Below are 54,451 nucleotides of genomic sequence, written 5' to 3' on the forward strand. Positions count from 1 at the left end.
TCCCTGCGGGACCGTTCTCTACTCGCTCCGCTCCCCGAACCCCGTGACCGGGTTTCGGCCCTGCGGGTGACGATCACATCGCGCGGGCTCGCGTCGAGGATCAGGGCGATCCGCGACCGTGCAGCAGCTTCACTTTGACTGCCTGGGACCCGGATGCGAGGTGCTCCCTTTGAAGAGCGCCTCAGTGTCCACAATATAACGAACATCAGAAGGCCTGATGAGGCCGAGATATTCCGCCATTTTACTTCTCCTCAAAATCTGACACGAATTTCACAGTCTGATTTTTTATATCTACGAAGCTGTCGAGATGTTGAGTTCCAAAAGTAATTTTCCATCTTTGGCCTTTTTTTTACAAAATATAATTGGCAAGATGGGCTTGGAAATAATTCGCTTTTTCTATCACAAATTATAAATTCCACGTCCATAGTGGCCATGTCTTGATCGGGGACATATATGTCTTTATTGGACTCGGTAGTGTACCAAGTCATGTTTTCGTTAATTCGCTTCCGCGAAGTAAAATTATAGTCCCGACCCGGAAATTGACGGTTCGGTCCATACAATCGGTTCCACAGATCTGCTGCGGTATCGTTTTGAAATTCTGTTATCAGAATCAGAATATAATTATTCCAACCGGCGAATATTTTATTAAAAGGCAAAAAACTGTCTAGTGTTACGTCAAATCCGAGTTCTTTTTCGCCTGCGGCGTTGTATGATTTGCGTATTTTATATCGAATGCCACTTACCTGAGCGTATTGATATCCACCCTTCGCCCACGCGCAATATGCGGCTCCCAAGACTAGCGATGAAATTGCGACACGGATTAAAGCTGACTTTTTCATAATAGATCTAACGGTGACCAAGTGCGCCGCGAAATCCTGACGGTCGTTCGAGGAGTGTCGTCCATAAGCACGAAGCTGAAAATCTGAATATGAGATGGCGCGTCCCTTCGGGACCGTGCTCTACTCGCTTCGCTCACCGAACCCCGTGACCGGGTTTCGGCCCTGCGGGTGACGATCACATCGCGCGGGCTCGCGTCGAGGATCAGGATCACCAGAACCGATCCAGCAGTTTGACCCCGGCTACTGGCGCCTCGTCTCGGAGGTCGTTCCCTTCAGGAGCGCCTCCATCTCCAGGCGAGCGGTCTCGTCAGGGGTGCGCTGCGGGGCCTCCATCACGGATGGACCCTCGCCCAGGAGCGCCTCCAGCATCAGGCGGATCTCGGCGTGATCGGCCGAGAGCGGCCGGGCCGGCTCCTTGACCATATCGCGCATCAGCGATTCTTCGATGTCCTCGGGGAGGCTCGGGAGATGTTGGCGAGCCAGGGTGAGCAGTAGGCTGGGACTGAGGTGCTCCGCGTACTCGGTTCCGAACCAGATCTGTGGTGAGGCGCGCTCCTCATCGTCCATCTCGGCGGTGTGCAGCGCCTCGTTCCAGATCTGGAGGTAGAAAGTGGAGAGCGGGGCATCCCAGCCGATCGCGAGACTGACGCCCGGTTGATCGAACTCGTATCGACTCATCGACGGCCTTTCAGCTCACACGCCCGATACCTGCCGCAGTGATCCGCTCGCGACCGGCAGCGTGCACACCCAGAAGACAGTAATTGGGGTCGATGAGATCTGCAACGCGAGCGCATTTCTCAAAGATTGATCGCTTGACCACTGCTGATGATGCAGGCTATTCAAGCTTGCGATCCGCAGCCGGGTCACGGAAAGTCCGTATGCCGGCGATCCTGCCGTTGAGGCATGAACCGGGCGGCTTCAGGCAACGTCGAAGAAGAGATCGAGCTGCTCGGCCTTCGTCTGGCGCGTCCGGCCCTTGCGCGGCGCCGGCTTGGGCGCAGCCGGCGCGAATACCGGCAGAGGCACCCCGGCCTTCCCGTGGAGGTACGCGCCGACACAGGCTTCCTCGGTAGTCAGAAACACGATGCAGGTATGCGCCGCGGATTTCAGAATGCACCGCGTGAGCGGCGTCGTCTTCGGCAACTGCGCCAGCGCCTCCATGAGACACGGCAGGCCGGCCGAGAGGATGCCGAGGATCGGATACTCGAAGGCCAGCCCGGCACAGGTCAGGCGCGCCGCGCCGGCCGTGGTCGACGGGAACGGGTTGAGGGCAAAGTCGGTCCCCTCGTCGCGCAGGAACGCGGCGAGCAGCGCACGGTCCTTCCCATCGATCAGCGCGGCCAGGCGTGACCTGTCGGATCCGACTGTCATCAGAGCACCGGATACAGCCCGAGGAACAGGTCCCCCAGCGCCCGGCGGCGCAGGAAGGTCAGGCGTCGCCGCCGGATGTGCTCCGGCCGGTCGTGCTCCAGGTGGCAGCGCTGGCACCAGGCGGCGAGATCGGCGGGGCCGTTGCGGCTTGTGTCGTGCTCGCGGTGGCAGGCGGCGAGGATCGGCCGGGTCAGCCGGGCACTCGCGAGGTCTGGCATGCGCCGCAGAATGCGCCCCCGGCCCGAGCGCCAGACGCCGCCGTCGGCATCGTACCAGCTCCCGTCATCGACGCAGACGATGACCCGCCCATGCGGGCGTCCGCAGCGCTCGCAGAACCCTCCGGCCCGGCCGAAGCGGATCACCGCCGAGAGCTGCGGCCAGTCGATCGGGTAGAAGTGGCGGTGTTCGGGGCGGATCGGCACGGTCCGGCCACGCTAGCACGGCAAGGAGTCCGAGGAATCCCCCCGGCGCCTCGTCGTCCCTCGGAATTCGGTCGCCCGGCTCCTCAGCGCCGGTCCAAGCGGCACCAGTGATCCGCCCGCTCCTCCCACGCCTTCCGGCCCGGCCGGTAGGCCACCGCCAGGCCCTCCCGCATCAGGATCGCGCCGACCTCTCCCGCCGGCACCCGCAACGTCCCGAGCGTCCGGCCGTAGCGATCGGTCTCGCCGGCGCGCGCCAGCTCGACGGCCTGTCCACGGATCAGGCCGGCCAGGCGCTCCTTCGCCTTCAGGCCAGAGATCCGCTCGGCCTCGCAGCGCGGCCGGGACACCTCCGGCGTGTCGATCCCACTCAAACGGACCTTCTCGGCACAACCGCGCGCGGGCACGGCGCAGGGGAGGGCGACGGTATCGCCGTCGAGGACGATCAGGCGGTCGCCATCGAACCGCTCGGCCGACGCCGGCCGGATCGCCAGCGTGCTCGCACAGCCGACGGCCAGCCCCAGCACGGCCCACATCCGACGGCTCATCGCAGCTCCCCTCACGCTCGCGGTGTTCGCGCCCGGCCTATCGCCTCAGCCCCCATAAGCCCAGATCGGAATGCCGCGCGGCTGGCCGGGTGTGTCGCGATAGTAGGTCAGGTTGCCGAAGTTGATCCGGGTCGGGTCGATCCACTGCGCCGCGCGCCCACCCACCACCAGGGCACCACAATGGTCCGCCCGAATGATCCCGACCTTGGGATGGACTCCGAACAGGTCGAGCTCGCTCCAGCCGAGATCCACCGCCTCCGCTCCGAAGCGCTCGAGGAAAACGAGCATCGCCGCGTGGACCCTCTGCCACGTCTCGCCATGCAGGCCGGGGCAGGGGGACGTCGCCGGGTTCATGCGCTCGATGCGGTCGCGCCAGGAGTGAAAATTCGGTGAAGGGTCGGTGGCGACGGGGTGGGGAACTGACATCCCGGCCCCTTACCTCAGGCCGGTCGCCCGGTCCTATGGTCAAAGCCTAATCAGCTCAACCATGTGAGGGGCTGCTTCCGATCCCTTGCAGAAGGTCGGAAGGTCCGCTTCCGGGCACTTGATGAGCCAGAGCCGCACGACCGGGTTGGGTGGCTTTGCGACGGTCCGCTTTCGGATGACGTCTGCATCCGCAACAGCTGGGGCAAACGCGCGCGCCCCGTCACTGCAGAGGCCGCCGCCAGCACACGCAAGACCCTCAACCTCAACGCCGTCGGGCGTGCGCCCCGTCCGGCACCGTGAGCCATTGCCCAGGCGTCGCCTGAGCTAACCCTTCTCTGCGAAGCTAATCCGACAGCATTGCAATCTGAGGTTGGTCGTATTTCTTCGTCTCACTGCGAATTGGGATATAATATTGCAATCTGACCTGTCAGATACGGCATAATAATGCGTATCGCATCTAAGGTTGTTCGATTTTACGCTCAGAATTGGATTCGAATTCGCTGCGACCTAGCGCACGGCAATCATTTGTTAATTTGATATATGATAGTCCGAATTTGCTTGCTTAGAGATTAGAGAAAATCATTCGATTTCCGGTCAGTTTCAATAATAACAGCTGCATCTTCATCTGGTTCCACCAATCGATCGCAATATATTCCGGGTTAGTGACAGTATTTGCAATAATGCAGTAGTGTTGACTATGCGGCAGGTTTCCTGCGCCGATCGCCTCCTCTCCGGACCTGTGAAATCCATGTCGCCGCCAGGAAGACCGCTCATTCTGTCGCTCTCGCTTGCGATGGCGCACATCGTCGCGTCGGGGAAGATCCCTGCCCTCGCGCAAACCGGCCCCGAACGCGGGATGGCTTCGGCTCACGGAGCCGAGCCCCCCACCCTCTCGGCCATTCCGCGCCTCCGCCGCCTCTCCGGACCCGCACGACCGGCCTTCGGTGGCGCCGGCCTGCCCCTGGCGCGCCCCTCGACGGCGGCCGGGGTCAACACGGCCCCGGCCGGCAGCCTCGACACCCAGAGCGCAGCCCCGCAATGGGGCGTGCTTGGCAATTTCGGCGGTGTGCGAGACGATCTCTTCCGTGCCGGCATCCGCATGGACGGCAGCTTCGACTACCAGACCTCGACCAATGTTCAGGGCGGCCCCTACCAGTCGCTGCGCGGCGCAGGGCAGCTCGCCGTCCGTTCCGCCGTCGACATGGATCGCCTCGCCGGACTCGCCGGCGGCACCTTCAACGTCGCTCTCACCTACCGCTTCGGCCGCGGCCTCACCGCGGACCAGCACTTCGGTGTGCTCCAGCAGACCGAGGAAATCTTCGGCCGCGGCCGGTTCCCGCGCCTGACCCAGCTCTCCTACACCCAGCGCTTCGGCGAGTTCGTCGACCTCAAGTTCGGCCGCCTGCCGGTCAGCACCGACTTTGCCGGCTTCGCCTGCGAGTTCCAGAACCTCACCTTCTGCGGCAACCAGCCCGGCAACCTCGTCGGCAACTACTGGTACAACTGGCCGGTCTCGCAATATGCCGCCCGCCTGCGGCTCGGCAACACCGACACCGGTTATCTGATGGCCGGCGTGTATCAGGTCAATCCGCGCGACCTCGAGAACGGCTTCAACTTCGACCCGTCCGGCGCCGTGGGCGCCTTGGCCATCGTCGAGGCCGCGGCCTTCCCGACGCTCCCGCCCTTCTCCTATCCCGGCAGCTATACGGTCGGTGCGTGGTACCAGACCGGAGGCGGGCCCGACCTCTTCCTCAACCGCGAAGGCCTGCCCCTGGCGGTGGTCGGAGGCGCGCCGGTGGCGAACCGCGAGCGCAGCGGCCTCTACGGCGTGGCCGTACAGGAACTCTACCGTCCCAACCCCGCCAACCCGTTGGGCAGCTTCTCCGCCTTCGTCCGCGTCACGATGGCCAATTCCTCGACCTCGTTCATCGACAGGCAGGAGACCATCGGCTTCGTCTACAAAGGCTTCTGGGCTGCGCGTCCGCTCGATTGGATCGGCTTCGGCATCGGCCAGTCGCATGCCAGCCGTGGCCTGGCGCAGAGCGTCCAGATGGCCAACCTGCTCGATGGTGGCGTCCGCGCGCTCCCCGGATACGAGCGCGCGTTGGAGGTCTTCTACAGCCTCGCCCTCTCTCCCGACGTGGTGGTCCGGCCCAACATCCAGTTCATCAACCGTCCCGGCGGCGTCGGCGGGCGGGACGACATCCTGGTCTTCGGCGTCAAGAGCGGCGTCACGTTCTGACCCGGACAGGCATGGGGCCAGCGCAGCAATGCGGCCCGCGCCGACGCAAACGCCCCGCCCTTCCACGATCAAACTCCATTCGGACCCGTCCTCCTCAAAGGTTCGCCGCCATGCCGATCAGCAAGAGAATTCGCTCGATCAATCTACGATCCATCAAGTCGAAAATCATCGGTACGTTCGCGATCCTGGTTGTGTTGTCCGGCCTGACCGGCGGCTTCGCGATCCTCAAGGTCGATCAGGTCTCGGCGATCGGCGCGGCGCTGGCCCGTCAGGTCGAGGCCGTGACCTTGCTGGGCGACCTCGCCCGGCTCAGCCAGCAGCTCCGTGCGCTGACGGCGCTGCAGCACTACAGCCCGAACGAGACGCAGCGCAGCGCCTATGCGCGGGAAGCCGAGGAGGGCCGCGTCGCCTTCTCGAAGGCCTGGGGCGACTACGCGACCCTGATCGAGGGCGCGCGCGAGACCCAGCTCGCCGAAACCCTGCGTAACGCGTGGCAGCACTTCCTGGCGATCGAAGAGGAGATCCTCATCCTCGACCGGGCCGGCCTGAACGAGACCGGAACAGCTGTGCTGCAGGGTGACATGCTCTCGGAGGCCGCCAACTTCTACACCGCGGTGCGGGCCGTGCAGGCCTATCGTCAACAGGAGGTCGAGATCGCCACGGCCGCCGCCCAGGAGATCCGCGCCTCGGCCCGCTTCTGGATCGTCTCGGCCTTGGCCTGTCTGCTGACGCTCTGCACGCTGGCCGGCTGGCTTCTGACGATGACGATCTCCCACCCGATCGGGCGCATGACCGGCGTGATGGGCCGGCTCGCGGATGACGACATCGGCGTCGAGGTCCCCGATCAGCGCCGCTCCGACGAGATTGGCCTGATGGCAGCCGCGGTTCAAGTCTTCAAGGACAACATGATCCGCAACAAGGCTCTCGAGGCCGAAGTGGCCGCCCAGCGCGCCGGGGCGGAGGCGCAGCGCCGGACCGCCATGCGCGAGTTGGCGGACGCATTCGACCAGTCGGTCGGCGGGATCGTCACGGCCGTCTCCTCGGCGGCCGTTCAGATGCAGACGACCGCCCGCCACCTCTCGGTGTCGGCCGAGGCCACCTCGGTGCGCGCCGTGGCGGTCTCCGCGGCGGCCGAGGAAGCCTCCGTCAACATCCATTCGATCGCGGGCGCTGCCGAGGAACTCGATGCCTCGGTGACGGAGATCGGCGTCCAGGTCGAGCGCTCCTCGGCGATGTCGCAGGCCGCCGTTCGGGAGACCGAGGGAATGACTGCGCTGGTGCGCGAGCTGACGGGCGTGGCCGCCAGCATCGGCGACGTCGTCGACACCATCGCCGGCCTTGCGGGCCAGACCAACCTGCTGGCGCTCAACGCCACGATCGAAGCGGCGCGGGCCGGGGAAGCCGGCCGCGGCTTCGCGGTCGTGGCCACGGAGGTCAAGGAACTCGCCAACCAAACCTCCCGTTCGGCCAGCGAGATCACGGCCAAAATCGAGGCGATCCAGTCCTCGACGGGACGGACCGCCACGGCCATCGATGGCATCTCCGCCTCGATCCGCTCGATCAACGAGACGGCGACCGCCATCGCGTCGGCCATCGAGGAGCAGGGGGCGGCGACGCGCGAGATCGTTCAGGCCATTGCCCAGGCCTCGAGCGGCACCGGCGAGGTGACCGCCAACATCTCCGGCGTGGCGAGCAACGTCGAGGAAACCGGGACCGGCGCCGCGCAGGTTCTGAGTGCCTCGGGCGAACTCGCCCAGCAATCCGATCTGCTGCGCCGACAGGTGCAGTCGTTCCTCGACACCGTCCGTGCCGCCTGACGTCCGCGCTTCCACCGAGGCTTGCCATGAAGCAACTCACCAGATCCCTGCCCGCCGCCCTGCTGCTGATCGCTCTCGCCGCACCGGCCGCCGCCGAAACGAAATTCACCCTCTTGATGTCGGAGGTGGGCGATCCCTTGCTCGACAGCCTGCAGGCCTCCGTCCTCAACACGGCCACCTCCAAGTTCTCCGCCTCGGTCGATGTGGCGCAGGCGGCCGGTAACGGGGGAACCCAAGTGGTCCAGGGTCGGGCCGCCCTCGACGCGAAGCCGACAGCCCTGATCGTCAATCCCGTCGACGACGCCAGCGCCAGGACGATCACCGAGATGGCCGCGGCGGCCGGGATTCCGGTGGTGTTCGTGAACAAGCGCCCGAGCGGTCCGGTGGCCCATAGGATGGCGATCGTCAGCGCGAACCACCTCGTCGCAGGTCGGGTTCAGATGCGATTGCTCGCGCAGGGTCTCGGGGATCGCGGCAACGTGGCCATACTGCGCGGCAAGGACAGCGACAACGCCGCCCAGGAGCGCACCGCCGGCATGAAGGAGATCCTCGGGCAACGGCCGGGGCTGAAGCTCCTGGCGGAGGCGAGCGCCGATTGGAGCCGGCGGCGGGCGCAGGATCAGGTGACGGCATGGCTGCGCAGCGGCCTGAAGCCTGACGCCATCGCCGCCAACAACGACGAGATGGCGCTCGGTGCGGTGGCCGCCCTCAAAGCGGCCGGCCTGTCGGGCAAGGTCTTGGTCGGCGGCGTCGACGGAACCTCGGACGGGATTGCGGCCGTGAAGAGCGGCGAATTGTTGGTCAGCGTCCTTCAGGATGCGCCGATGCAGGGGGCCCAGGCGGTGAACGATGCCGTGAAGCTCGCCCGCGGAGAGTACGTGCAGCCCTACGACTGGGTGTCCCATCAGTTGATTCTGGGGGGCAATGAGCGGGCAAACGGACGATGACACGCTTTACGACCGGCGAGTGCCGCAACTGCCTCGCCGCGGCCGGCTACGACACCGACTTGGCCGTCGCTAAATGAGCGGGAGCGGTTCTAGCCGTTGCAAAAGTCTGGTGCGAATTTACTCGGTCAAAGGATGCCGATAAACGGGGCCTTCGCCGAGCGTCAGTTTTGAAAGTTGCCGCCAGACCACCCCAACTCTGAAAGGGGCGTGAAGCTGAAAGGCTGCTTCCGGGCGAAAAATTTATTGCCGCTCCCACCCCGAGCTGAATTTGCCGCACGGCCGATGAAAGTCTGCTTCGGGGGACGACGACAGCGTTCCAGCCGACTAGACTGGGTCGGCTGCGGAACGTCTGCTTCAGGGCGAAGCGTCAGGGTCCGCTTCCCACCCGCAGCGGCCCTTCAAGCGGCCAAGCTGATTGGGGTTGGACCCTAGCCTGGGCTGGGCTCAGAAGTCGGAGGAGACCAGGGGCTTCGCGATGGGATGATCGACCGGAGAGAGGCTCCGGTGCCCGTCGCGAAAGCTAAGCCGATGCCCCGTCTTCTCGTCCTTGCCTGCTCGGCGACCAAGCGCCCCGATCCCGAACGCATCCCGGCACTCGCGCGCTACGACGGCCCGCTGTGGCGGACCCTGCGCGCCGCCGACCCGGAGGGCCGGCGGGCCCGGGTCGCATTCCTGTCGGCCCATTACGGCTTCCGCGACGCGGCGACGCCGATCGCGGCCTACGACGCGCGGCTGACCCAGGACCTCGCCGAGCGGATGGTCGCCGACGGCGTGACCACGCGCTGGCCCAGGCCGCCCTCGCCGCGGCGGCCCGACACCTACGGCATGCACGCCGGCGCCGAGATCGCCTCGATGACAGGGTATGGCGCCGAGCCGTTCGAGGATGTCGCGCTGGTGGGTGGACAACTCTACCTCGACGTCATGCAGGCATTCGTGGCGGGCTTCGTCACCATGGGCTGCGTCTGGCCGAACGCCCGCATCACCGTCATCAACGGGCCGATCGGCCTGATGCGGCGAGATCTTCGACATTGGTTGCTCGAGGCCGCCTCGGTGCAGGGAGGGCGATCATGACCGCTCGCGTCGGGCACAACGGCGGGCCGGCCCTCGGTGAGCTGGCCGACACGCGCCCCGGCCGGTGCAAGCACTGCCGGCACTGGATGGCGCCCTCGGACGAGGAGCAGCGGGCTTACGAGTGGTTCCACCTCGGTCTGTCCCGCCGCCGCGTCCGGCGGCCGACGGGCGCCTGCGACCGCGTCTTGGTCGGCAACAATCCCAGGCCGGCCTTCTCGGCCACCTCGGCCGAGTTCGGCTGCGACAACTTCGAGGCGGCTCCGCCGCTCCCAATCCCTCGCGGCGGCGGTTTTGTCACGATCTGGCAGGATGGACGCATCGCCTGGCAGGGCAGGGAGGAGGACATCCCGGCCCGCTTCCTCCAACAGGACCTGGATTTGTGAGGACTGGCGGCCTTACGTTTCGCGTTGTCGCATTGCGCTTCTCGAACGAGGGGCGCGCCGATCCTCTTGCGGGGCCGGGCCCTAGCGCCAGCGTTCGCCGGTCCCGAGTCCGATCACCCGACCGTCGAGCCGGGCGATCTCGACGGCCACTTTCCCCCAGAACCGATCCCGGGCCGCATCCGCGCCGCGCGCGGCCCGAGCCCGATCCCGGGCCAGCCAGTAGGCCGGGCCGCCATAGCGCGCGACCATGATCCGGGCTCTTGCCCGGACCCGCGCACGGTCCCGCGCTTGGCGCAGCCAGCACATCCCCGCCTCGCAGGGGTCAGTTGGGGATGGCCTCTCCGCTCGGCTCCTCCGCCGCCATGTCCTCTTCGGAAAGGGCTCCGAGCAGGATCAGGACCCTGCCGAGGTTGAGCATCGAGCGGATCGACCGTCCGGTGTCCACCGAGACGGAATTGCCCTGCCATGCGAGGTAGCAGAGGCGCAGAGCGGCGATGTCCGGATCGGACGTCGCGTCCAGCCGGTGGCCGCCCTTGCCCGACCTGCGCGGCAGCTTGGCGGTGAAGCCTTTCGGCGTGTAGCCGAGCGCGCTCAGCAGATCCACGAGCGCGAAACGACGCTCGGCGAGCAGGCATTCGGCCTGGATCAGGTCGCCATGGGTGACGATCAGCGACCCTTCATCGATCCCGTCCTGCACCCGTTCAAGCTCGACGAGGGCCTTGATGTAGAGGCGCTGGGCCTCGATCGTCCGCGCTTCCAGGGTTTCGCGATCGTGCGAGCGGTGCATCGAACCACCCCTGCAGGCCCGTGTCCGCGGTGCGCCCCCGCTAACGAGCCTCAACCACCCATAGTCGGGGAGTTGGAAAACCGTGTCTGAACGGTCCCTACGACCTTTAGCAGTGGGGCGCCTGGACATGCGTCGCAGGCTCCCCGACCAAGAAGGTCAAGGAATCCGGCGCCGTCACGGCCGGCGCCATACCGTCAGACAAGGGGTTTCCACGCCCCAGGGCGGCGCGTACCACCCTGACCGGATCGTAGGCGCTCGTGCGGACTCGATCCACTCCGAAGCTGCGGTTTGCCACGCTTGGTTGCGCGAGGGATCGCCCCCGCCACCAAGCCTTCGCGGCCATCGTGACGGCAACAGAGCTCTGGCGCTCCATCCGAGAGATGCCCGACCCGCTCAGATCCGGCAACGCTGGCGACGACATCACGAGAGGCCGACGACGGCGCATACCTCGGCGCGTCGTGCAGGGGCCACCCCGCTCTGATCGGCGCTGACCCTTGGTCACTCCCGGGGCCTTCCACGATCAACCCTCAAGGGGTCCGCTCCGCATGCGCGGGCGGCCGCTCCCGGCTTCGCCTCCCGCGGTGATCGCGGCCCCGTCCGGACCTTTCGGGCGCCTGTCGAGCGGGGACGGTCCCCGCCGCAGGACGGGAGCCGCACCATGGCGCACGATCTCACCCTCGCCCGCAGCAGCGCCTACCACCTGGCCCAGTCGCTGATGGTCTGCGTCACCCTCTTTGTCACCGACGGCGGCTACGGCGTCATGCCCAGCGACGAGTTCGACGGCGACCCGGCGAGCGTGATCCACGAGTTCGACCCCCACGGCGAATGAGAGCGGCGTGCGCCGGGCCGGGGGATTGCCCCGGCCGAGGCCTTTGCTCAATCCGCCTCGGGTTCACGCGGCAGGGCGGCCTGCCCCTGGACCGTGCTCTTCAGTCGGTGAGCAGGACGGGATCGGTTCGTTGCCGCGGCAGAGCCTTCGCCCGTCGTGCATGTCGTCGGGCCTCCCCGTCCCATGGGCTTGGACAAGAGACGGAGATCGTCGATAGCCGCGAGCCGACAATCTGATCCATGGAGCACCGCTCATGAGCGAAGTTCAGCGCCACTACGAAGATTTGCTAGCCAGTCATTATTCATGGATGAGTGGAATGACATTTTTGGACAAGGTTGCGGAGCAGCGCAAGTTGTTGGAGGTGCTTGGCTTCCTAGCCGTGTCGAAAGGCGTGGCTCTCGATCTTGGCTGCGGTCCAGGTTATCAAGCAGCGGCTCTATGTGATCTTGGGTACCAATCAGTTATTGCTTTCGATACAAGCCAGGCACTGCTTGATGAGTTAAAGTCTGTTGCCGGTAGTCGATCCATCGATGCTCAACTTGCAGACTTGCGTGAATTTACGTCAATCGTTGGTGCAGAGGGTGCCGACGCCATTGTCTGCATGGGGGATACACTCACCCACCTTGATGATCGAGCCGATGTGTCGAAGCTGTTGCACGATGCCTACCACACATTACGTCCCAATGGCCGGCTCGCACTGACGTTTCGGGATTTCTCGGTTGAGCTGACCGGTGCCGACCGATTTATACCAGTGCGCGCAGACGACCGGCGTATTATGCTATGCGCGCTGCTGTATGAGCCCGAGCATGTCGTAGTAAACGATCTTGTTTATCTCCGTTCGAACAATGGATGGCATCTTAGTAAAAGCAGCTATCGAAAGATCCGTCTTGTTCCATCATCGATCTCTGATGAGTTACGCACGATAGGTTTCTCTGTCGAGATAGATGTAACCATCGACCGGATGCAGGCCATCGTCGCGCGTAAGCGATAGAAGTCAATTAAATAATTGCTCCGCCTCCGGCCGAGGCCTCCATTCACTCCGGTTCGGGCTCCGGCGGCAGGGCGGCCAAGCCTTGGATCGCCGCCTTCAGTCGGTGCTTCCTCTCCGCACTGTCGACGAACCACATCTCGATCTCGACCGGATCGAGCGTGTCGACATAGGCCGAGCGCGGCACCACGCAGCCGGCCTCCCGGATCGTGCGAATGTTGTGCTGGTAGCGCCGGACCTGCTCCGCCAGCGGGAGTTCCGGGCCGTGCCGGAGAAGCTGGTCGGCGGGCCACCTCGGCATTGCTCTACCCTTTTGAGCCTTTCGGCCCGCGCGGGATATTCATGCCGCTCTACGTCAAGGATCCGCAGGTCGATGCTTTGGCCGATGAACTCGCGGCGCTGACGCGCAGCACAAAGACCGAAGCAGTCCGGCAGGCGCTTCAGAATGAGATTACCCGCGAGAAAGGCAAGGCCGATCTCGTCGAGCAGTCGGTCGCCTTCGTGCGCCAACTGAAGCAGCGCGCCGGTTCCGGGCCGGGACAGCCCGTCGACAAGGCGCTCATCGACAGCCTCTACGGCGAAGGCCGCTGATGTTCGTCGACGCCTCCGCGCTGATCGCGATCCTCACCGACGAAGCCGAGGCGCGGATTCTTGTGGCCCGCCTCCAGCGGGCGCCGCGCCGTATCACCACGCCGCCCGCGGTATGGGCGAGCACCGTCGTGATGGCCCGCAGCCTCGGCCTGCCGATCCCGGAGGCCAGGGAGGCGCTCCAGGCGTATCTGGCGCTCGCCAGCATCCAGGTGGTCAGCGTGCCCGCCAGCGTCTCCGACGGTGCGCTCGACGCCTACGATCGCTACGGCGAGGGACGGCACCCGGCCGCCCTCAACTTCGGCGACTGCCTCGCCTATGCCTGTGCCCGCTACTACCGGCTGCCGCTGCTCTACAAGGGCGACGGCTTCGCGCGGACCGACATCGAGGCGGCGTGATCCTGGCTGGGAGCTCGGAGCGAGCGTCATCGACCGGAGCGCGTGTCAGGGCGGTCCGGAGGGCCAGGGGACGCCAGGCTGTCCTCGAACCCCCGCGCACGAACCGCTGCCCTGCGGCCTCTCGAGATGGGCTGGTCTAACCGGGGACGGCTTCGCCTCGGCCGGACTACCGCAACGGCGGGGTCTCGGGTTTCTTCCCCGCCGCCCTGCGGGCGGCTCCTCGCGGAACAACAAACCCGGCCCCCTGCCGTCCTCCGCTGCGCTTCGGCCAGCACGCTGGTGCGGCGCCGGCCGCCTCCGGCTCAACGACCGCCATCGAGGCCGCGAGGGCGCGGCTCCGAAGCGAGAGAGGACCTCACCATGGCGACCATCGGCACCTTCACCCGGACCCAGAACGGCTTCACCGGCGAGATCGCGACCCTGACGATCCATGCCAAGCGGGTCACGATCGTCGAGACGACTGGCGACAGCGAGAACGCGCCCACGCACCGCATCTACCTCGGCAAGGCGGAGATCGGCGCCGGCTGGGCCAAGCGCTCGCAGGAGCAGCGCGACTACATCTCCCTCAAGATCGACGATCCGAGCCTGCCCGCCCCGCTCTTCGCCAACCTCTGCGCCGACGAGGATGGCAAGACCTTCCAGGCGATCTGGAGCCGCTCCAAGGCCCGCCCCATGGGCCGCCAGCAGGGCCGCCAGCCGAGCCGCCGGGACTGAGCCCCGGAGCCTCGGCGCCCCGCCCCGACGGGCGGGGCGGGTTCAGGATCAAGCGGAGAACATCGGAATGGCTTACGCGTTTGACACACTCGGATATTCCAAGGCCCTGCGCACGGCTGGTATCCCTGTCGAACAGGCAGAGGCCCATGCCGAGGCGGCCCGGGAGTTCATCATGCACGAACTCGTCACCAAGGAAGATCTGCGCACGGCGATGGAGCTTCAGACGCTCCAGATGACGGTGCGTCTCGGCGGCCTGATTGCGGCTGGCTTCGTGGCGATGTTCGGAGCGCTCGCAGCTTTGATCAAGCTGACCTGATCGGGGTCGGGCGCCTCGCACCGCTGGGCGGGGCGCCGCGAGAGTCTGAATTCGGGAATGCCGTAGGTCAGCCCGAGTTGGGTCGACATCGGTCTCATCAATCTAGCTTGAAACCCGCTTCAGCTTGTCCGGATTGCGCATCACATAGATGGTGAGAACCTGATCGTCGTGAATGTGCAGCGCTGTTACCTGCATAACGTTGCCTGGCTCAATAGTGATAAACCCCGGTAGGCCATCGATGACCGCATAGCGCAGGAGTCGCGATGGAGACCGCGCGAACATGGCTGCCATCTCGGCATGGCGCTTCAGCACCGCTTCGATGCCAACGAGTGGTGTCAGCGTCGCCGAAACTTTGCCGCCGCCGTCGGCAGAAGCAGTCACATCGTCCGCCAGCATGGTGCGCAGAGCGCTCATGTCGCCGCTCCGAGATGCTGCGAAGAAAGCGGCGGCGATCTTGAGGCCATGCTCTTTGCTGACGATGAAGCGCGAGCGCTCTCGCCGAACGTGCACTCGCGCTCGGCTGGCGAGTTGACGGCATGCGGCAGGGGACCGGTCGATGGCTTGCGCTACTTCGGGAAAATCCATGCCGAATACGTCGTGCAGCAGAAAGGCCGCGCGCTCCAGCGGCGATAGCCTTTCGAGCGCAATCATCAGCGGCAGGGTGATGTCATCGGCCGGATTGCCGTCCTCTGGATCGAAGATCGGTTCTGGCAGCCAAGTGCCGATATAGCTCTCACGCCGAAGGCGGGCCGACTTCAGCTGATTGAGGCAAAGGCGCGTCACGACCACACGCAGAAAGGCAGCCGGTTCTTGCACCGACGCGCGATCGACCATGAGCCAACGCGAATAGGCATCCTGCACTACGTCCTCCGCATCAGCAACAGATCCCAGCATTCGGTAGGCAAGCCGGATGAGGCATGGGCGAAGCTCGTGCAGGTCAGGGTCGGAAACGAAGGTCATCCCCGAACTATGTGCCTGCGAGGTTTCGGCCGCGAACGAAGTCGCGTGTGACCCGTGCGACCCGCTCCCCAAGACGGCGAGCGGTGGCAAGATCGGCTTCCGGTGGCGCTCTGTCCGGGCCTTCGTCGGTGTTCGACTGCGCTGCGGCACCGATCCAGAACCCCAACCGGTTCAGGTCGTCTTCCGAGCCGGTCGTCGAGTTGTTCGCGGGCGGCAGATCGAGGCAAACCCAGTGCATGCCGTGCTGCGCGGCGAACAGAACCATCTGCAGCAGCGTCGACAGCTTGTCGCCGGACCGCGCGCCGGAGTTGGTGAAACCGGCAGCAATCTTGTCCTTCCAGCGATAGCCTTCAGCCATCATCACCTTTGAGGTCGCTTCCTGAAAGGCTTTGAACGATGCCGAAGCCGCGCCCAAGTAGGTCGGTGCGCCGAAAATGATCGCATGCGCGGCATGGAGTTCATCCCAGCGATGCTGTGCCTCATCGACGGAGAGGAGCACAGGTGTCGCCCCCCCGGACTGCCATACTCCTTCTCCCACGGCTTCGGCCTGCCGAGCGGTATGTCCGTAGCCGCTGTGGTAGACGATCGCGACGTAGATCCCCGCGTCCCTCTGCGCGTCATCGCGATGATGCGTGTTGATCGTGCTCATCATGGCCTCTTGCTCGAATGCCTTCGGCAGACATGACAAGTCAGCTTGGCTCAGTGTGACATGGCGTGCGGTTGAGGCTTCATTTTTGCCGCTCCAGAGCGGTCGTTCGCCAACCGTCCGGCGACTTCGGCTCGGGGTGGGGAGCGGGCCCTACCCCGCTGCCCGAGAGCGGACGTTCCGTTCCCGCCCATGCCAGCCGTTCCCAAGCTCACTCCGTCTCGCCGGAAGCGGCCGTTCCGGCCGCGGAAGGATGATCGTACGGGAGCCTCAGAACTGAATGAACGAAGGCGGCCTTCGCGTCTCTGTAAGCGTCCATCGACCGGCCGTCGTAGTGACGCTTCATTACGTTGTAGCGGCCGACGAGGACCGGGTCGTTGCGCAGGGCGTCTACGAAGAGGTGGAACACGTCCAGGGGGCCGCCTCTGACAGTCAACTGCACGCCGCATGGAGGGACGCTGGACGCGTCCTCGAAGGCGGAAAAGTCGGCGGTGCGGAGGGAGCCGAGATTGCGCGCGAACCGATCGGCGAGGATTTTGTCCGCCTTGGCGAAATCGGCGGCTTCGCAGCGAACGACGAGATCGAGATCACCCTTAGTCAGGCAGCCGGGGATTGCGGTCGCGCCCACGTGCAACACGTGGCAGTCTGCCGGCAGCGCCACTTCCAGCTCCGCCCGCAGGCGCGCGAAGAGATGCGCCACACGATCGCGGATGGCCTGCTGGTCCTTCGGTAGAGCGAGAATGTCCATCATTCGATCCTACCCGCCTTCAACCCTCCGTCCATGTCTCCCGGACGGATCGGCCAACCCGGCAGCAGCGAGATGCGATGAAGGTTCTGGTCATCGGCGGCACCCGCTTCATCGGCGCGCACGTGGTCCGGCAGCTGCATGAGGCCGGATCGGCAGTGACGGTCCTGCACCGAGGTCGCAGCACGAACCCGATCCTGCCGGAGGTCGAGCACGTCGTCGACGCTGGCGCCGCCTATCCCATCGTGGCCTTTCCTGAAACGGTTCGGCGGGACTGGGACGTGGTGGTCCACATGGTGGCCATGGGCGCAGCGGATGGAGCGGCTGCGGCGCAAGCCTTCACGGGGCGCGCCGGGCGCCTTGTCCTGATCTCTAGCAGCGACGTCTATCGCGCCTATGGGCGGCTCACGAAAGCCGAGCCGGGGCCCCCCGAACCAACTCCGCTGCGGGAGGACGCGCCTCTGCGCTCGGTCCTGTATCCCTATCGCGGGATGGAGGAACAGATCGGAGCCTACGCGCGCGACTACGAGAAAATACTGGCGGAGGAGGCGGTACGCGGGGCGGTGGGCCTCGACTGGACGATTGCGCGCTTGGCCAAGGTCTACGGCCCCGAGGACAATGCCGACCTAGGCACCCTTTACGGCTTCGCGGGCGTTCCCGACTGGCGCTGGACGCACGGCCATGTCCAAAACGTCGCCGCCGCGATCGCGACGGCCGCGACGCATCCCTCCGCGCGCAATGCCGTCTTCAACATCGGCGAGGCAACGACGCCGACCATGGGCGAGAGGCTAGCCCGCCTGCCCGCCCGGAGCGGCGAGGCGCCCGTGCCGCCGCCCTTCGACTATGACCAGCCCTTCGTTATCGACACGTCGAAGATCCGCCAGGACCTCGGATATACCGACCTCCTCGACGAGCCCGCCGCCATGAACCAGATCGCGTCGCAGGCGAGCGCCTCCAGTGTCCCGTGAAACCGCCGGAAGCTTGGCACGTCAGTCGGACTCCGATCCGAGTGCCTTCTCCAGAAAGATGGCGCGCGACGCGACGACGCCCCCTCCGTAGGGCTTCGACTCGCCCGTCGGTGAGAACCCCATCCGTTGCCAGAAGCCGAGGACCGGATTGGCTTCGACGACCGCGAGCCGAATGGTGTACGCTCCGAGACGGTCTCGCACGTATCGTTCCGCTTCCGCGTAGAGCCGCCGGCCAATTCCGGCACCGTGCAGGCTCTCGTTCACGGCGAGCAGCCCGATGAAAGCCACGCCCTGGCCCGGATAGCCGTCGATGATGTCCAACAGGCCCACCGGCAGACCGTCCCGCTTGGCCACGAAGGCATGCTTGTCCTGGAGCCCGCATCCCGGTGGAACGGCCGTCGCAAACTCCTCGGCGGCTCCCCGACGTCGGGGTTCGTCGTCGACCCGCACGGAATAACCGCGAAGGTCGTCGAAGACGGCCTCGACGTCGCTTAGATCGGCCGCGGACACGCGGGATATCCGCAACGCACCGTTTCGCACGGCATCCTTCACCCGCTACGACAAGCTGGCGCGCAACTACGCCTCGGCCCTCGCGCTCGCTGCTGTCCTCGCCTTCTAGTGCTGATCGAGTCACGACTCTATGCTTCCTAGGAGCGGACCTTCCAAGGGGCTGCAACGGGTCGGAAGTAGGCTCACCGACGATGTCCGCTTCCTTGGATCGCCGCCCCAGAGCGGACCGGCAAAAAGCCACCCGTCCCGGTCATGGATCACCGGCTTACCAAGCAGCCTGCAAGCGGACGTTTCCGGCTTCTACAAAGGGTCGGGAGCAGGCGAGCAGGCAACGTCCGTTTCATCGCGTCTGCGCTCCGAAGCGGACCAGCAGAAATCCACCCCGAACGGTCCTTCCGAATGCGACCCACCCCAGCCGTTGGGGCAGCTGTCGGCGCTTCTTCAAAGCGGTCATTGCTCGCCCATGCGATCAAGGCCAAACAAGCGCTCCCCTAGAAACGATTAAGAGCAGGTGGCGATGACAGTCACCATCACCAACGAGCCGGAGGTGCCGTCTCTTGCACGGCAACTCGGATTTCACGCCAACGATCGGCTTCTCATCGTAAATTGTGATGATGTGGGATCGAGCCATAGCGCAAACGTAGCAGCGTTCCGGGCCATGACCTATGGCTTCGCCACCAGCGCCTCTGTAATGGTCCCCTGTCCTTGGGCCGCCGAGGCGGCACACATGTTCGATGGATTGCCGGTCGGGGTCCATCTGACCCTGACCAGCGAGCATTCAGGGTATCGCTGGCGGAGCCTTACCGGGGCAGCCTCTCTACACGAGGCCAGCGGTTTTCTGCCTCTCTCGACTGCGCTTGCGGTCGCGCAGCAGGATGCCGACGACGTGCGCGCCGAGTGTCTTGCGCAGATCGAGACCGCGTTGGCATGGGGCATCGATGTCACGCACATCGACACGCACATGGATGTCCTCCATGCGAGCGAGCCGTTGTTCACGATTTACCTCGATCTTGCCCAGCATTTCGCAGTCCCAATCCGGTTGCCATTTCAAGCGGCCTTCTCTGCGCGTGAACTGGCGGCAGCAAGGGGAATCCTGTCGGTAGACCAGCTGATCTATACTTGGCCGCGCCCGACACGTGACGTGATGTTTGAGATGGTTCCTACTATGGCTTGCGGAGTGACGGAGCTATTTGCCCATCCTGTTTTGGACGGCGAGGAGTTGCGTGGCTATGACCGTCATCATGCAGACATTCGCGCGCATGACGCCGCAACGCTGACTGACCCCAGTGTTTTAGCTCTGCTTGATCGACATGGTGTGCGGCGAATTAGCTATAGAGAGCTGCGGTCCACTCAGCGAGGAAATCGCAGATAGAAAACATCCCTCATCCATCATTCCTAGAACGGTGCTCGTAGTAAGAGAACGGCAGCTTTTCGCCAATTCGGCTCCAGAAGCAGACCGGAAGCTTTCCACCCGAGCCCGCCGTGGGGTTCTGAGTTATCGACAGTCTGGAAGCGGACCTTTCCAGAGCCCAGTATGCTCTTATGCGCTGCCCCTTACGCAGCGGGCCGAAGCCGTGCTCACCGACTCAGTTATGCCGAACCGCCGCGCGACCGCTCAAGGCGCGCACGCCGTCCACGGCGCGGCCATGCGGCGGCTGGGCCAAGCGCTCGCAGGAGCAGCGCGACTACATCTCCCTCAAGATCGACGATCCGAGCCTGCCCGCCCCGCTCTTCGCCAACCTCTCCGCCGACGAAGATGGCAAGACCTTCCAGGCGATCTGGAGCCGGTCCAAGGCCAGCCCCACGGGCCGCCAGCAGGGCCGCCAGCCGAGCCGCCGGGACTGAGCCCCGGAGCCTCGGCGCCCCGCCCCGACGGGCGGGGCGGGTTCAGGATCAAGCGGAGAACATCGGAATGGCTTACGCGTTTGACACACTCGGATATTCCAAGACCCTGCGCACGGCTGGTATCCCTGTCGAACAGGCAGAGGCCCATGCCGAGGCGGCCCGGGAGTTCATCATGCACGAACTCGTCACCAAGGAAGATCTGCGCACGGCGATGGAGCTTCAGACGCTCCAGATGACGGTGCGTCTCGGCGGCATCGTCGCGGCCGGTTTCGTGGCCGGGTTTGCAGCGCTTGCAGCCCTCATCAAGCTGACCTGATCGGGTTCTGGCGCCTCGCACCGCTGGGCGGGGCGCCGAAGAGCCGGAGACAGGGCTGAGTTTCGCGACGGTTCGGTGTCCGGAGAGATGGTTTCCGGCAGCCGTCGTGAGATCCCTTCCATGACCATCTGCCTGTTTTTCTGCCCGGCCTCGGTTCAGTACCTCGAGCCGGAGACCTACGCGAAGCTACGCGACGTCGCCGAGACCGGTCCCGGCCGGCCGGGTGGGGCGGCCTACTAGCCCGAAGATCCCTGGCACGCGCTGATCGTCGATCCGCACAGCCACGGTTGCTGGATCCACACCGGCATCGTCGGCGCCGGCATGCCCGACGGGCTGCCCGCCTCCCTCGTCGCGGTGCTGCGCGCCGCGCACGCGCAGGACGCCGTCTGGATCCTCTCCGACACCGAGCTGGAGCCGACGACGTTCGACCTGCCCGTGTTCGATCATTCCAGCCCCAGGCAGGGATAGGCGGATTCCCCCCGGCGTCGCGCCTTCCCCGCTCACCCTTCCGCGTGGCGCTGCCCTTCAGAGGGAGAGGGGGCGCTGCGCTGCGTGACGGGAGATCAGGCTGGAGAGAGGCTCCGGCGCCCGTCGCGAGAGCACCGCCGATGGCCCGCCGCCCCTCCTCCTCCCGGAAAGCCGCTGCCCGCCGCACCGAGGCCACTCCAGCCCCGCACGTCGATCTTTACCAGCGCATCACCGATACGATCATCGCCCAGCTCGACCAGGGCCGCGTGCCGTGGGTGCAGCCGTGGAGCGACCTGCCGGGGACCGCCGCGGTCGGGATGCCGCGTAATGCCCAGACCGACCGGGCGTATTCCGGGATCAACGTCATGCTGCTGTGGGGAAGCGGCATGGCCATGGGCTACCCGACCCAGCGCTGGCTCACCTTCCGCCAGGCGCTTTCCCTCGGCGGCTGCGTCCGCCGCGGCGAGAAGGGCACGCCGGTCGTCTACGCCAATCGCTTCACACCCGAGCAGGAGCGTGCGCGGGCCTCGCAGGCGGGCGAGGAGGCGCGCTCGATCGCGTTCCTGAAGCAGTACTGGGTGTTCAACGCCGCGCAGTGCGACGGCCTGCCGGAGGACCTCTACCTGCCGCCCCCGCCGCCGCGCGAGGACCTGATCGAGCCGCGCTTCCGTGCCCTGATGGAGGCGAGCGGCCTGACCATCCACATGGGTGGTCAGATGGCGTTCTACCGCCCATCCGACGACGCGATCGTGCTGCCGCCGCCGCAGGCCTTCCACGAGCCGATCAACTTTCACAGGACCGCGGCGCACGAGATGAGCCACGCGACGGGCCATCCCTCCCGGCTCGCCCGCGATTTCACTGGCCGCTACGGCAGCGAAGGGCACGCCCGCGAGGAGCTCGTCGCCGAGATCTCCGCAGCCTACGTCTGCGCCAGCCTCGGCATCGTACCGACGGTGCGCCACGCCGACTACATCGCGTCCTGGCTCGAGGTGCTGCGCTCCGATCCCCGCGCCATCGTGCAGGCGGCGGGGCTTGCCAGCCGCTCGGCCGACTGGCTGCTCGGCCGCCTGCCGCCCGAGCTCGCCCCGGCCGGTGTCGGCGAACAGATCGAGGAGGATGGGCCGGAGGACGAGACGGCGCCCCTGCAGGAGGCGGCGTGATGCGCTTCAAGCGCTGGCCGCGTCCGACGCCGTTCGAGGACACGTCGCGCAAACGCGCGGCGTACCGGCGCAAACAAGTCCGCGAGCAGGGGGCGCTTCCCCTGTTCGCCGTAGCGATCGCCGAGCGCCAGCTCGACGTCGACGTCGAGATGGTGCGGCGTACCGGCCAATGGGAGCGCCAGCAGCAGGAGAGCCGCCGGCAGCGGGCCGACGGCTGGCGCCGGACCCGCGCCCGTCTCTTCGCGCACCCGACCGCCCAGCGCTTGGCGATCCGGGCGCTGTGGCGGGTCTGCCCATATCCGGCCGATCCGAGCTACCTCTGGACCCTGCTGCACGAGATCGCCACCGGCCGGATCGATCCGGCTCGGCCTCCGTGGGGCGGTCGGCACACATTCACCCCCCGGACGACGCCGAACCCGGCAAGCTTCGCCGAGGCCTTCCGGCAGATCGGCCAGCGCACGGTCGGCGGCGGCCCGAAGACCACCGGCGCCGACGAGCGCCTGTTCTGCGGCAATCTCGGCTCGGGGATCGTGTTCCTGACCTCGCGCGTGCGCCTGTGCGAGCCGAACGAGAGCTTCTACACCTCGTCGAACCACCGCCTGCGCGACAGCCATGTCGGTCGCGGCGGGCACTGGATCGACATCGCGGTGCGAGGCACCTGCTCGGATGCCGACCTCGCCCTGATCCGCCAGCTCGCCCAGGCGATGGATACCCGACCCATCGTCGTCCGGCGGCCGTGAGCCGGGCCGAACGAGACGAGAGGGGCGGCAACGCCCTATCGAGGGATCAGCAAAGCTGAGAGAGAGCCTCTCGGCCCCTCGTACCCAAGCGAGAGCGCATGACCGACGCCCAGTCCTACACGATGGCGCTCGACCTCGCGGTCCAGAACCCGGTGCGGGTGCTCAACGAAGCCGCCCGTGAGCTTGTCCGGCGCCGCCTCGCCGCTTTCGATCACGAAGCCCTGGCGCTTCTGGCCGGAGACGTGCCGAAGGCGCTCGCGATCCTGATCGAGCTGCACGACCTCACCTCGGCCGGGGCGGTGGTCCTGCACATCGACTGCAAGCCCAATCCCGATCCGACCCCATCGCCGAGGATCGACGCGGACCCGATCGCCGTCTAAGGCGCACGGTATTGCAGGCGAAAGCAGACGGGCCGTGCCAGCCGGCCCTGCCGGGGAGGATCGGCCGCCCCGGCCTCGGCGGAGGCCCCGCTTGCAATGGAGTAATGCCGATGTGGTTTCTGCCACTGAGCATTACGCTTGATATGAAAAGGACCCGGAGCAGTTGGACGCTGCGTCTCCGGGTCCGATTCATCATCTAAGCGAAACGGGGGGGCGGGGAAACCTGCCCTCCCACTCCAGGGGCGAATATAGCGCATCGCACAGACCTTCGCCAGATCAGGCGCCCGGCCCCTCACAGCGAGAGGAGGCCCCTTCGCCCGTGCAGGATCGCCGGCTTCCAGCGGATCCGCGACGAAGGAGCGAGCACCATGGGCGAGATCGTGATGACCACCGTGACCATTGGCGGCCCCCTACGGGGCCGGGATGCCGTCGCAGCGCTGGTCGAGGCGGCAGAGGCGTACTTCGCCGAGGCCGAAAGCCTCGTGCGCGACGCCATCGCCGACGGCACGAGCGTGACCTTCGAGGGCGAACAGAATTTCGGGCTGACCCCGAGCCTCGACGCGTTCTGTCGGGAGTACGGGCTGTCCTACCACCGAGCCTGGATCGCACGGCCCGGCGTGTTCGAGGCGGGCGTGAAGCACTGGAAGCCGGGCATGGCGAGCCCGGTGGAGGAAGCGGCCGACGAGGGCGGCGACCCGGTCATCACCCTGGCGGCGCTGAGAAACTGCAATGACGCCGGCGAGACCCTACCCGACATCCTGGCGCGGCTCGAGAAGGCTGAGGCTGCCGCCGTGCCGCCGCTGACCCTGGTCGAGGACGCCGACGCCTGGCAGGCCGCTGCCTGATCCTTTCCCGCTCCCGTCCCGAGGCCCCCTTCCGAGAGTCAGAGGGGGGCTTCGCCTTCGTGAGGGTTTTTAGGTCGGACAGAGAGCCGGCCGCCCGAGCCAGGGATGACGGACCATGACCAGCGCGAAGACCACCACGAAGGCCGCCGCCAAGATCACGCTGAGCGAGCCGACCGCGATCCCGTTCGACAAGCTCGTCTTGAGCCAGGCGAACGTGCGCCGGATCGCCAACGGGCAGAGCATCGAGGACCTGGCCGAGGACATCGCCCATCGCGGCCTGATGCAGAACCTGAACGTGCGCCCGATCCTCGACGAGGCCGGTCAGGAGACCGGCCGCTACGAGGTGCCCGCCGGCGGCCGGCGCTTCCGGGCGCTGGAGCACCTCGTGAAGACCCGCCGCATGGCCAAGGGCGTCAAGGTCCCGTGCCTGGTGCGCGCCCCCGACAGCGCGATCAGCGCCGAGGAGGACTCGCTGGCCGAGAACGCCCACCGCGAGGCCCTGCACCCGCTCGACCAGTTCCGAGCCTTCAAGGCGCTCGCCGACGCCGGCATGCCGACCGCTGACATTGCGGGCCGGTTCTTCGTCTCGGAGAAGATCGTCGGCCAGCGGCTGCGGCTTGCCGCGATCAGCCCGGTGCTGCTCGACGCCTACGGTGCCGGCGAGATGACGCTGGAATGCCTGATGGCGTTCTCCGTCACCGAGGATGCCGAGCGGCAGGTTCGGGTCTGGGAGGCGTTGAGCAAGCGTGGCAGCTTGAGCAACTGGGGGATCCGGCAGGCCCTGACCGACCGCACGGTGAGCGTGGGCGATGCCCGCGCCCGCTACGTCGGCGAGGAGGCCTACGTGGCGGCGGGCGGCACGGTCCTGCGCGACCTGTTCGCGGAGCGCGGCGACGGGTGGTTCGAGGATGAGGCCCTGCTCAACCGGTTGGCAGAGGCGAAGCTGGCCGAGTTCAGCGCGAGCGTGGCCGCGGAGGGCTGGAAGTGGATCGAGGTGTCGCTGTCGCTGATGACGGGGCGCACCTACGGCCTGCGCAACCTGCCGACCCGCTCCGAGCTGAGCGAGGCCGAGCAGGAGGCGTTCGAGGCTGCGTTGGAGGAGCGCGAACAACTCGACAGTGACTACGGCTACAGCGACGAGGAGTGGCCCGCCGAGGCTGCGGATCGGATGGCGGCGCTGGAGGATGAGATCGCCGCGTTCGAGGCGCGCGCCGAGATCTACGACCCGGCCGACATCGCGATCGGCGGCGCCTTCGTCACGCTCGACTACCAGGGCCAGCCGACGGTGCGGCGTGGCTACGTTCGGCCGCAGGATGAGCCAGCGGAGGAACCGTGCGCCGACGAGACCGGGGTTGCTGGCGCGACGGGTCCGGAGGCGGCCCGTGATCCGGCTGCGCCGTCCGTGGGCGGGGGCGAAGGTGTCGCGTCAGCCCCGGCGGTGATGCGGACGATCGTCACCATCGGCGGCAGCTCGACCGCAGCCGGCCCGGTGGCAGAGCCGGAGGAAGCCGACCGCCCGCTCTCCGAGCAGCACCGGAGCGAGCTGACCAGCTATCGCACCATCGCCCTGCGCGAGGCGCTGGCCGACGATCCGGAGGCCGCCTTCATCGCCGTGGTCCACGCCATGGTGATCCGCGTCATCGTCAACGGCTACCGCACCGGGACGTGCCTTGAGATCTCCACCACCTCGGCCCGCGTCGACAACATCATCCAGACCATCGGCGCCTACCGGCCGGCGACCGCCCTCGATGCGAAGCGCGAGGCGTGGGCCAAGCGCCTGCCGGCCGACCACGGCGCGATCTGGGATTTCCTGGTCGGCCTGGATCCGGAGCAGCGCACCGAGCTGTTCGCGCTCTGCGCGGGCTTGAGCGTCAACGCGATGCACACGCCCCACGATCGGCGGCCCGAGGCATTGCCGCACGCCGACCGGCTGGCCCAGCTCGTCGGGCTCGACATGACCCGCGACTGGACGCCGACGGCGGCCAACTACTTCAGCCGCGTGACCAAGGGGAAGATCCTGGCGGCGGTGCGGGAGGCGAAGGGCGAGGACACCGCGCGCCTCCTCGACAGCCTGAGGAAGGGCGACATGGCGCGCGAGGCCGAGCGCCTGATGGCCGACAGTGGCTGGTTGCCCGAGCTGCTGCGCACGCCCGGCCTCGATGCGGATGCGGTGGAAGAGGACCGACCCGCCCTGCCGGCGGCGGACGCCGCCGTCGGCGAGGAGATCGAGGCCGGGGCGGTCGATGCGCTCCCGGAGTTCCTGGCCGATGACGACGGAATCGGCAGCGATCCGGAGGACCGGGCATACGCCATCGCCGCCGAGTGAGCGCTGGGCGTCAGACGGCGCTCGCGACCTGCGCCGGCGCCGCGCGCCGGTGCCATTCCCCCGAGCCCTTCGGCTCTGGGTTCTTCGTGTCGGGTTTGGCTGCGCTGCGGTCGTGGAGCGAGAGAGGACGCTCCGGCCGGGGCCGCTCGCCTCGGATGCGATCCGAGCTGGACGCCTTCGGCTTGGCCGGGGTCCCGTCATGCTGCACCGTCGCCTTGGCTTTGGCTTTGAGGACGTAGGCCTTTCGCGGCTTGGCCGTGCTGCGATCGTACTTCCCGAGCTTCCTCTGCCGAGCGAGTTCGGCGCGATGCTTCATGTCGAATGCCGGCATCATCGGGTAGTCGTCCGGCAGGCCCCACTTCGCGCGGTAGGCATCCGGCGTCAGGCCGAAGAGACGCAGATGCCTGCTGAGCATGCGATAGGGCTTGTTGTCCTCGAAGCAGGCCAGGAACGTCTAGTGGATCGAGTCCGCAATCTCCTTGCGCGTGAGGGCGCGCGCTGCGGCCTGCATGCGGGGGCGGTCCGACCCGACGAAAGCATCTTGCGGCAAGACATCTTGCGGCACGACCGGCTCGATCTCGTCGTCGGGCGCGGACCGGAGCGCCCTGGACACCGTCGTGATGAGTGCGGCAAGCGCCTCCGGCGGTAACCTGTTGCCGGCGACGTACCCCTTCACGATCTGAACCGTGCACCGCACGATCTCGTCGTTTTCGCTCGCTTGCGGCCGGCTCAACCGAATTATCCCTCGGCGACTTCTTTCGAGCGCATGCATGAGAAGATTTCTTCATTGAGTCAATCGTCTGAAAGTTTCACTACCTTTCCCGAGGTGCGGGCATGGCCGATTATGTCTTGGATACCCCCTGAAGTATATTTGAGCGGGGATTAAAAGGCAGAGGAAGGAAGCCGGAGATCGAGCCGGCGCGAGCGCGAGAGAGAGAGCCTTGCGGACCGGCGTGAGCCCTACAGGAGGCCGCCCCGTGAACGTCTCGATCAGCCGGAACCACTTCGTCAGCACTGCCCTCACCCCCATTCCAGCACCGGCCGCGATCCTTCAGGCCGGCACGCGCCTCGCCGAGATCCTGGCGCAGGGCCGGGCCATCGGAACGGACGTTCTGCGGGAGGCCATGGAGACGGCCTGCGGCGGCAGCGACTCCGAGGGCTTGTGGCTGTGGAAGGACGCCTACGAGGCCGGCGAGGTCGCCCAGGTGGTGTTCCTGCGCCGGTTCTGGCCGGCGATCCGCGCCAAGGCGGCGACCCCGGCCGCCCGCCTCGCGATGCTCGGCCGGATCGCCAGCCTGCTGCCGACCCACACGCGGCGGAGCGAGGAGAGCGAGGCCTTCCAGCAATTTTCGACCCCACTGCCGCTCGGCTACGTGGCGGCGCTCGCCGCAGGCCTGTGCCCGGGCGAGGTGCTGCTGGAGCCGTCGGCTGGCACCGGCCTGCTCGCGGTCCACGCCGAGCTTGCCGGCGCACGCGTCCATCTCAATGAGCTGGCCGCGACCCGGGCCGGCTTGCTCGGGGCGCTCTACCCGGCAGGCTCCGTCACCGAGCTCGACGCGGCGCAGATCCACGATCGCCTGCCCGAAGACGTGGCGCCGAGCGTGGTGCTGATGAACCCGCGGTTCTCCGTCGCGGCGCATGTCGAGGGCCGCTATCGCGATGCGACCGCCGACCACCTCCGCTCGGCCCTCTCCCGCCTCGCCAGGGGCGGACGCCTGGTCGCCATCACCGGCGAGAGCTTCCGGCCGGACCGGCCCGCGAGTGCGGGAGCGTTCACCGCCCTTGCCGCGCGGGGCGGGCGGCTGGTGTTCTCCGCCGGCCTGTCGGGCCGCGCCTATGCCAAGCACGGCACCACCGTCGACGTGCGCCTGTCCGTGTTCGACCGCCTGCCAACGGGCGAGGCCGGCCCATGCGTGGCGCCCCTCGGCGTGTCCGAGGATCCGGCCGCCCTGCTGGAGGCCGTGCTGGCGAACGTGCCGCCCCGGCTCGCCCCGCCGTCTTCCCCTGATACCTCCCAGGCCGGCGCGCCGGTCCTGCGCAGCGCGATCCCCGGCCTGTCACGCAGGCCGGCCGCCGTTCGACCGTCCGCTCCGCGTCCGGCGCCCACCGCGACCGCGGTGGCGACCGAGACCGCCGACCCGATCGCCTACACGGTGATCGAGGAGCTGCCGGCGACGCTGGTGACCGAGGCCGCCCTGTACGAGGCCTACACGCTGGAGACCCTGTGGATCGAGGGAGCCCAGCCCCATCCGACTCCGCTCGTCCAATCCACCGCCATGGCCTCGGTGCGGCTGCCCCGGCCGAGCCACGCCCCGCGCCTGCCGGCCCCGGTCGTGAGCCAGGGCCTGCTCTCCGAGTGCCAGCTCGAGACCGTGATCTACGCCGGCGCCGCCCATGATCGCCACCTGCCGGGCCACTGGACCGTCGACGAGACCGGCACGATCCTGTCGGCCGCCGCAGCAGGCAGCGAGAGCGCTGTGCGCTTCCGCCAGGGCTTCTTCCTCGGCGACGGCACCGGCGCGGGCAAGGGCCGCCAGGTCGCCGGGATCATCCTCGACAACTGGATGCAGGGCCGCCGCCGGGCGCTCTGGATCTCGAAGTCGGACACGCTCCTGGAGGACGCCCGGCGCGACTGGCGCCATCTCGGCCAGGAGCCGCTCCAGATCGTCCCACTCTCCCGCTTCGCGCCCGGCAAGCCGGTCGCGCTCACCGAGGGCATCCTGTTCACGACCTTCGCCACCCTGCGCGGGGCCGGTCGCAACGGGTCCGGCTCGCGCCTCGATCAGATCCTCGCCTGGCTCGGACCGGATTTCGACGGCGTGATCGCGCTCGATGAGGCGCATCAGCTCGCCAACGCCGCCGCCGGCTCCGGCGACCGCGGCGTGGTCGAGGCCTCGCAGCAGGGAAGAGCCGGGCTCGCCCTGCAGTACCGTATTCCGGATGCCCGCGTGGTCTACGTCAGCGCCACCGGTGCCGTCACGGTCGAGAAGTTGGCCTACGCCCACCGGCTTGGGCTCTGGGGTGGCGGCTCCTTCCCGTTCCCGACCCGTTCCGACTTCGTCTCGGCCATGCAGCAGGGTGGCCTGGCGGCCATGGAGGTGCTGGCCCGCGATCTGAAGGCCCTCGGGATCTACACCGCCCACTCGCTGTCCTACGCCGGCATCGAAGTCGAGTTCCTCGAGCACGAGCTCACGCCCGAGCAGACGGCGATCTACGACGCCTATGCCGACGCCTTCCAGGTCATCCACACCAACCTCGACGCGGCGCTCAAGGCGTCGGGCGTCACCGGCGCCTCCGGCACCCTGAACCGGGCGGCCAAGTCCGCGGCGCGCTCGGCCTTCGAGTCGAGCAAGCAGCGCTTCTTCAACCACCTGCTCACGGCGATGAAGTGCCCGAGCCTGATCGCCGATATCGAGGGAATGATCGTCGAGGGCCACGCCGCCGTCGTGCAGATCGTCTCGACCGGCGAGGCGCTGATGGAGCGGCGGTTGGCCGAGATCCCCTCATCCGAATGGGGCGACCTGCAGGTCGACGTCACGCCGCGCGAGTACGTGATCGACTACCTCGCCAGCGCCTTCCCGACCCAGCTCTACGAACCCTACACCGACGACGGTGGCATCGTCCTATCCCGGGCCCGTGACCGACGAGGAGGGCCGGCCCGTCCAGTGCCGCGAGGCGGTGGAGCGCCGCGACGCCCTGATCGAACACCTGTGCGCCCTCGCCCCGGTGCAGTCGGCACTCGACCAGATCCTGCACCACTTCGGCACGCAGAGCGTCGCCGAGGTGACCGGCCGCTCGCGCCGGATCGTGCGCCAGACCGGGCGTGACGGCGTCGATCGCCTCGTGCTCCAGAACCGGCCCGGGGCCGTCAACCTCTCGGAGACGCAGGCCTTCCAGGACGACGAGAAGCGGGTTCTCGTGTTCTCGGACGCAGGCGGCACCGGGCGTAGCTACCACGCCGACCGGGGCGCGAAGAACCAGCGCCTGCGCGTGCACTACCTGCTCGAGGCAGGCTGGAAGGCCGATGCGGCGGTGCAGGGGTTGGGTCGCACCAACCGCACCAATCAGGCGCAGCCGCCACTGTTCCGGCCGGTCACCACCAACGTGAAGGGCGAGAAGCGCTTCCTCTCCACGATCGCCCGGCGCCTCGACACCCTTGGGGCGATCACGCGCGGCCAGCGCCAGACCGGCGGCCAGGGGCTGTTCCGGCCCGAGGACAATCTGGAGGGGCCCTACGCCGCCACGGCGCTGCGCCAACTCTACTGGGCGCTCGTGCGGGGCGAGATCGAGGGCTGCCCGCTCAAGCAGTTCGAGGCGATGACGGGCCTCGCCCTGACCAACGAGACCGGGGGCCTGCTCGACGAGTTGCCGCCGATCGGCCGCTTCCTCAACCGCGTGCTGGCACTCCGCATCAACGTCCAGAACCTCCTGTTCGAGGCCTTCGAGGAGCGCCTGTCCCTGGTGATCGAGGGTGCGATCTCGGCCGGGGTGTACGACGTCGGGGTCGAGGTGCTGACGGCGGAATCCTTCACCGTCACGGACCGCGAGGTGGCCTACACCCATCCCCAGAGCGGCGCGCGCACCCATCTGTTGACCATTGCCGAGCGGCGCCGGCTCCGGCCGCTCGACCTCGACGCCGCACTCGACCTGATCGCCGACGGCTACACGCCGGTCGTCAACGCGAAGTCCGGCCGTCCGGCGCTGATGGGGAAGGCGGCCAGCGAAACCCGCGAGGACGGCTCGGTGGTGGCCCGGGTGCGCCTCGTGCGCCCGCTCCAGCGCCAGATCCTCGACCGCGAAGCCTATGCCCACTCGCGGTTCGAGGAGGTGACGGAGGAGGCGTTCCGGGCCGCGTGGAAGGCCGAGCTTGCGGCCCTGCCCGAGTTCGAGGAGCGGACCCTCTACGTGGTCACGGGCCTGCTGCTGCCGATCTGGGACCGGTTAACGGGCATCGACATGCGGGTGTCCCGCCTCATGACGGATGCGGGCGAGCGCATCGTCGGCCGCGTGGTGGAGCCGCAAGACCTGCACGTCACCCGCGAGCGGCTCAACCTCGGCGCCGGCAGCACCTTGGCCCCGGCCGAGGCCTTCGCCGCCGTGCTCGGCGGGCGGGCCAGCCTGCAACTCGCCGGTGGCCTCCAGGTCAGGAGAGCCCGAGTGATGAGCGAGAACCGGGTGGAGGTGATCGGGGCGAGCGAGGGTGCGCGGGCTGGGCTCAAGGCCATCGGGCTGTTTGCCGAGGTGATCGCCTGGCGAACCCGCCTGTTCATCCCGAGCGGCGAGCGTGGAGCGCAGATCCTGGCGGCGGTGTTCGAGCGCCATGCGCTCCTACGTTGCGTCGCCGCCGCCACTCACGCTTAATGCGCAGACCGGAGGAGGCCGACATGCCGACCCATCCCACCGCCGCTGATCTCTCCCGCCAGCTCGCCGACAACGTCGAGGCGTTCTGCCGGCGCTACCTCTCGAACGGCCACCGGAACGGCCGGTGGTGGTGTGTCGGCGACGTCCACAACACGCAAGGCGAGTCGCTGTACGTACGGCTCACCGGCCCGAGCAGCGGCAAGGGCGCCCGCGGCAAGTGGACGGACGCGGCGACCGGCGAGCACGGCGACCTGCTCGACGTGCTCCGGATCCAGCACAGCGAGAGTTGGCGCGATGCCCTGGAGGAGGCGCGGGGGTTCCTGAGCCTGCCCCAGCCGCCCGTGTCGGAGCGGGCCCGCCCGCTCCCGGAGGCGCGCGACACCACCGGTTCGGCCCGGCGGATGCTGCGCTACGGCCGCCCGATCGCCGGCACCGTGGCGGAGGCCTACCTGCGCTCGCGCGGGCTCGAGCACGCCGTCACCCAGCCCGCGTTACGCTTCCACCCGCGCTGCCTGTACCGGCTCTCCCGCAAGGACCCGGCCGGCCCGGACACCTATCATCCGGCCCTGCTTGCCACGGTCACCGATCTCTCGGGCGCCGTCATGGCCGTCAGCCGGACGTGGCTCGCTGCGGACGGGCGTGACAAGGCCGCCTTGCGCAACCCGCGACGGGCCCTCGGCAACCAGCTCGGCCATGGCGTGCGCTTTCCCGGCACGGTGTCCGATCTGATGGTGGCCGGCGAAGGGGTCGAGACCGTGCAGTCGGTCCAGCGCGTCCTGCCGGGCGTTCCGCACGTCGCCGCCCTGTCGGGGGCGCACCTCGCCGCCCTGATCCTTCCTCCCGGCCTGCGCCACCTCTACATCGCCCGCGACGCCGATCCAGCCGGCGAGCGGGGAGCGGCGATCCTGCGCCGGCGCGCCGAGGCCGAGGGCATCCTGGTGACCGACCTGGATCCTCGCGAGGACGACTTCAACACCGACCTGCGCCACCTCGGCCCGCAGGATCTCGCCCTGCATCTGGCGCCCCAGCTCGACCCGAACGACGCGGTGGCGCACCTCCGGTTCGAGGAGGCAGCGGAGTCGATCGCAGCCTGACCGGGGCCTTCGGGGAGGGTCGATCCGCAGGCTGTCCGGGCCCGTGAGAGGGCCTTTGCGTCCACGGCCTTCCTGAGAGGGCGACGGGTGCCGGGTCGGGGGCCTTAGGCGCAACGGCCCTGTCCGACGATTTTCCGCCGCCGCCTGACGGCGGCTTTGCATCGCGAGGCAAAATCGACGGCCAGGGTCGTCCTCCGCTTCGCTCCGGCCCGCGCGGCCGCATCACCTGACGGTGCGATGCGGACCCTCGCGCGGGTGCGCCAGGCCCCCCGGCCCGGCCTTTGGTCGCCACGAAGGCCACGATGGACGCTGGCCTGCCGGACCCGAAGGACCACCGCGATGCTCGACCACCTGACCCACGACCTCGATGAGGACCTGCCCGCCGATCCCACCCTGCTCGAGGAACTGGCGCTGACCGGCTACCGCCCGTTCGAGGAGCACGACGACCCCCGGCCGCTACCGGCAAAGCGCGCGATGGATGGGGCCCTGACCGTGGCGATCACCGCCCTCGAGGGAGCCTTCGCCGGCACCCGCCTGGAGGACGACCTCGAGGACGTGCTGTGGGGGTTCGTGAACGTCTTCCACCGCCGGGTCGAGCAGATCGATCGCAAGCTCGACGAGAACGAGCAGGCGCAGCGCATGAGCCAGCGCGATCAGGACGGCAGCGAGGTGCTCTCGGTCGAGCTGGAGCGCCTCACCGCCCTCGGGCTCACCCTGTCGGAGCGCCGCAACAGCTTCGAGTACGCCCGCGACGCCGCCGCCCACCTCTTCACCCGAACCACCCGGTCGCTGTGGCGCCCGCGCTCCGGCTCGCAGGTCAACCGGGCCACGATGACCGCGGCGATGATCGACAGCCGGGACTTCGTCAACGCGCGGCGCCGGGCGGAGACCGAGATCCACCTGCCGCAGGGCACCCGGATCGCCTTCACCGGCGGCAAGGAATACCAGAACGTCACGGTGATCTGGGACACCCTCGACAAGGTCCGGGCCAAGCACGCCGACATGGTGCTGATGCACGGTGGCGGGGAAGGCGCCGAGCTGATCGCCGCGAAGTGGGCCGAGAACCACCGGGTCCAGCAGGTCGTGTTCAAGCCCGACTGGAAGCGCCACAAGCGGGCCGCGCCCTTCCGGCGCAACGACCTTCTCCTCGAGCAGGATCCGATCGGGATCGTGCACTTCCCCGGCGGCGGGATCTCCGACAACCTCGCCGACAAGGCAATGGCGAAGGGCATCCCCGTCCGGCGGGGCGTGAAGGCCGGCGCGTGAGCGCCGGCCCCCTCGATCAGCGGCTTTGCAACAGGGCCGCTATTCCTCGACGCGACGCAATAGCCAGGCGGCCCGGGTCTGTAGAATAGGCCGCCGGAAGGGATCCTTGGACGCCGGGGAGGATGTCCGAGAGGCCGGGTTAGCACGGTAGCGGAGCCGACCGGAGGCAAGCTGGAAGCGGCCCTCCCCAGCGAGAGGTGCCCAGCCGGTCAGGCGTCGAGGCTGGAGGCGTCCGGAGCGGGCGCCATACCGGGACGCGGCGGTGCGTTGGGGGCGTCCTCCCGAGCCAATCCGGGGCAGCGGCGAGGGTGGGAGACGGCCACCTCGCCCCATCCGGCAAGCCCGGAGTCCGGTCGATCCGCCCAAGCGGAAACGTCGATGAAACGCGGCGCCGACGTTCGCCACAGCGACGGACCGTCCCAACACGATGGCGACAAGGGAACAGACGCCGTCACCGCCCGCAACCGTCCGGCCAGACGATTTTCCCCTGGCGCTGCGCGCCATTCCTCGCGGGACAAAATCGTCAGGCCTCCCGGTCCTCCGCTGCGCTCCGGCCCCTGCGGGGTGCGGGCGGCGCCGTCGCCTGTTTGAGGGGTCGCATCGCGCAGGGACGGTCCCGAGCGCCTCAGGAAACCCAGCCGATGCCGCGCCCCACCTCGAGCCTCCCCGCTCACGCCCGCTACGCCCTCGTGACCCACGTCGTCGAACTCCAGGCCGAGCTGGCCTCCATCTCCTGCCCGCGCGAGCGGCGCACCATCACAGCCGAGCTGAAGGCCGCCCAGGCGCGGGTCGCCCAGCTCTCCACGGAGGGCTGAACCCCCTCCTCCAGGGCCGCCCCACGGCGGCCTTCAATCCTTCGAACGGGGCGAGGCAGCACCCTGGTTCGTGCCGCGGGTTGCGACCGAGAATATCGGGTTTTCAGGGGGATCAATAAGCCATCGGCGGCCCCCGCAGGGAGGCCGCCGAACCGTCCCTGCGGACGGGTTTCGCCGCCGCTGACGCCGCGCCAAGCGGCCCGTCAGGCCGCCTCCCTGGCATCCTTCAATTCATCGCTTTCGGCATCAATCGCCTCCTGCGCTTCGCGGGTGTGGAAGCGGTTGGCGCCGACCAGCTTCTTCATGTCTGCACGGCGGAAGTAGATCGCCCGTCCGCACCGGATCGGCTCGACGCCGCCGACGAGCAGGATCTGCTCGTCGCGCCGCATGGTGATGATCTCGTCGGGCATGATGAGGGCGCGCTTCTGTAGGCTGGTCGAGGCCGACAGGCTGACCCCGCCCGAGCCCTTGCCGCCGGACCGGGCCTGCTGGCTGTAGGAGATGATCTCCTGCGTGTAGTACCCGCAGCGCTCCGACAGCCATTTGGCGGTATCGATGTCGGTGATCGCGGAAAAGCTCTGCCAGGCCGTCGACTCGAACCAGGCCGACACGGCATCCTTGTCGCCCCCCCATTGCTGTCGCAATTGACCGAGCGATTGGTACACCATCACGAGCGTGATGCCGTACTTCCGGCCGGCGTCGCGTGCGACCTCGATCAGGCTCATGTTGCCGAGCCGCGCCGCCTCGTCGAGGAGGAAGGCGACCCGGTCCTTGATCTCGCCATTGGCGTGATAGAGCGCGTTCATCAGCCCACCGATGATGACCCGTGCCAAGCCCGCAAAATTCTGCAACGTCTGGAGATCGATGGCGATGAAGACATCGATATCGTCGTCGATCAGGTCGAGGCTGGAGAACTCTCCATCCGACACGATCGCGGCGTATTCCTTGAACGACAGCCAGTTGGTCAGGTCGGCCGCCGTGGCGTAGACGCCCGAGAACGTCTGCGGTGTCATGCTCTTGAACGGCCCCAGCGCCAGCTTGGCGAACGAGCCGTTATCCTCCGCCCGAAGGATCTTGCTGAGCCGCTCGAGGAAGTCCGGTTCCGGCTCGGAGATCACCTCGCGCAGGGTGCGCAGGGTGCGCGGCTTTTCGTTGAACGAGCGGTTGAGGCAGATGTAGGCGAGGACCCCGCGCAGGAGCTGCAAGGCCGAGTTGCGAAAGAAGTCCTTCGGATCGTCGCGCTTGACCGGCCCCGTGGCGATCCATCCGACCACGGCCGAGATATCGTTCTCTGCGGAGTTCTCACCCCGACCGATCCAGTCGAGCACGTTGAACCCGCTCATAGGGTTCTTCGGCGTGATGCAATGAACGCGTCGAGAGGCCCCCTTGCCGCGGAGGTTGCGGCGATAGTCGCATAGCATCGGATGCAACTCGGTCGATGGATCGAGCACGACCGCGTTTCCGGGCCACGACAGAAGCATCGGGATCACCGTGCCGGTGGTCTTGAAGCCGCCCGATCCGGAGAACACGAGACCGTGAGTCGAGCCGATATCGCAGTTGAAGCCCATCATCGGCATCCGGCCCCCCGAACCCCACGTCTTGGGATCGTTCGGCTTGAACACGCGTGACGTGCTCTTCGAGTCGAGATCGGGACGATACCGCTCGCCGAGAACCAGGTCGCCATCCTCGGGAAAAAGCTCGCCCGCGAGCTTCATCGTTGCCCATTCGGCGTCACCGTAAGCAGCGGATTTCGAGCGGATCGGCTTGTTGTATCCGCGCGTCGTCTTCTTCACACGCACGAGAGATACGAGCGGTGTGATGAAGGCGACGAAGCCCGCGAACATCACGGCGCAGAACAGCGGAATGTCGGCCCGACGCATCAGAGCGCGGGCATCGGCACCGGGGTTCTGAGCGGTCAAGCAAGCCCTCTACGACCGCGTCGATCCGAAGACGCATCTGAAGCTCATGCTCGATGCGCTGCGCTCCGATTTGCGCGTGGCGGTCAAGAGCCCCGGCCCTCTCTACAAGGCGATCTTCGCCGAGCTGCGCCAGCCATTGGAGGTCTATTCCGAACGGGTCGGGACGCTGCTGTCCGACCCCGATCAGCATGGGGGGCTGCGGGGGCGCAAGGGCTGGTTCGTCCCCAAGGCCGAGAAGGAAGAACGGGTGAATGCCGAGGCTGCGTATGAGCGAGTCTCGAACGTGGCCAGCGGGCTCAAGGCGCAGTTCGAGGCTTCGGCCGAGAAGGGCCGCGCGGCGGAGATGCTGTACCGCAAGCGCCTGCTGATCGAGGTGCCGGGCGTGTCCCCGATCGCGGCGGCCGCGCTCGCCAAGGTCGGGCGCATGCCGGCTACGAAGGCCCTCGACGACGCGGTCGTGGAAGCTGTCTCGACGCCCGAATTGCGGGCCGAGGTGCTCGCCTTCGCCGAGGCCGTCGGGCGGCGTTTCGGCGCGAATGGCGCAATCGGGCATTCGCCGTCCGAGGGCCTCGGCCCGGATCAGTGGCTCACGTCCGAGGAGCGCCAGATCCTCAGCGGCGGCGGCTACGTCGCCTCCTACGTCGAGGACGGCACCGATGTGGCCTGTCACGACTCCCTTACGGAAGCCATCGCAATCCCTAGAGAAACCGCCGCCGCAGTCAGACCCTGAAAAGCCATCGGCCCCCACCTCCCGGCAAGGAGATGAGGGCCGACTGACCGTCATAGGATTCGCGAGGGCTAAAAGCGCTCCTCACAAGCCAAAGAATATCCCCGGGCCTCAAGCGAGAAGGCACACTTCTTGTGACCATTGAGGCCGTTCAGCATCCGGTAGCCTCCGTTATACGTGCGGTGATCGACGAAATCGCATGACCTGATGTGACCAAGTCGCTCCGGCCGCATGCGGAGACAGAAGCCATACGGCTCACCGTCTCAACAACTTCAGGGTTGACGCAATCAGCGCTCATCCTTCAGCACTCCTGTTTCGTCTCTGATCCGATCGTCAGCTTTTGCCATAGAAGCGGTGCCGGTCATCGTCAGCGCACGAGTTCAACCTTGACGCCGACTGCATCGTCAAGATCAGCCCAGGCTTGGTCAGCCGTGAGAGCGGTGAGGCGCTTCGACTTCGCCAGCGCCAAGCAGGCGCGGTCCCCGAATGAGAGACCGGCCTGCCGCGTGGCCTGACGAAGCGCACCGCCTTCGACGGCCTGCACGCGATCGAACTCGACCACCGTCAGGTGCAGGTGCTCGAGCGCGCGACCCACCGTCGCGACGGCCCCCCCACGCTCCACGAGCTTGGCCACGACCTCCGAGTAGTTGACCGCGGAGATGACCGATTCGGAGAGGGCTGCACGCACGCGGTCCTGTCCATCCTCCTGATTAAGCAGGCAGAGCAGGGCGGATGCGTCCAGAGCGTAATTGGCGGCCACGAAGTCACTCCTTGGCCGCTTCCGCACGCCGGTCAGAGATCAGCTCATCGACTATGCTGACCCCGTCGGTGACCAGACCGCGAACGAGCTTCTGGATCTCGGCAATGGCTGCATCGCGCGATCGGACCCGAAGCTCCCCATCGACCATCTCCATCACGACGGTATCACCGACCTGAAGCCCCATCTCGCGACGGAAGCTGGCAGGGATGACGAGTTTCCCTCCATCCACGATTTTGGTTGAGCGCGAATCCATGGTATTCCTGCCGCTTGGGTAGCACAGTGGTATCTATACCAAAAAAGCTGGGGTGGCCAGAAATGCCGGTTATCACATGAAGTGACGTTCATCCCCGAGTGTGATATTGCATCCGATAATACCAACTATCGTTGAAAATTTGTGGATCGTTAGGATTTGAACGGCTACGCTCCGACCATGGAGCTTGACGCCGCCAATCCCACCTCCGAACCGACGCGCGACGCGTTCGCGCTGCCGATCCCGTTTGCCGATGCGCTGCCGCCCGGCCTCGACCTGCTGATCGAGCGGCTGGAGCAGCACGCCCGCGCCGCGCGCGGTGCGTTCGCTGACAACACGGTCCGCGCGCTCGCCGCCGACAGCCGGATCTTCGCCGCTTGGTGCCGAGAGGCGGGGAGGGCGATGCTGCCGGCGACGCCTGAGACGGTCGCGGCCTTCATCGATGCGCAAGCCGATATCAAGGCGCGCGCTACGGTCGAGCGCTACCGCTCCTCGATCGCCGCGCTGCACCGCGCCGCCGGTCTACAAAACCCCTGTGCCGACGAGATCGTCCGGCTCGCGGTGAAGCGGATGACCCGGGCCAAGGGCCGGCGCCAGAAGCAGGCCGAGCCGCTCAATCGGGGCAGCATCGAGCGCATGCTGGAGGTGAAGACGCCGGGCCGACTGCACCGGCGCGTCACCGAGGCGAAGCGCGAGATGCCGCTGATCGCACTACGCAACGCGGCGCTGGTCGCGGTGGCCTACGACACGCTGCTGCGCCGCTCCGAACTCGTCTCTTTATATATAGGGGATCTGCACAAGGGCGCGGACGGCTGCGGCACCGTGCTGGTGCGGCGCTCGAAGGCCGACCAGGAAGGGGAGGGGGCAATCAAGTACCTCGCCCCCGACACCATGGCGCACATCGAGGCCTGGCTCTCGGCCGCGCACCTCGAGAGCGGGCCGCTTTTCCGGCCGCTGACAAAGGGCGGGCAAATCGGCGCTACAGCTCTGGGGGGAGGGGAGGTGGCGCGGGTGTTTCGTGATCTCGCCACGGCGGCCGGGCTGAAATTGGCGCGCTTGCCCTCCGGGCACTCGACGCGGGTCGGGGCGACGCAGGACATGTTCGCGGCCGGCTTCGAGTTGCTCGAGGTGATGCAAGCCGGCTCGTGGAAGACGCCGGCGATGCCGGCGCGCTACGGCGAACGCCTGCGCGCGCAACGGGGAGCCGCCCGAAAGCTGGCAACGTTACAAAACAGAGCTTAAACTGATTATATAAAAAGAATATTAATTATATTAATTTTATAAAAAGTAATTAAATTGATCAAAATAAATTCAATAATCATATATTCCGTCCGAGTCGCATGATGTGGTCGCGCAACGTATTGCAGGCAGGCCCCATAAGGGCACCTATGTCGCTACTAGGCTTGAATTGATACTTGATAGTTGTAATACCAGCGAGATCGCTTGGTAGCTTAAGCTTTGTGCTTGCTGGCTCCATAAGAATGGCGCGCTGTCGTCCGAGACTACCCATGAAGAACCCTAACTCGAATACGACATTGTCTCTGGGCGTTGGCCACTCTTCGTCCCGGACCTCGGTCTTGTCGTCGGGGTGAGCGACGGCTACTGCGAAGTCGGATTGCCTTAATTCTTCTTCGAGCGTCTCCAGCGTGTAGTTCGTTACCTTGAACACGCCGTTCGCCCACACGACGGTCAGAAACGGGTCGTTCGCGAGCGCATTCTCAATGGCCCGCGCTACTGGAAGGGCCTCCGAGGACGAGAACAGAAATACGCGCGGCTTCTCGTTTGCGGGTCGGATTAGTGCGTTCCGTTGCTCCAGGCGTCGCGCCAACTCCTGCGCCATGCGTCGCCAGACCTCGGGGTACTGGTCAGCGACGGTGGAGAATTCGGCCTCGGTGACCTTCAGGACGACGGCTTCGGTCGTTGCCGTCACGGTCGCTGCGCGTGCTTGGAATGGCGCGATGGCGGCCATCTCCCCGATCTGATCTCCTCGGCCGCGCATGCTAACGCGGTGGTCGTTCACCACGACCTCGAAATCGCCAACTACGATGAAAAACAGGTCATTATCGGTGCCTCCCTGCTGAATAATCGATGTGCCAGGCGCAACGCGTGTAAGGTGCCCCACCTCGACTAGAGCTTCGGCGAGGCCGGGCGTCCCGTTGACAAGCCTTTGACGCGCTATCTCCTCCACGAGATGCTTCTGACCCCGATCGCCCTGAAACCGTTCGAACATGTCACATTCTCCCGACCGTCACGCGCACTTACCCGATGTGCCGCTGCCACGCTGGGGTCTCACGGCCTGACGACTGCCAGCGGACAACCGTCTATCGTCCCGCAACAAGGCTTGTCTTCGAACGACTTCCAGAACGCCCGCTCCGCGGTCGCCATGTCCTGCATCGCGCCGACGATCTCGACTAGGCGGTCGGCATGGTCGCGGCATCGCCGGAGCGTCAGGGGGCGTTCGTCTTCCCCGCACGGGCAGGCTTGCCGAAGCGTCGCCGGGCGACGTTGCTTGACGAAGATGCGCGCCATCGTCCGGCCATCAACCTGCAACCGAACCGTGCTCCCCCGCGACGAACACCCCTTCGACCGAACCGTGGCCACGCGTCCCTGAAACAGCCGGTCGCGCAGCCGGGGTGAGACCGCCGCGGCCGCCTCAAGCGCCTTGCGCTGGTGTACGGCAGCGCCACCATGGGCCCATTCGCGACGGTCCGGCCATCGGCGCAGGCGTCGCGCTCGCTCCTGCAGGCGCAGGAACTGCAACACGGCACCCCACCACGTCGCACCGTACGCGGTGGCTTCGAGCGCTAGGCTTTCGTAGGGCTCCCAGTTCAGGCAGAACGACCCATCGGCATTGATATGCCGCAGGGGACAGAACGCCGGGAGACGAGCCCCTAGGGTCGCCTCCCGGACATAAGGCCGGCCGCCGCTCGCCTGGACCTCAAGTTCGTAGCCCTGGAGGCTCCCGTCCGTCATCAGGACGGGCACGGCCGCGCGTAGGCGACCAATGGTCGAGAGAAGCGGCGTGATCCCATATGCCGGGGCTGCCAACGCGAGGATCTCGACCGCCGCCGGCTCGGTCATTCCCCGCCGACCTCGACGTAGGGTGTGACCACCTGATCGGAAGCCCTTTTGACCGCCGGCGCCGCGGCGGCGAACGCCTCGGCCTTGATGGCCTTGGCGGTCCGGTCGCCGTCGGCTGCAAGTCCCTCCACCGCCTCGTTGTAGTCGAGGCCGTCGAAGCGCCGGGACGGGCCGAACAGGTCCCTGACCGCTTGCGTTCCGGAGTTGTATGCGACCTGCCCGATTGCCGTCTGCGTGCCCGTGCAGCGCTTCTGTTCGGCCTCCGACGCCAGTACGCCGCGGCTCACCGAGCATCGCAAGCGATCCCCGTGCACGCCGAGCCGCGTCAGGGTCATCGGGCCGAACTCGATGCCTATCGCAAGCCCGAGCTTTTCCACGTCGACTCCCTCCTCGTCGAGCTTCTCCAAGGCGAGCTCGAAGCTGCTCCGAAGGGCCCCGGCGCACAGTACGGCCGTGCTCACGGTCTCCTCGTCGTCGGTCGTCTGCGCCGTTCCCTCGCAAAGCAGGCCGTGGACGCAGTCGCCGATGAAACGGACCCGCCGGCCCTCGAAGTCGACGCCCAGCACCCGGTCGAGTTCGGCGCGGATGACGTGCAGGGCGCGCACGACATCCTCCGACGTGCCCGCTTCCAGGTGGTGGGCCACGTAGGCCGTGAAGCCATCGATATCGGCATAGACGGAGACAGCCTCCTGGCGCCGGGAGTTGGATGGTGTCAGCGCGATGATGTCGATGGTGCGTAACGGCGGCGTGTGGCGCGAAAACCCGTAGTTGGAGAGCGGGTTCTTAGCGAGGTCGGTGCGCCATTCCTCCGCGAGATCCTCGACGTCGAGGCCGAGCTCGGCGTCGGCCTGCGACATGGCAACCTCGCTGGCTGTCAACTTGGTCTTGGAGGGCTCCTTGACCTCGGGCAGGCCTATCGCGCGCCGGGCGCTGTTCGTCAGGAATATGCCGACCGCGGCCCCCGCCGCCGAGAACTTCGCGGCATGGTTCGCTGGATCCCCCAGGAACAAGGGCTCGCGACCGCCGTTTCGGCCGTTGTTCACGACGAGGGCGAGACCGCTGTCTATCCCGACCCTGACCCTGGCCGCGGGAACATACTCGTCGTCGCCTGTGGCCGCGCAAACGTCGATGATGAGCTGGGCGATGGCCACCGCGCGATGCAGCCTCCGGGCTTCGGCGCTGCCGTCCTCGTCGTCGTCGCTGTCGTAGGGCTTGTGGACGACGGCGTGCAGCCGCTGATTATGGAAATCGACGCGCAGCGCATCCGCCCTGTTGAGGATGCGGCGCACGCTTCGACCGTGCAGGTCGAGGAACCGGAGCGTTCGCTTGTGGCATATCTCCCCCTCGGTCGACGTGCAGTTCAGCATGTCGTCGAGGTTGAGGATGTCCGCGTAGAGATGCACGGCCTCTATCCGATAGGCCTTCGCCGTGGGGATGTTGCCGAGCGACATCTCGCGCGTGAAGTTGACGATCTCGACCTTCTTCACGTCCTTGATCTTGGCGGCGATGTGTTCGGCCGCCCGGTCACGCTTCCAGCTATGTGCCATGTCAACTTCCGCCTGTCGCCGGACCGGGCAAGGACCGGCCTGATTGTCAGTTTCGCGGTGGATCGAGGGACGCGGACGTCAGCGCTACACCGGGCCGACGACATGACGCCGCCCCTCGATGGTCCCTCGCCTGAACGTCATGAAATCTCTTCAGAGAATACTTCCTCCGTGCCGGCATCGGTGACCTGCAGGTATCGGGCCCGACATGAGCCGACACCGACGTCGATGACGGCGTAGCCATGGGCGAAGACCCCGCCACGCGTCTGAAGCCTCGTGCCCTCGATGATGGCAGGCGTCTGCTCCAGGTCGTCGAGAGGCTTGTAGATGTCGTCCAGGACGGACACCGGGACGGCGCCGTGGCCGATGCACCGACCGACCTTTATCCCCGAGAACGGCTTGTAGATCCCCAGCGAGTGCTCGTGGCCCCAGAACCAGGCCGCCACGCGGCCGTCTCGGTTCATGCGCTCGAAGGCACGCATCAGGTGGGGGTTGCTCGCCTTCCGCTTGCCTTGCGCCGGCTTGGCGCCGATGGCCGAGAACGCAGAGAATGGCTGGTGATGCGACATGAGTATGGTCCGACCTCCGAACTCCTCGATCCGCTGGCAATGCCAATCAAGCTCGTCGTCTTCGAGGTGGGTCAGGGCATCGGCAATCGAGCGGGGATTGTCGTCGTGCAGGCCGGTATCCATGGCAAGGAACTGCCACCTCTCGTCCGTCGAGCGCAGGCAGAAGAAACTCGCGCGCTGCCGGAGGGAGTCTTCGTTCAGCTTCGGCAGCAGATCGTAATATCCGACCCCGCCGCAGTACATGTCGTGGTTTCCGGACAGCGTGTACACTAGGGTCGGTCGCTTGGTCCGCAATTCCCGCGTCACCGGGCGGAGGAAGTTGTCCTCGCACTCCTTCCCGGTTCCCGAGTAATAAATGTCCCCGAGGTGGATTAGAGGCTGTTATGGACCTGTCAGCTGTGAGGCTCAGATGATGGGCGATGAGCCTGTCCCGGAAAGCCTACCCGTCTGATGTGTCCGATGATGAGTGGGCATTGGTCGCCCCGTATCTGACGCTGGTCCGCGAGGACGCTGGCCAGCGCGCGCATCCGTTGCGGGAGGTGTTCAACGGGCTGCGCTACGTGGTGAAGACGGGCGCGCCGTGGCGCTGGATGCCCCACGACCTGCCGCCCTGGGCGGCCGTCTACCAGCAGGCGCAACGCTGGCTGCAGGCGGGCTGCTTCGAGCAACTGGCCGAGGACCTTCGCGCCGTGCTGCGCCTGGCGGCCGGGCGCAAGGCGGAGCCGTCGGCGGCCATCCTCGACAGCCGAACGCTGCGGGCGACGCCCGAGAGCGGCGAGCGGGCCGGCTACGATGGGGCCAAGCGCAAGCAGGGCTCGAAGCTGCATATGGCGGTGGACACGCTCGGCCACCTCCTGGCCCTGCATGTCACGCCGGCCAACGCCGATGACCGCGCCCAGGTCGAGCGTCTGACCAAGGCTGTGCAGGCGGCCACCGACGATCACGTCGAGATCGCGTTCGTGGATCAGGGCTACACGGGCGAGAAGCCAGCCACAGCCGCGCGCAGGCACGGCATCGAACTGGAGGTCGTGAAGCTGCCGGAGGCCAAGCGCGGCTTCGTACTGCTGCCCAAGCGCTGGGTCGTGGAACGCTCCTTTGCCTGGGCCACCCGCTTCCGCCGGCTCGTCAAAGACTACGAGCGCTATGCCAGCACGCTGGCTGACCTCCACATCGTCGCCTTCGTCTGCATCATGCTCAAAAAGGCCGCTCTACTCGCAGCCAGTTCATAACAGCCTCTAGTACGTCCGGGCGCTCCCCTGCGATGGACCTCAAGACCTCTATGGCCGGCCGTGCGCCGGTGCCCCAATCGCTCAAGAGCGCAAGCCGCGAACCGGCCTTGATCTCGTGCGTCCCCGGACCGGCCTGCGCGGGCCGGACGTACGGGATCGGCTTCCGCTTACCATCCGGACCGAAATACTCCGCGTAGGCGCGCAGGGTCGTCACCCATTCCACGTCGCAGGTTCCGGTCCTGTATTCGTCCTCGACCTCGGCAAGCGCAGCCTTGTTCCCATTGGCGAGGGCCTTCACGTAGCGCAAGGCCAGCTCGACGCACACTTTGCCCATATCGGTCGGGGACAGATCCCGCGCCGCCGGCAAGGATGGCTGATCCGCCCCCACTGAAGTGGTCCGCCCTGAGGTATGGCTTTTGAGCCAGATGAGGACGGACAGATGGGAACGAAGCGGCACAAGCCGGAAGACGTGGTCGCCAAGCTGCGGCAGGTGGATGTTCTGGTCTCGCAGGGCCAGAGCGTGGCGGAGGCGATCCGGGCCATCGGCGTGACGGAAGTGACCTACTACCGCTGGCGCAAGGAGTACGGCGGCCTGAAGAGCGATCAGGTTCGACGGATGAAGGACTTGGAGGTTGAGAACCAGCGGCTGCGCAAGGCGATTGCGGATCTCACCCTCGACAAGCTGATCCTGCAGGAGGCCGCTCGGGGAAACTGACCAGCCCCGCGCGCCGACGCGCCTGCATCGCGCATGTCATGAACGTCCTAGACGTCTCCGAGCGCCGCGCCTGTCGGGCGCTCGGGCAGCATCGCTCGACGCAGCGCAAGGTGCCGCGGGGAAGAGAGGATGAGGCCGCGCTGACAGCCGACCTCGTGGAACTGGCTCGCCAGTACGGGCGCTACGGCTACCGGAAGATCGGTGCATTGCTGAAGGCGGCGGGCTGGTTCGTCAACGACAAGCGGGTCGAGCGGATCTGGCGGCGCGAGGGGCTGAAGGTCCCGTCTCGGCAGCCCAAGCGCGGCCGCATCTGGGACGGGGATGGTTCCTGCCTGCGATTGCGGGCGGAGCGTCGCGATCACGTCTGGTCCTACGACTTTGTCGAAGCCCGCACGCACGAGGGCCGCAAGTTCCGGATGCTGAACGTGGTCGATGAGTTCACGCGGGAGTGCCTGGCGATCCGCGTCGCACGCAAGCTGAAGGCGGCGGACGTGATCGACGTGCTGTCCGACCTGTTCATCCTGCGCGGCGTGCCCGGCCATATCCGCTCGGACAACGGTCCGGAGTTCATCGCCAAGTCCGTGCAGGCCTGGATCACCGATGTCGGCGCCAGAACAGCCTACATCGCACCCGGTTCGCCATGGGAGAACGGTTACGTCGAGAGCTTCAACGCACGACTACGGGACGAGCTTTTGAACGGTGAGATCTTCTACACGCTCAAGGAGGCGCAGATCGTGATCGAGAGTTGGCGTCTACACTACAACAGCGTGCGCCCGCACGCCTCGCTCGGCTACCGACCACCGGCCCCGGAGGTGTTCGTGCCGGCCTTCACCGCTTGGCCGGCTGCGCTCACCCGGTCGGCTCCGCCGGCCAAGCGACCCGTGGAGCAAAGGCCGACCCTGCACTAACTTAGAACTTGGACCACCGCGTGGGGGCCGATCAGTCGGGTGCCTCAGTGAGAGATTGAAGTTCTCGAACCGGATTGACTCGATGCGATCATATTTCGGTCCGAAGAGGTCGCCGCTCTCGCGGGTCGTGTTGAGGGGATAGATTTCCAATGTCCCGGCGGCATCGTCGATCCGCGCAATGAGGATGGGTTTAGGCGGCGCTACGAAGGTGGGGTCATTCCGAAGAGCGGCATCCAGCCCGTCCTGGTTCGGTTGAAAGCTGAGGGTGCAGATTTTTCCGGTCTTGATGATTACGTCGCCGTAATTCGGCGTCATCCCGCGACCCGCGCGATAAGGATTGAGGGCCATCGACTCCGCCTTGGATCGAATGAGCGCGACCGATGCCGCAGATGCAACTTGACGGGATATCGTGGGTGCGCCGACATAGAAAGCGGACCCCCAGCCCGCGTCGTATCATCGTCACTTCGGTGGCGTCGAGCGCCGCCCGCATACTGACAATCGCCGTGATCATCCGCTGACGCGACCGCGGGCCGCCGATAGGGCGACAGGAGGTCATAGGGTAGCGGTGCGCCCCTCGCGGAAGTTGTGCGCCTTCAGCATCCTCCGCTCCTGAAGCCCGGGCTCATCCTGCTGCGGCGCGAGATTGTCGGCATCGCTCGTAATGATGTGAATCCGTCTGCCCTCAAGCGACGACAGCTTCGACCTCCTTCACCTCGACCAGGTTCGCCACCTCGGTGTGAAGGTCGACCGCGTGCCCGGGGGCGGACAGTGAGATGACGAGCGCGTAGCGGCCCGTGTCGGTGAAGCGACGCTGACCGAAGTGTGACTTCCACCAGCCGCTAACGGGGTAGATCGCGATGGCGTCGTGACCGGCGAGCTCGATCGCGCGCCCTCTCCAGAGATCACAGTGGAGCGATCCGGCCTGAATGGCCTTCGGGCCGAGCAGCCAACAGCTTGTCTCGCCCTCGGCTTCCGTGCCGTCCTTCTCCTGCGTCGATGAGATGCGGCTGCGGAACTTGGCGTCCGTCTCCGTTCTCTTCTTCATGGCGAAGCGCAGGCCAAAGGATCGATAAGTGTCAGGGCGTGTCGCGGCCTTGCCAGTCAGGTTCGGCTCTATGAAATACGAGAGCGTTACCTTCATCGTGACGATCTCGTTTTCAAGCCGCTCCAGGGCTGTTTTGGGCCAGGGCAGATCGTAGAAGTGCATTTCGTTGAATACAGCGCTGCGCCCATCCGCGCCCAACGCATAAGGCTGTATTTCGGCTTCGGCGATAAGCGTGATGTCATTCCGAGCGGACAGGATCGCCCGCTCGATCTCCGGCACGCCGTAGCCTATCTCACGCAGGATCTGCTGCTTCTGCGCTTTGGATCCCGCTTTCCAGTGCGCACCGCGCCCCACGAGCAATCTGCGGATCGGTTGGGGCCAAGCAGCCGAGTCCACCGTCAAAGCACGGTGCGTCTCGGGCCATCGATCCGGCAGCGCCGCCTGGAGACGACCGATGAAGTTTCCTGCCACGCCGGCCGCCGCGCTCGTTGCCCAGAACGGTACGAGCGGTTCGGTTTCGACATCCGAGCCCGGCGCGAGCAGGGACACCGCCTCGTGCCAGCCGCAGAAGCCCGTGTTGTCCGAAACCATGTTGCCGGCCTCGAACAGCACCTCGGGCTTGATCGGCGTCAGGTCGTCGGGAAGCGCTTGCGAGCCGCGGCTGAACGGGCTGCGATGGTTCGCGGGCACGACCGGTTCGAGCGTGGGCGGAGGCGCTGGTGCCTGCTCCTTTCGAGTGAAACCGCCCACGGTGAGCGCGTTCCAGCTCTGTGAGGGGTCCTCGAGCGATTGCGACGGCATGACATCGACCATCATCCCGCCTGACACGTTGCCGGTCGCCACGAGGATGAGGCGCTTCGGACCGTCCGCGGCCGGCGTACCCTCCAGGGCGTCGCCGGGCATCGAGCCGGCCGCGATCTGATCGAGAGCGCCGCTCCAGCTCGAAGGGCTGCTTGACAGAAAGTCCGTCGCGGAGGTCGCCAAGCAGAAGCCGCGCAGCACGTTCGGGCGCTCCGCTTCGACCAGCGCGACCGACCCTTGCGTCACCACTCCGTAACTCGGCGGCTTCGTGGCCGGGAAGCCTTGCGGCGGCAGAAGCTTCATCGACTCCGCGCCATGGGTGAGTTCGACCGGCGCAGCACCGTTCATGTGCGCCTCGAGATCGCCGTACATGATAAGTCCGGTGATCGCGGTGCCATGGCCCCCGTGCGGAGCATGATCGTCGGCACCCCAGGCAGCATCATATGCCCAGGCGCCCTTGAGGCCCGGTTCGATGAGTGGGTGCCCGGCCGCGACGCCCGTGTCGAGGGCACAGACGACGGGAACGTCGTCGGAGGGCGGAACGATGCGGGCGGCGATTTCGGCCACCCAGTCATGCTGCGCGAGACCACCGGTACCCCGGTCGAGGAACGGCTCGATGGTGCCGGTGGCCCGCCTGATCTCGGAAATCGCACCCGGGAGGCGCTCGGCGAACGCCTCAAGGGCGGCCGCCGCTGCATGCACGAACACCACGGTCGTATCCGGGAAGAGGAGGCGATCGGCGTGAACGTCGAGGTTGGCTCCGCGCGCGAGCACGACGAGGAGCTCGGCGCGTCCCGCCCCACCCTGCACCCAAAGCTCCCACCACACGATGTCGGGCGCGGCGAGGTCGACGGCGCCAACGAAGAGTGAGCGGGCAGGCGCCCTGGCGATCGTCTCGACGGGCTCGAACCGCTCGACGTTGGGCCGCCGCGCGTTTCCCGGGTCATGTCCATACTCTGCGATCCGACCGCGCAGAAAGGTGCGGGCCTCGTCGGGCACGAAGAGCAAGGCGCTCTCGGTTCGATCGTCGCGGCGCTCGGTGCGAAGCAGCACGATATCCTGGCCGGGGAACTCGAGCGCTGCGGGAACCTTGACAGCCTTCGTACGCGATCCCTCCGGCGGCGGTGCGGTCGAAACCTCGACGATCCTGCCCGGCTTGAGGCCCCCCATCTGCAGACGCGTGTCAGCGGTCGGCGCGGGCTGGTCGCCCAGCGCTCTCGTAAGCTGGTCGAGTAGCGCGTCTGCGTGCGCGGCATAGTCCTCGCGCAGTGGCTTGCGTTGCTGCGCTCTGGAAGGATAGCCGTACTGGGCGGATTCCCGGAATGCATCGACGAAAATATGGGGGCGATCCCGCTCCCCGTAGTCTTCAGGCCCCGCCATAACAATTCAACCCTTAGAAAGTAGATTCCACCCGCTTGGCCGGCAGCCATTCTACCGTCCGGTTTGGCGACGGAACTTGCCTTTCAGGGTCTGGCGGTTCTGAAGCGCGGCCTCGAGTGCGTCGAGTGAAACCTTGGTGGCCCCTTCCAGGATGGCGTCCTTGACGACGGCGTCGGCTGCGCGCACGAGCTCGCCTTGGCTGAGGCCCTCCAGCGCGGACTCGATCGCTTCCCAGGAGCGGGAGGCCAACTTGAACTTGCCCAGGCGCCGCTCCAGGATGGCACGCCCCGCCCGGCGATCGGGCAGCCCGTATTCGATGACTTCGTCGAAGCGGCGTGCGAGCGCCTCGTCCAAGGCCTCGACGTGGTTCGTCGCAGCTAGCACCAAACTGTCCGTCGTGTTGGGTTCTTCCATGAAAGCGAGCACGGAGTTCAGCACGCGGCGGATCTCGCCCACGTCATTCGGGTCGCCGCGGCGTGCGCCGATCGCATCGAACTCATCGAGCAGATAGACCCCCCGCACCTGGGCGATCTGGTCGAAGAGCATGCGCAGCTTGCCCGCCGTCTCGCCGAAAAAGCGGCTGAAGAGCGCTTCGAGCCGCACGGTGAACAGGGGAAGGCGCAGTTCGCCCGCGAGTGCGGACGCGGTCATCGTCTTGCCGGTGCCGGGGGGCCCGACCAGCAGCATGTGCGTGGTCGGTGCCTGACCGTGGTCACGAAGGGTTGCGCGTTCTTGCTGCTGCCGCACGACGCGCGTCAGCCGGTTCTGGACCTCCTCCGACAAGACCATGCTGGCAAGGGTCACCTTCGGGTAGACGCTCTCCACCAGTCCTTGGAGCTCACCGCGTGGCCGCGCGAGCGGAATGGGCGTCTGCCCGCCTGCCGGACGTCCCGCGCGCTGCTGATCACGGGCCTTCTGCACGAGGCGCTTCAGCTTGTCGGCGTCTTCAGGACGCCCTTGTCGAGCCTCCTGCGCGGCGACTTGGAGTGCAATCGAGAGGAATTGCTCCTCGTCACCCTCAATGTGCGAACTGAGGAGCGCGAGTAGATGCTTGGTTGACATGCTCGCCTCCTTTCCTCCGCTTCGCCCGCCGATCGCTTCAACGCCCTTGCTGCGGAACCTACGAACGAGACCCTAATCAAATGACCTGAAGGGCGCCACCGTCTCCCCCGGATCGAATCTTCGGTACTCTGCTGACCATCCCTGTCGTCCACAACATCGGACAGCCGAACGCAGCGACCTTGTACGACCTTAGCGCGCGAGGGAACATAATATGAACGACCGTCCTGTTCCAGGGGCCTTGCGTGCCTGCGCGAGCGCCGACCTCACCGTCAGTTGTAGATGTTGGGTCCACAGATGAGCAGGTATCCGGTCTTCACTTGGCTGCTATCGGTCGGGCCGACGCAGCCAGAGTGCTGACGACGATGCCAGCCACGACCAGACCGGCCGCCATGGCGAGGGATCCATTCAGCGGCTCGCCCAGCGCAGCCGTTGCCACCGCGATCCCGACCAGCGGTGTCGCCGTTACCCCCAAGGCCGTGGTCAGCGCCGGCAACGAGCGTGTCACCATCGACATCGCCCAATAGGCGAGAGCGGTCCCCACCAGCCCGCTATACGCCAACAGGCCGAGCACCCGCGGCGTCCAGGCGACTTGCGGCCAGCCGTCCCCGCGCTAAAGCCGCCGCCGTCAGCACTACGCCGGCCAACGCCGCCTGCCACGGGAGTAGCTGCAGCGGCGTCGCGATCCACCGGTGCACCCGCCCCACCAGGATGTTGGCCGCCCAGCAGATCGCTGCCGCTAGCACGAAGGTGCAGCCGAGCACTGTCTCGTGGCGCGACCAGTCCAGGGTTATCGGGTTCAGCAGCACTGCCAGCCCGGTCAGGCCGATCCCGGCACCGACCGCGCCTGCCCGAGTCAGGCGCTCCCCGAGGACGGCCGGAGCCGCCAGCGTCAACCACAGCGGCGTGGTGTAGCCCAGGACGATGCCTTTGCTCGCCGGGAGCCAGGCCAGGCCGGCCGCCGTCAGCGTCAAGAAGGCCACCATGTGCAGCAGCGCGACCCCGAGGATGACGGGGGCGTCGGCGCGCGGTGGGAGGATCAGCCGCCCGCTCGCCCCGAGAAGCACCAACAAGGCTGTACAGGCGATCCAGGCGCGCAGGGCGGCGCGAGCCAGAGCGGCGGGATGCTGACGACCAGGACCTTGGTCACCGGCCAGTTACAGCCCCAGGCCAGGACCACGATGCCGAACAGGGCGAAGGCGGCGCGGCGGGACAGGGCCATCTTGCGGGACCTCGCAGGAGGGATTTGTGCACCCAACGGAGGTTATGAGATGTCTGGCCCGGCGAGGACGGCCAGTTCGCTCAAACTCGGAGGGCCAGTTTGTGACCGAGTTGCTGCGCGATCTGATCGGGCCGGGTTCGCATGACCGCCGACGTGCGACCGAGGGCCTCACCGCGCGCCTGCGTGCCCTCGTTCGGGACGGGCGACTTGCGCCGGGAGCAGCACTGCCTGCCGGCCGCGTGCTGGCTCGGGATCTCGGGCTGGCTTGCAACACGAGTCGCGGCGGCGATCGACCAGTTGGCGGCTGAAGGCTACCTGCTGACCCGCCGGGGGTGCCGCCCGCGCGTCGCTCCTGGTCTCATCGGGATCCCCCTGAAAACCGATCGAACTGGGTCTCAAGCGATTGCGCCAAGCGCGATCATCCGGATCGCGGAGGAGCCAGCAGCATGGCCGGCGGGGCGGGCCTGCTTGGCCGACGCGGCGACGTTCCCCTACGAACTCTGGGCGTCGTGTCTCCGCGACGCGGCGCGCAGGATGCCGCGTGGTGAGCTGAGCGACGATCGTCCCTCACTTCAGAACGCCCTGTGCGAGCATCTCGCCGAGTTTCGTGGGGTACGCGCCGAGCCAGGCAAGATCGTCCTCGTGCCGACCGCACAGGCCGGTTTGTCGCTCATCGCCAACGCACTGCTGGCCCGGGGCGAACGGGCCTGGATCGAGGAGCCGGGCTACCCGGGCATCCGCGCGGCGCTGGCCGGTGCTGGGGCGGTGATCGTCCCTGTCACCGTCGACGACCAGGGGCTCACCGTGCCCGAGGGAGACGCCCCGCGGCTGATCTTCGCGACGCCTTCGCACCACTATCCCACCGGTCGCTTGATGCCGGTGGGCCGGAGACACGCTCTGCTGGCTGCAGCGGCGCGGCACGGAGCCGTCGTGGTCGAGGACGATTACGATGGAGAGTTCCACTACGACGGCGCGCCCGTCCCGTCCCTGCAAGGGCTCGATGATGGCGGGCGCGTCGTCTATGTCGGCACGTTCGCGAAGGCGACGACCCCGGACATTTGGGTGGGCTACCTCGTGGTTCCGCCCGGCCTGCGGGAGGCCCTCGACGCGGTCCGGCGCGGCTGGGGACTGATTGTGCCCCCGCATGTGCAGGAGGCGCTCGGCCTGTTCCTGAAGCGAGGGCTGTACCGCGCGCATGTCCGACGGATGCGGCGGCTCTTCCGAGCGCGGCGGGACGGGCTTGCGGCCGCGTTGGCGGCACGGGGCGCGGACGTGTTCGCGGTTGAGCGGTCGCCGGGAGGCCTCCAGCTTATGGTCATGCTGAGGCATGGGGGCGACGACGTGGCCTTGGCGGCGGACGCCTCGTCTTACGGAATTTCAGTGACGCCGCTGTGGCGTTGCTTCGCAGGGCCGCCCGCACATCGGGGGCTGCTGATCGGCCTTGCAGCGTTAGGTGGGGCTTCCGATCCAGACCGAGCGATCGAGACGCTCTGCGCTTTGGCCTAGCAGGGCCCCTCACAACCAATCAGCGTATGACTCTTTCGGGAAGCGCCAACGGTGGTCTGGGGGGGGGCGGGGTTGGGTCGTTCTCGGATGCTCGGGGGAGGGGAGGGCGCAACGTGTTGTTCAGAGAAAGCGCCCTGCCCTGCCGTTTCGCTGGCCGAGCCCGGCAGAATTGCCTTCATTGTGTTCTTGTGCTCTCTACTGTCTGGCTAAATTTCATCGCCGGTCTCGATGCATCTGCAAGTTTTGGTTCCATAACGTATATTATGCGAATACATGGTGTAGGCGCAAAATTGAGATGACACCCCCTGGCCAAACCCAAATGGCACCGCTTCTTTCATCGAGGTGGCGGAGGGCGTGCTCAAGTCATGAGGGCAAACTTGTCCCCTCCCCTCTCGCACATCAGACCGCCGCTGCTGATCCCGAGCGGACATTCGAGCTGCGGCGTTGAAGGTCCGTATTGGGTGGAGACTGTGTGAGAACGCGTTTTGGTCTATCGGTGCGGAGCGGAGATGGCGCGCATGGAGCGGCGTGCTCTTGATCTGACCGGCTGGCTTTGGACCGGGCTGATTGAGAGGATCAGCTAGGACTAAAGGAGTCGGACATGCGGC

Annotated in this window: 55 protein-coding genes and 2 pseudogenes; 30 read left to right on the forward strand and 27 right to left on the reverse strand. The window is 66.7% G+C overall.

The features are described from left to right. Positions 1–1,079: 1,079 nt before the first annotated feature. From M2437_RS00325 to M2437_RS00345, 5 genes are all read right to left on the reverse strand, one after another. The gene (locus M2437_RS00325) at positions 1,080–1,517 is read right to left on the reverse strand and encodes a hypothetical protein (protein WP_253386680.1); all 438 of its coding nucleotides are present in this window, start codon (positions 1,515–1,517) and stop codon (positions 1,080–1,082) included. A gap of 240 nt (positions 1,518–1,757) precedes the next feature. Next, positions 1,758–2,210, reverse strand: a complete 453-nt coding sequence (locus M2437_RS00330; RefSeq protein WP_253386679.1) for a hypothetical protein — start codon at positions 2,208–2,210, stop codon at positions 1,758–1,760. Beyond that, complete coding sequence (locus M2437_RS00335; RefSeq protein WP_209688079.1) at positions 2,210–2,632, reverse strand: hypothetical protein; 423 nt, start codon at positions 2,630–2,632, stop codon at positions 2,210–2,212. The genes M2437_RS00330 and M2437_RS00335 overlap by 1 nt, the downstream gene beginning before the upstream one ends. 83 nt (positions 2,633–2,715) lie before the next feature. After that, positions 2,716–3,177, reverse strand: a complete 462-nt coding sequence (locus tag M2437_RS00340) for a thermonuclease family protein (RefSeq protein ID WP_253386678.1) — start codon at positions 3,175–3,177, stop codon at positions 2,716–2,718. A 45-nt stretch (positions 3,178–3,222) separates the two neighbouring features. Beyond that, positions 3,223–3,603, reverse strand: a complete 381-nt coding sequence (locus tag M2437_RS00345) for a hypothetical protein (protein ID WP_253386677.1) — start codon at positions 3,601–3,603, stop codon at positions 3,223–3,225. Positions 3,604–4,459: 856 nt separating this feature from the next. Between M2437_RS00345 and M2437_RS00350 the strand changes: the two genes are divergently transcribed. The 5 genes from M2437_RS00350 (at position 4,460) to M2437_RS00370 (ending at position 10,063) form a co-directional block, all read left to right on the forward strand. Further along, positions 4,460–5,845 (forward strand): carbohydrate porin, encoded by a 1,386-nt coding sequence (locus M2437_RS00350; RefSeq protein WP_253386676.1) that lies wholly within the window; start codon positions 4,460–4,462, stop codon positions 5,843–5,845. Positions 5,846–5,955: 110 nt separating this feature from the next. Beyond that, positions 5,956–7,662, forward strand: coding sequence for a methyl-accepting chemotaxis protein (locus tag M2437_RS00355; protein ID WP_060769338.1), 1,707 nt, complete (start codon positions 5,956–5,958; stop codon positions 7,660–7,662). A gap of 116 nt (positions 7,663–7,778) precedes the next feature. Continuing rightward, positions 7,779–8,609 carry a substrate-binding domain-containing protein gene (locus M2437_RS00360; RefSeq protein WP_499006348.1) on the forward strand — a complete coding sequence of 277 codons (831 nt, stop codon included), beginning with the start codon at positions 7,779–7,781 and terminating at the stop codon, positions 8,607–8,609. Between the two features lie 528 nt (positions 8,610–9,137). Continuing rightward, on the forward strand, positions 9,138–9,680 hold the full coding sequence (locus M2437_RS00365) for a hypothetical protein (RefSeq protein ID WP_253386740.1): 543 nt from the start codon (positions 9,138–9,140) through the stop codon (positions 9,678–9,680). Beyond that, complete coding sequence (locus M2437_RS00370; protein WP_253386739.1) at positions 9,677–10,063, forward strand: hypothetical protein; 387 nt, start codon at positions 9,677–9,679, stop codon at positions 10,061–10,063. Before M2437_RS00365 ends, M2437_RS00370 begins: the two co-directional genes overlap by 4 nt. Positions 10,064–10,144: 81 nt before the next feature. On the opposite strand, the gene M2437_RS00375 is transcribed toward M2437_RS00370, so the two are convergent. After that, positions 10,145–10,312 carry a hypothetical protein gene (locus M2437_RS00375; RefSeq protein WP_253386738.1) on the reverse strand — a complete coding sequence of 56 codons (168 nt, stop codon included), beginning with the start codon at positions 10,310–10,312 and terminating at the stop codon, positions 10,145–10,147. A 73-nt stretch (positions 10,313–10,385) separates the two neighbouring features. Further along, positions 10,386–10,850, reverse strand: a complete 465-nt coding sequence (locus M2437_RS00380; protein ID WP_253374250.1) for a transcriptional repressor TraM — start codon at positions 10,848–10,850, stop codon at positions 10,386–10,388. 658 nt (positions 10,851–11,508) lie between these two features. Here M2437_RS00380 and M2437_RS00385 point away from each other — a divergent pair. Both M2437_RS00385 and M2437_RS00390 read left to right on the forward strand, forming a co-directional pair. Further along, positions 11,509–11,679 (forward strand): hypothetical protein, encoded by a 171-nt coding sequence (locus tag M2437_RS00385; RefSeq protein ID WP_209688085.1) that lies wholly within the window; start codon positions 11,509–11,511, stop codon positions 11,677–11,679. Positions 11,680–11,932: 253 nt separating this feature from the next. After that, positions 11,933–12,670 (forward strand): methyltransferase domain-containing protein, encoded by a 738-nt coding sequence (locus M2437_RS00390; RefSeq protein WP_253386737.1) that lies wholly within the window; start codon positions 11,933–11,935, stop codon positions 12,668–12,670. A gap of 43 nt (positions 12,671–12,713) precedes the next feature. On the opposite strand, the gene M2437_RS00395 is transcribed toward M2437_RS00390, so the two are convergent. Next, a complete protein-coding gene (locus M2437_RS00395; protein WP_253386736.1) occupies positions 12,714–12,968 on the reverse strand; it encodes a hypothetical protein in 255 nt (84 codons plus the stop codon). 41 nt (positions 12,969–13,009) lie between these two features. On the opposite strand from M2437_RS00395, the gene M2437_RS00400 reads away from it, so the two are divergent. The 4 genes from M2437_RS00400 (at position 13,010) to M2437_RS00415 (ending at position 14,683) form a co-directional block, all read left to right on the forward strand. Next, a complete protein-coding gene (locus M2437_RS00400; RefSeq protein ID WP_253386735.1) occupies positions 13,010–13,258 on the forward strand; it encodes a type II toxin-antitoxin system VapB family antitoxin in 249 nt (82 codons plus the stop codon). Beyond that, positions 13,258–13,653, forward strand: coding sequence for a type II toxin-antitoxin system VapC family toxin (locus tag M2437_RS00405; protein ID WP_253386734.1), 396 nt, complete (start codon positions 13,258–13,260; stop codon positions 13,651–13,653). Before M2437_RS00400 ends, M2437_RS00405 begins: the two co-directional genes overlap by 1 nt. A 360-nt stretch (positions 13,654–14,013) precedes the next feature. Continuing rightward, positions 14,014–14,367 carry a DUF736 domain-containing protein gene (locus M2437_RS00410; protein ID WP_253386733.1) on the forward strand — a complete coding sequence of 118 codons (354 nt, stop codon included), beginning with the start codon at positions 14,014–14,016 and terminating at the stop codon, positions 14,365–14,367. Positions 14,368–14,434: 67 nt separating this feature from the next. Further along, positions 14,435–14,683: a hypothetical protein gene (locus tag M2437_RS00415; RefSeq protein ID WP_253386732.1), complete on the forward strand. Its 249-nt coding sequence runs from the start codon at positions 14,435–14,437 to the stop codon at positions 14,681–14,683. 102 nt (positions 14,684–14,785) lie between these two features. On the opposite strand, the gene M2437_RS00420 is transcribed toward M2437_RS00415, so the two are convergent. The 3 genes from M2437_RS00420 to M2437_RS00430 all read right to left on the reverse strand — a co-directional run bounded on the left by M2437_RS00420 (position 14,786) and on the right by M2437_RS00430 (position 17,037). Beyond that, entirely contained in the window at positions 14,786–15,643 is an 858-nt protein-coding gene (locus tag M2437_RS00420; protein ID WP_253386731.1) for a sigma-70 family RNA polymerase sigma factor, read from the reverse strand. Positions 15,644–15,650: 7 nt separating this feature from the next. Then, positions 15,651–16,292, reverse strand: coding sequence for a flavodoxin family protein (locus tag M2437_RS00425; RefSeq protein WP_253386730.1), 642 nt, complete (start codon positions 16,290–16,292; stop codon positions 15,651–15,653). A gap of 208 nt (positions 16,293–16,500) precedes the next feature. Continuing rightward, on the reverse strand, positions 16,501–17,037 hold the full coding sequence (locus M2437_RS00430; protein ID WP_253386729.1) for a GrpB family protein: 537 nt from the start codon (positions 17,035–17,037) through the stop codon (positions 16,501–16,503). 77 nt (positions 17,038–17,114) lie between these two features. Between M2437_RS00430 and M2437_RS00435 the strand changes: the two genes are divergently transcribed. Next, positions 17,115–18,002, forward strand: a complete 888-nt coding sequence (locus M2437_RS00435; protein WP_253386728.1) for an NAD-dependent epimerase/dehydratase family protein — start codon at positions 17,115–17,117, stop codon at positions 18,000–18,002. A 21-nt stretch (positions 18,003–18,023) separates the two neighbouring features. Here M2437_RS00435 and M2437_RS00440 read toward each other — a convergent pair whose 3' ends face one another. After that, positions 18,024–18,512, reverse strand: coding sequence for a GNAT family N-acetyltransferase (locus M2437_RS00440; protein WP_253386727.1), 489 nt, complete (start codon positions 18,510–18,512; stop codon positions 18,024–18,026). Between the two features lie 517 nt (positions 18,513–19,029). Between M2437_RS00440 and M2437_RS00445 the strand changes: the two genes are divergently transcribed. From M2437_RS00445 to M2437_RS00485, 9 genes and pseudogenes are all read left to right on the forward strand, one after another. Further along, a complete protein-coding gene (locus M2437_RS00445; protein ID WP_253386726.1) occupies positions 19,030–19,884 on the forward strand; it encodes a ChbG/HpnK family deacetylase in 855 nt (284 codons plus the stop codon). Positions 19,885–20,054: 170 nt separating this feature from the next. Next, a complete protein-coding gene (locus M2437_RS00450) occupies positions 20,055–20,357 on the forward strand; it encodes a DUF736 family protein (RefSeq protein ID WP_253386725.1) in 303 nt (100 codons plus the stop codon). A gap of 67 nt (positions 20,358–20,424) precedes the next feature. Then, on the forward strand, positions 20,425–20,673 hold the full coding sequence (locus M2437_RS00455) for a hypothetical protein (RefSeq protein ID WP_253386724.1): 249 nt from the start codon (positions 20,425–20,427) through the stop codon (positions 20,671–20,673). Positions 20,674–20,931: 258 nt separating this feature from the next. Continuing rightward, positions 20,932–21,141 (forward strand): annotated as a pseudogene (locus M2437_RS00460) (DUF5983 family protein); the annotation flags it as partial. 140 nt (positions 21,142–21,281) lie between these two features. After that, positions 21,282–22,301 (forward strand): ArdC family protein, encoded by a 1,020-nt coding sequence (locus tag M2437_RS00465; protein WP_253386722.1) that lies wholly within the window; start codon positions 21,282–21,284, stop codon positions 22,299–22,301. Further along, positions 22,301–23,041, forward strand: coding sequence for a hypothetical protein (locus tag M2437_RS00470; RefSeq protein ID WP_253386743.1), 741 nt, complete (start codon positions 22,301–22,303; stop codon positions 23,039–23,041). The genes M2437_RS00465 and M2437_RS00470 overlap by 1 nt, the downstream gene beginning before the upstream one ends. A 98-nt stretch (positions 23,042–23,139) precedes the next feature. Next, complete coding sequence (locus M2437_RS00475) at positions 23,140–23,421, forward strand: hypothetical protein (protein ID WP_253386721.1); 282 nt, start codon at positions 23,140–23,142, stop codon at positions 23,419–23,421. A gap of 368 nt (positions 23,422–23,789) precedes the next feature. Then, positions 23,790–24,266, forward strand: coding sequence for a hypothetical protein (locus M2437_RS00480; protein WP_253374253.1), 477 nt, complete (start codon positions 23,790–23,792; stop codon positions 24,264–24,266). Between the two features lie 115 nt (positions 24,267–24,381). Further along, positions 24,382–26,592, forward strand: a complete 2,211-nt coding sequence (locus M2437_RS00485; RefSeq protein ID WP_253386720.1) for a ParB/RepB/Spo0J family partition protein — start codon at positions 24,382–24,384, stop codon at positions 26,590–26,592. A gap of 10 nt (positions 26,593–26,602) precedes the next feature. Here M2437_RS00485 and M2437_RS00490 read toward each other — a convergent pair whose 3' ends face one another. Both M2437_RS00490 and M2437_RS00495 read right to left on the reverse strand, forming a co-directional pair. Next, positions 26,603–27,040: a MucR family transcriptional regulator gene (locus tag M2437_RS00490; protein WP_277570173.1), complete on the reverse strand. Its 438-nt coding sequence runs from the start codon at positions 27,038–27,040 to the stop codon at positions 26,603–26,605. A 6-nt stretch (positions 27,041–27,046) separates the two neighbouring features. Next, positions 27,047–27,325, reverse strand: a complete 279-nt coding sequence (locus M2437_RS00495; RefSeq protein WP_253386718.1) for a hypothetical protein — start codon at positions 27,323–27,325, stop codon at positions 27,047–27,049. Positions 27,326–27,569: 244 nt separating this feature from the next. On the opposite strand from M2437_RS00495, the pseudogene M2437_RS00500 reads away from it, so the two are divergent. The 4 genes and pseudogenes from M2437_RS00500 to M2437_RS00515 all read left to right on the forward strand — a co-directional run bounded on the left by M2437_RS00500 (position 27,570) and on the right by M2437_RS00515 (position 35,128). Further along, a pseudogene (locus tag M2437_RS00500) lies at positions 27,570–31,953 on the forward strand (strawberry notch-like NTP hydrolase domain-containing protein). A gap of 23 nt (positions 31,954–31,976) precedes the next feature. Next, a complete protein-coding gene (locus tag M2437_RS00505) occupies positions 31,977–33,047 on the forward strand; it encodes a DUF7146 domain-containing protein (RefSeq protein ID WP_253386716.1) in 1,071 nt (356 codons plus the stop codon). A 339-nt stretch (positions 33,048–33,386) separates the two neighbouring features. Continuing rightward, on the forward strand, positions 33,387–34,313 hold the full coding sequence (locus tag M2437_RS00510) for a DUF2493 domain-containing protein (RefSeq protein ID WP_253386715.1): 927 nt from the start codon (positions 33,387–33,389) through the stop codon (positions 34,311–34,313). A 641-nt stretch (positions 34,314–34,954) separates the two neighbouring features. Continuing rightward, the gene (locus M2437_RS00515; RefSeq protein ID WP_253386714.1) at positions 34,955–35,128 is read left to right on the forward strand and encodes a hypothetical protein; all 174 of its coding nucleotides are present in this window, start codon (positions 34,955–34,957) and stop codon (positions 35,126–35,128) included. A 203-nt stretch (positions 35,129–35,331) separates the two neighbouring features. On the opposite strand, the gene M2437_RS00520 is transcribed toward M2437_RS00515, so the two are convergent. Beyond that, entirely contained in the window at positions 35,332–37,047 is a 1,716-nt protein-coding gene (locus tag M2437_RS00520) for a type IV secretory system conjugative DNA transfer family protein (protein ID WP_253386713.1), read from the reverse strand. 46 nt (positions 37,048–37,093) lie between these two features. Here M2437_RS00520 and M2437_RS00525 point away from each other — a divergent pair, with 46 nt between their 5' ends. Beyond that, positions 37,094–37,777, forward strand: a complete 684-nt coding sequence (locus tag M2437_RS00525; protein ID WP_253386712.1) for a hypothetical protein — start codon at positions 37,094–37,096, stop codon at positions 37,775–37,777. 364 nt (positions 37,778–38,141) lie between these two features. Here the strand turns inward: M2437_RS00525 and M2437_RS00530 are convergent, their stop codons facing one another. Further along, positions 38,142–38,534 carry a type II toxin-antitoxin system VapC family toxin gene (locus M2437_RS00530; protein WP_253374164.1) on the reverse strand — a complete coding sequence of 131 codons (393 nt, stop codon included), beginning with the start codon at positions 38,532–38,534 and terminating at the stop codon, positions 38,142–38,144. Between the two features lie 4 nt (positions 38,535–38,538). Beyond that, the gene (locus M2437_RS00535; protein WP_253374165.1) at positions 38,539–38,787 is read right to left on the reverse strand and encodes an AbrB/MazE/SpoVT family DNA-binding domain-containing protein; all 249 of its coding nucleotides are present in this window, start codon (positions 38,785–38,787) and stop codon (positions 38,539–38,541) included. A gap of 177 nt (positions 38,788–38,964) precedes the next feature. Here M2437_RS00535 and M2437_RS00540 point away from each other — a divergent pair, with 177 nt between their 5' ends. Beyond that, on the forward strand, positions 38,965–40,026 hold the full coding sequence (locus M2437_RS00540) for a tyrosine-type recombinase/integrase (RefSeq protein ID WP_277570159.1): 1,062 nt from the start codon (positions 38,965–38,967) through the stop codon (positions 40,024–40,026). Between the two features lie 76 nt (positions 40,027–40,102). On the opposite strand, the gene M2437_RS00545 is transcribed toward M2437_RS00540, so the two are convergent. From M2437_RS00545 to M2437_RS00560, 4 genes are all read right to left on the reverse strand, one after another. After that, positions 40,103–41,014, reverse strand: a complete 912-nt coding sequence (locus M2437_RS00545) for a TIR domain-containing protein (protein WP_253386710.1) — start codon at positions 41,012–41,014, stop codon at positions 40,103–40,105. Between the two features lie 59 nt (positions 41,015–41,073). Further along, on the reverse strand, positions 41,074–41,865 hold the full coding sequence (locus tag M2437_RS00550) for an E2 domain-containing protein (protein ID WP_253386709.1): 792 nt from the start codon (positions 41,863–41,865) through the stop codon (positions 41,074–41,076). Continuing rightward, complete coding sequence (locus M2437_RS00555) at positions 41,862–43,412, reverse strand: adenylate/guanylate cyclase domain-containing protein (RefSeq protein ID WP_253386708.1); 1,551 nt, start codon at positions 43,410–43,412, stop codon at positions 41,862–41,864. Before M2437_RS00555 ends, M2437_RS00550 begins: the two co-directional genes overlap by 4 nt. A 137-nt stretch (positions 43,413–43,549) precedes the next feature. Further along, complete coding sequence (locus M2437_RS00560; protein ID WP_277570172.1) at positions 43,550–44,350, reverse strand: metallophosphoesterase family protein; 801 nt, start codon at positions 44,348–44,350, stop codon at positions 43,550–43,552. A 47-nt stretch (positions 44,351–44,397) separates the two neighbouring features. On the opposite strand from M2437_RS00560, the gene M2437_RS00565 reads away from it, so the two are divergent. After that, positions 44,398–45,207 carry an IS5 family transposase gene (locus M2437_RS00565; protein WP_141951469.1) on the forward strand — a complete coding sequence of 270 codons (810 nt, stop codon included), beginning with the start codon at positions 44,398–44,400 and terminating at the stop codon, positions 45,205–45,207. On the opposite strand, the gene M2437_RS00570 is transcribed toward M2437_RS00565, so the two are convergent. Further along, positions 45,173–45,574, reverse strand: coding sequence for a hypothetical protein (locus M2437_RS00570; RefSeq protein ID WP_253386707.1), 402 nt, complete (start codon positions 45,572–45,574; stop codon positions 45,173–45,175). The two genes, M2437_RS00565 and M2437_RS00570, sit on opposite strands and share 35 nt — an antisense overlap. 72 nt (positions 45,575–45,646) lie before the next feature. On the opposite strand from M2437_RS00570, the gene M2437_RS00575 reads away from it, so the two are divergent. After that, a protein-coding gene (locus tag M2437_RS00575) for an IS3-like element ISMex5 family transposase (protein ID WP_253386706.1) occupies positions 45,647–46,830 on the forward strand; the annotation gives its coding sequence in 2 pieces (ribosomal slippage) (positions 45,647–45,911 and positions 45,911–46,830; 1,185 coding nt in all). A gap of 682 nt (positions 46,831–47,512) precedes the next feature. Here the strand turns inward: M2437_RS00575 and M2437_RS00580 are convergent. From M2437_RS00580 to M2437_RS00600, 5 genes are all read right to left on the reverse strand, one after another. Further along, on the reverse strand, positions 47,513–50,056 hold the full coding sequence (locus M2437_RS00580; RefSeq protein ID WP_253386705.1) for a S8 family peptidase: 2,544 nt from the start codon (positions 50,054–50,056) through the stop codon (positions 47,513–47,515). 51 nt (positions 50,057–50,107) lie between these two features. Further along, complete coding sequence (locus M2437_RS00585) at positions 50,108–51,118, reverse strand: AAA family ATPase (RefSeq protein ID WP_253386704.1); 1,011 nt, start codon at positions 51,116–51,118, stop codon at positions 50,108–50,110. Positions 51,119–51,431: 313 nt separating this feature from the next. Further along, the gene (locus tag M2437_RS00590) at positions 51,432–51,689 is read right to left on the reverse strand and encodes an EamA family transporter (protein WP_499006313.1); all 258 of its coding nucleotides are present in this window, start codon (positions 51,687–51,689) and stop codon (positions 51,432–51,434) included. Next, positions 51,667–52,182 (reverse strand): EamA family transporter, encoded by a 516-nt coding sequence (locus M2437_RS00595; protein ID WP_499006350.1) that lies wholly within the window; start codon positions 52,180–52,182, stop codon positions 51,667–51,669. The genes M2437_RS00590 and M2437_RS00595 overlap by 23 nt, the downstream gene beginning before the upstream one ends. Then, positions 52,155–52,337, reverse strand: coding sequence for a hypothetical protein (locus M2437_RS00600; RefSeq protein ID WP_253386703.1), 183 nt, complete (start codon positions 52,335–52,337; stop codon positions 52,155–52,157). The genes M2437_RS00595 and M2437_RS00600 overlap by 28 nt, the downstream gene beginning before the upstream one ends. Positions 52,338–52,478: 141 nt before the next feature. Between M2437_RS00600 and M2437_RS00605 the strand changes: the two genes are divergently transcribed. Next, entirely contained in the window at positions 52,479–53,843 is a 1,365-nt protein-coding gene (locus M2437_RS00605) for an aminotransferase-like domain-containing protein (protein WP_253386702.1), read from the forward strand. The last annotated feature ends 608 nt before the right edge of the window (positions 53,844–54,451 follow it).

The sequence above is a fragment of the Methylorubrum pseudosasae genome, assembly GCF_029504475.1.
GTDB classification, from domain to species: domain Bacteria; phylum Pseudomonadota; class Alphaproteobacteria; order Rhizobiales; family Beijerinckiaceae; genus Methylobacterium; species Methylobacterium extorquens.

What these genes read in the sequence shown, in the direction of transcription:
- M2437_RS00325 (WP_253386680.1), bottom strand. Translation starts at nt 1,517, where the DNA reads ATGAGTCGATACGAGTTCGATCAACCGGGCGTCAGTCTCGCGATCGGC.
- M2437_RS00330 (WP_253386679.1), bottom strand. Translation starts at nt 2,210, where the DNA reads ATGACAGTCGGATCCGACAGGTCACGCCTGGCCGCGCTGATCGATGGG.
- M2437_RS00340 (WP_253386678.1), bottom strand. Translation starts at nt 3,177, where the DNA reads ATGAGCCGTCGGATGTGGGCCGTGCTGGGGCTGGCCGTCGGCTGTGCG.
- M2437_RS00345 (WP_253386677.1), bottom strand. Translation starts at nt 3,603, where the DNA reads ATGTCAGTTCCCCACCCCGTCGCCACCGACCCTTCACCGAATTTTCAC.
- M2437_RS00350 (WP_253386676.1), top strand. Translation starts at nt 4,460, where the DNA reads ATGGCTTCGGCTCACGGAGCCGAGCCCCCCACCCTCTCGGCCATTCCG.
- M2437_RS00355 (WP_060769338.1), top strand. Translation starts at nt 5,956, where the DNA reads ATGCCGATCAGCAAGAGAATTCGCTCGATCAATCTACGATCCATCAAG.
- M2437_RS00360 (WP_499006348.1), top strand. Translation starts at nt 7,779, where the DNA reads ATGTCGGAGGTGGGCGATCCCTTGCTCGACAGCCTGCAGGCCTCCGTC.
- M2437_RS00365 (WP_253386740.1), top strand. Translation starts at nt 9,138, where the DNA reads ATGCCCCGTCTTCTCGTCCTTGCCTGCTCGGCGACCAAGCGCCCCGAT.
- M2437_RS00370 (WP_253386739.1), top strand. Translation starts at nt 9,677, where the DNA reads ATGACCGCTCGCGTCGGGCACAACGGCGGGCCGGCCCTCGGTGAGCTG.
- M2437_RS00375 (WP_253386738.1), bottom strand. Translation starts at nt 10,312, where the DNA reads ATGGTCGCGCGCTATGGCGGCCCGGCCTACTGGCTGGCCCGGGATCGG.
- M2437_RS00380 (WP_253374250.1), bottom strand. Translation starts at nt 10,850, where the DNA reads ATGCACCGCTCGCACGATCGCGAAACCCTGGAAGCGCGGACGATCGAG.
- M2437_RS00385 (WP_209688085.1), top strand. Translation starts at nt 11,509, where the DNA reads ATGGCGCACGATCTCACCCTCGCCCGCAGCAGCGCCTACCACCTGGCC.
- M2437_RS00390 (WP_253386737.1), top strand. Translation starts at nt 11,933, where the DNA reads ATGAGCGAAGTTCAGCGCCACTACGAAGATTTGCTAGCCAGTCATTAT.
- M2437_RS00395 (WP_253386736.1), bottom strand. Translation starts at nt 12,968, where the DNA reads ATGCCGAGGTGGCCCGCCGACCAGCTTCTCCGGCACGGCCCGGAACTC.
- M2437_RS00400 (WP_253386735.1), top strand. Translation starts at nt 13,010, where the DNA reads ATGCCGCTCTACGTCAAGGATCCGCAGGTCGATGCTTTGGCCGATGAA.
- M2437_RS00405 (WP_253386734.1), top strand. Translation starts at nt 13,258, where the DNA reads ATGTTCGTCGACGCCTCCGCGCTGATCGCGATCCTCACCGACGAAGCC.
- M2437_RS00410 (WP_253386733.1), top strand. Translation starts at nt 14,014, where the DNA reads ATGGCGACCATCGGCACCTTCACCCGGACCCAGAACGGCTTCACCGGC.
- M2437_RS00415 (WP_253386732.1), top strand. Translation starts at nt 14,435, where the DNA reads ATGGCTTACGCGTTTGACACACTCGGATATTCCAAGGCCCTGCGCACG.
- M2437_RS00420 (WP_253386731.1), bottom strand. Translation starts at nt 15,643, where the DNA reads ATGACCTTCGTTTCCGACCCTGACCTGCACGAGCTTCGCCCATGCCTC.
- M2437_RS00425 (WP_253386730.1), bottom strand. Translation starts at nt 16,292, where the DNA reads ATGAGCACGATCAACACGCATCATCGCGATGACGCGCAGAGGGACGCG.
- M2437_RS00430 (WP_253386729.1), bottom strand. Translation starts at nt 17,037, where the DNA reads ATGGACATTCTCGCTCTACCGAAGGACCAGCAGGCCATCCGCGATCGT.
- M2437_RS00435 (WP_253386728.1), top strand. Translation starts at nt 17,115, where the DNA reads ATGAAGGTTCTGGTCATCGGCGGCACCCGCTTCATCGGCGCGCACGTG.
- M2437_RS00445 (WP_253386726.1), top strand. Translation starts at nt 19,030, where the DNA reads ATGACAGTCACCATCACCAACGAGCCGGAGGTGCCGTCTCTTGCACGG.
- M2437_RS00450 (WP_253386725.1), top strand. Translation starts at nt 20,055, where the DNA reads ATGCGCTGCCCCTTACGCAGCGGGCCGAAGCCGTGCTCACCGACTCAG.
- M2437_RS00455 (WP_253386724.1), top strand. Translation starts at nt 20,425, where the DNA reads ATGGCTTACGCGTTTGACACACTCGGATATTCCAAGACCCTGCGCACG.
- M2437_RS00465 (WP_253386722.1), top strand. Translation starts at nt 21,282, where the DNA reads ATGGCCCGCCGCCCCTCCTCCTCCCGGAAAGCCGCTGCCCGCCGCACC.
- M2437_RS00470 (WP_253386743.1), top strand. Translation starts at nt 22,301, where the DNA reads ATGCGCTTCAAGCGCTGGCCGCGTCCGACGCCGTTCGAGGACACGTCG.
- M2437_RS00475 (WP_253386721.1), top strand. Translation starts at nt 23,140, where the DNA reads ATGACCGACGCCCAGTCCTACACGATGGCGCTCGACCTCGCGGTCCAG.
- M2437_RS00480 (WP_253374253.1), top strand. Translation starts at nt 23,790, where the DNA reads ATGGGCGAGATCGTGATGACCACCGTGACCATTGGCGGCCCCCTACGG.
- M2437_RS00485 (WP_253386720.1), top strand. Translation starts at nt 24,382, where the DNA reads ATGACCAGCGCGAAGACCACCACGAAGGCCGCCGCCAAGATCACGCTG.
- M2437_RS00505 (WP_253386716.1), top strand. Translation starts at nt 31,977, where the DNA reads ATGCCGACCCATCCCACCGCCGCTGATCTCTCCCGCCAGCTCGCCGAC.
- M2437_RS00510 (WP_253386715.1), top strand. Translation starts at nt 33,387, where the DNA reads ATGCTCGACCACCTGACCCACGACCTCGATGAGGACCTGCCCGCCGAT.
- M2437_RS00515 (WP_253386714.1), top strand. Translation starts at nt 34,955, where the DNA reads ATGCCGCGCCCCACCTCGAGCCTCCCCGCTCACGCCCGCTACGCCCTC.
- M2437_RS00525 (WP_253386712.1), top strand. Translation starts at nt 37,094, where the DNA reads ATGCTCGATGCGCTGCGCTCCGATTTGCGCGTGGCGGTCAAGAGCCCC.
- M2437_RS00535 (WP_253374165.1), bottom strand. Translation starts at nt 38,787, where the DNA reads ATGGATTCGCGCTCAACCAAAATCGTGGATGGAGGGAAACTCGTCATC.
- M2437_RS00540 (WP_277570159.1), top strand. Translation starts at nt 38,965, where the DNA reads ATGGAGCTTGACGCCGCCAATCCCACCTCCGAACCGACGCGCGACGCG.
- M2437_RS00545 (WP_253386710.1), bottom strand. Translation starts at nt 41,014, where the DNA reads ATGTTCGAACGGTTTCAGGGCGATCGGGGTCAGAAGCATCTCGTGGAG.
- M2437_RS00550 (WP_253386709.1), bottom strand. Translation starts at nt 41,865, where the DNA reads ATGACCGAGCCGGCGGCGGTCGAGATCCTCGCGTTGGCAGCCCCGGCA.
- M2437_RS00555 (WP_253386708.1), bottom strand. Translation starts at nt 43,412, where the DNA reads ATGGCACATAGCTGGAAGCGTGACCGGGCGGCCGAACACATCGCCGCC.
- M2437_RS00565 (WP_141951469.1), top strand. Translation starts at nt 44,398, where the DNA reads ATGAGCCTGTCCCGGAAAGCCTACCCGTCTGATGTGTCCGATGATGAG.
- M2437_RS00580 (WP_253386705.1), bottom strand. Translation starts at nt 50,056, where the DNA reads ATGGCGGGGCCTGAAGACTACGGGGAGCGGGATCGCCCCCATATTTTC.
- M2437_RS00585 (WP_253386704.1), bottom strand. Translation starts at nt 51,118, where the DNA reads ATGTCAACCAAGCATCTACTCGCGCTCCTCAGTTCGCACATTGAGGGT.
- M2437_RS00600 (WP_253386703.1), bottom strand. Translation starts at nt 52,337, where the DNA reads ATGGCCCTGTCCCGCCGCGCCGCCTTCGCCCTGTTCGGCATCGTGGTC.
- M2437_RS00605 (WP_253386702.1), top strand. Translation starts at nt 52,479, where the DNA reads ATGACCGCCGACGTGCGACCGAGGGCCTCACCGCGCGCCTGCGTGCCC.